Here is a 54,299-nt window from a genome sequence, read left to right on the forward strand (position 1 = left end):
GTGTGTGGGGGGCTGGTCTCCGTGGGGGGGGGGGGGGGCGCCCGGCCCCCCCCCCCCCCCCCCCCCACCCCCCCCCCCCCCGCGCGCCGCGCGCCCCCCCCCCCCCCCCCCACGATTCCCGGCCATCCGGCCGGGCTCGGGGCGCAGGAAAGATCTGTGCCGCAGACCATTCCGCGACGACCACCCTGGCGCAGCCACGGTGCTCAGCGCCGCGTGCATGCGACGGTGACGGACCAGATTCGACTGGTGCAGTGCGCTTTTCGTCAATCGAGTCCGTCGGCGCGACGACCGGCACCGCCGCGCCGACGGAGCCGGGCAGGCGCGGAAGACGCACCCGCCCAGCGGTTCCCGGCCTGGAATTCACGAGACCGGGAGGTTCGCGAACGACGGCGAGGTGAACTCGACCATCGCCCTGTTCGGTGTGGAGCTGGCATGGGGGATCGGATCCTGCGTGGTCACGGTGACGTTCAGCGTGGCGATCGCCCAAACGATGATCGCAGAGTGTGATCTCTTGTGCACACTATGAAAGCATTTCAAGCATGTTTGCGCATTAAATACGGAGAAACGTCTGGCAGATTCGCAGAGCGGGCGTGGACGCGACAAGGGCCCCGGGTGACTGCCCGGGGCCCTTGTCGCGCTACCGCGGTCGCATGTTCAGTCGTGCGTGACCCGCCGCGATCGAGTGAGCAGGTTGCCATCGACACGGACCAGAACGTCGTGGACTACGGTGCTCGGATTGATCTCCGGTGCGCGGCCGGGGCGGATCTTGACGACCAGGCAGTACGCGGTGGATACGATGGTGCCATCCTCCTGAGGCTGCAGATTGATCATGCTGAACCAATGCCTGCGCTGCATCGGATCGGTCTCGAACCGCTTGTGGAACTCGACGAGATCCGCCACGATGCGTGCCCTGGTCCGGGACGGAGGGCGGCCCGGAGTGTGTTCGAATTCCGCGTCCTCGGTGAAGGTTTCGGCGTAGCCGGGGATATCGCGGTTATCGAGCCGCTGCATCTGATCGGCGTAGAACTGCTGAACCTCGGCGTACAACTCGGTCCGGGCGGCGACAGTGGTCATGTTCGCTCCTGGTGCGACGGGGATCTCTGCTGCCACGGTGGCCGATCACGCTAGAGCCCTGCTCGAGTGGCGGACTGCCCTGCGGCGGGGTTGACCAGAGCTATAGGAGCCCGGACGAGTCTGGAGGTCGAAGAACCCGGCGAGTTCGAGTATTCGAGCGATGGAGGAGTCATGGCGGAAAGTCGGCGCGTCGCGCTGGTGACAGGAGCGACCAGTGGTATGGGCCTGGAAATCACCAAAAATCTTGCTGGTCAGGGTATCTCGGTGTTCATCTGTGCTCGGGATCAGGAGCGGCTGACCGACACGATCAAGGATCTGCAGGAGGAGGGCAATGAGGTCGACGGCGCCGTCTGCGACGTCGGCGACCCCGCGCAGGTGCGGGAGTTCGTCGAGGCGGGTGTCGGCCGGTACGGTCCGATCGACATCCTGGTCAACAACGCGGGCCGCAGCGGTGGCGGGGTGACCGCCGAGGTGACCGACGAGCTGTGGTTCGACGTGATCAATACCAACCTCAACAGCGTCTTCCTGATGACAAAAGCGGCGCTGACCGCCGGCGGCATGCTCGAGCGCGGCAGCGGGCGCATCGTCAACATCGCCTCGACCGGTGGCAAACAGGGCGTCGTGCACGGTGCGCCGTATTCGGCGTCCAAGCACGGCGTTGTCGGGTTCACCAAAGCGCTCGGGCTCGAGCTCGCCAAGACCGGGATCACCGTGAACGCGGTGTGCCCCGGTTTCGTGGAAACCCCCATGGCAGAACGGGTTCGGGAGGTCTACTCCGGGCTGTGGGGCGTGGACACCGACGAGGTGCACGCCCGAGTCAGCGCCAGGGTGCCGATCGGGCGCTATGTGCAGCCGTTCGAGGTGGCGGCCATGGTCGACTACTTGATCGGCCCCGGCGCGGGAGCGGTCACCGCTCAGGCGCTGAATGTCTGTGGCGGACTCGGCAATTACTGATCTGGTCGAAAGGTCTCCAGCGATGACGACAGTAGAAGAGAACCTTGCGGACGAGCAGCACGATTTTCTGCGCACCCTCGAGGCGATACAGACAGGCGCGCTCCGGCTGCTCGCCGGATTTCCGCGACAGCCGAGCGCCCTGCGGATCCAAGTCGGGGAGGTGACGGTCGAGGCGGAGTGGGCGGTTGCCGCCGCCGCGCCGGTGCCAGGGGCGGCGGTGCTGACCGAAGTACCGGAAAGTGTTGGCGTCGAAGAGGTCACACCGGTCGACCCGGTGGTTCGCGCGCCGAGTGTCGGGGTGTTCTACCGCTGCCCGGAACCGGGCGCCGAACCGTTCGTCGCGGTGGGCGATCGGATTTCGGCGGGCCAGCAGATCGCGATCGTCGAGGCGATGAAGTTGATGATCCCGGTGACCGCGCAGGTGAGCGGAGTAATCACCGGTGTACTCACAGAGGACAACGAACCCGTGCAGTTCGATGACGCGCTGTTCTCCTACGCGCCGGATTGAGAATTGGCGCGGGACAGGTAGAGACGGCGGCGGGTTCAGGCGACGAGCCGGACCCGCCGCCAGGTCAGCACTCGACGCTGGGTCCGGCCGTCGACCTGCGCTGTGCCGATCAAGGTGAGTGTGTCGCCGGCGAGCGTGTATTGCCGCACCTGTTCGGTATCGGCCCAGGCGGGATTGGAACACACGGTGATCGCGTGCACCATGTCCTGACCGGATCGCCGCCAGGTACCCGCGTACCCCATGAACGGATTCGCCCCGACGGCTCCGTCGGTCCGCATCATGCTCACCGACATGTGCCCGTGCGGCTCGTACATCAGCAGCCCGCGCGGCGCCTCGCCGAGCGGCCCTTCGCTGCGCGTATCCGAGTCATCAATATCGAAGTAGGACACCAGCTGCCAGGTCCCGACGAAATCGGTTGCGTTCATGGGTCTCACCCTGCGCGGCGCCGCTCGAATCACGCTCGAGCCGACCGATCCTCAGCCCCAGAACCCCACGATGCTGGTGCCGGGGAACCGCTTGACCTCCCGCATCCACGCCACGCAGTCTTCGATTCCCTCGAGCACATCCGGTTCCAGCGCGGCGCGCTGCTCGGGGAGCGTCGCGGACCATCGGTCGAGTGCGGCCAAACAATCCTGTTCGGCCCACTCGCCGCAGCCTGCCTGCGTCGGATGCGGTAGCCCGGCCGGCAGCCGATTTCCCGCGAAGGCGCGGACACTGACTCGCATTCCCAAGGCCGCCAGGCCTTTATCGACCCGGGCAGGCCAGTCGAACTGCAGCGGCCCCCACAGGTCGTCGAGTGCCGCACCGAAAACCGAACACATGCTCTCGTAGACGTCCAGGTAATCGTTGGCGTACCGCTGCTCGAACGGGCCACCGTCGATCACCGTCCGTAGTGCCTGTGCCGCGGTGGGCGCGCCATCGGCGATCTGCCCGACATAGTCCTCGTCCAGCTGAGCGATGGTCTCGGCGCACTCGGCTGAAATACGCGCGAAATGACCGTCGTCCTTTGACCCGACCACTTCGTCGACCGTATTGAGGTCGACTATGTACAGACTCAGGAAGTACCCCACGGCGGGAGTCTATGTCCTCGGCCGTCATGCGTAGCAGGTCGGTAGTCTGCCCCCGTTGTAGGCGACCATCTCGCCGAAAATCGACAGCACATCGAGCGGTTCGCCCGCTGGTCCGCCGTCGAGTTCCGCGTAAGCGCGATACAGGTTTCCGACGATCCGTTCGGCGTCGACAAGGTCGGTGAACTCACCGTGGTCGACCTGCTGTGCGACCTCCAGCGGAGTCAGGCCGAGCGAGCGACCCTCGGCCGCGAGCTCCTGGATCCACTGTAGATAACGGGCCGTCTGTGCGAGCACTTCCGCACCTGTCACCGGGCCATGCCCGGAGACAACGGTTTTCGCGCCGAGCGCCGTGAGCCTGCGGACGGCGGTGAGCGAGCCGCTGATCGATCCCATCAGGCAGAACGGGGCCGCGCCGGACATGACGATGTCGCCTGCGAACAGGACGCGCTCCTGCGGGAGCCAGGCGACCACGTCGTTGGTGGTGTGCGCGGCGGGACCGAGGTGGATCAGTTCGACCCGGCGGTCGCCGACGTGCACGGTGATCCGGTCGGTGAAGGTGATGGTGGGCAGCGTGACTCGCACATCGCCCCACGCCACGTCCGGCCAGAGCTGCGTCAGCGCGAGGCCGGTGTCGATCATCTCGGGGCGGATGCGGTCGTGGCCGAGCACCACCGCGGTGGGACCGAAGAGATGGTTGCCGAAGTTGTGATCGCCGTGGTGGTGGGTGTTCACGATTGTCCTGGCCGGGCCGACTCCTAAGCCGTCGACGAAGTCGACCAGTGCGCGCGTGCGGCCTTCGGTAGCCAGGGTATCGATCACCAGCGCGCCGTTCGTCCCCGCCAGGACGCCCGCGTTGCTGACGCACCAGCCGCCGCGACCGTGGGTGTAGGCGAAGACGTGATCGGCGACTTCACGCACGACCGGCGCGGCGAGCTGGGGTAGTCGGGTCGAGGTCATCTCGGTGACTTCGTAGCGTCGGCCTGCTGGGCCGCGGCAAACCGCACCGCGCACAACAGCGTGTTGCGGCTGTTGGTACCGAGGGCCTCACCGAGATAGGCCCGCGCATCGGCCAGATCGGTGTCCGCGCCGAGGATTTCGCGCGCACGCTCCGGGTTGATCGCGACCGTGTGCCGTGCGGTCACCACCGCGCCGTCCCGGCCATCGGCGAATTCCCAAGCGCCGCTGTGCCCGAAGAGCATGGCGGGCGGCATCAACTGCTTGTAGTCGATCCGCGCGCCGTCGACACAGACGCGCACCGACTTGGTGGTGTGCGCGATCCCGCCCGCCGTCACCGTGTCCATCTCCATCAGCTGGACGCCTTCGGCGTCCTCGGTGAGCTCGATTCTGCTGACATGCGGGACGTGCTCGGGCCACCGTTCGCTGTGGTAGATGAAGTCGTAGAGCTCAGCGGCGGAGGCATCGAGCACCACGGTGTCCTCGAAGGTGTGGATGACGTCGTCGATCGGATGTCCCAGCTCCGCGATGCGCGCGAGCGCCGTGAGCTCGCTGACGCTGTTACGGTCCACTGCGCCGGCGACCAGGGCGGGGTCGGCGCCGTCCACCACGGTGAAGCGGTGGTCCAACGTCACTTCGGTGACGCCGGGGTCGAGCTCGCGGAAAGTCCAGCCGCCGCCCATGGACGCGATCGGCGCGCGGCTGCGTTCCTGTTCGAACGAGATCCGGCGTTGATCCCGGTCGAGCACCCGTCGCGAGGTCCAGTTCGTCACCTCGCCATTGACGGTGGCCCACAACCGGAATCGCTCTTCGTCCGGTCCACGATGCAGGTGGCGAACCAGCACACTCGGTCCGAAAACCACCGGCCAGCAGGTCACATCGGCCACCAGGTCGTAGACGATCTCCGGCGCAGCCTTGATGACCTGGGTATGGCGCATGTCCCGGGCGAGCGCGCTCATGCCGCACCACGCAGCTGGTCGTTGACGATATCGATCAGTTCCTGCGGCGTCTTGACATCGATGAGTTGCTCCTCCGGGATCATCACCCCGAAATCGCGCTGGATCCGCGACGCGGTCTCGATCAACGCCAGCGAGTCGTAGCCGAGCTGGTCGAAATCGACGGTCGAAATGTCGCCGTTCAGCTCCTCGATCTCGTCGCCGCCCGCGCATTCCACGAGGATCTGTCGCAGTGCTGTGATGGTCATGGTCATGGTCGGCTCCTCGAAGTGCTGCGGATTAGACGGACACGGTGCGTACGACGACCGCGGAGTTGAAACCCCAACGGCCACGGGCAAGGACGAGGGCCGCACCGACATCGGCGGGCCGTGCGGCACCGAGCACCAGATCGATCCGGTAGTCCTCGGCCAGTTCGGTGGTGTGGGCGGTCGGTGGGATCACCGCGTCGCGCATCGACAGCAGCGCGGTCACGATGTCGAGGGGGCCCGCACCGGAAAACAGTCGGCCCGTCAGTGGTTTGGTGGCGGTCACCGGTACACCGTCCGCCCCGAAAATCGCCTCGATCGCGGCGGCCTCGTCGCGGTCGCGATCGGGAATCCCGGAGGCGTCGGCGAATACGACGTCGATCTCGTCGGGTCGCAGCCCCGCGTCCGCGAGCGCAAGCTCGGCCGCACGGCGCAGACCCGAGGGGCGCTGCGAGCCCGGTGGCGGATCGAAAGTCGAGGCGTACCCGGCGATCTCGCCGTGTACCTTGGGCACGCCGCGCGCTCGCGCGGCCGCCGCATCCTCCACCACGAGCATCGCGCCGCCCTCGCCTGGCACATAACCCGCGGCGGCGACATCGAAAGGCAGGTATGCGCGCGACGGTTCGGAAGCCGTGCTGACCGCACCGCTGGAGACGTGCGAAGCCCAACCCCACGGGTCGAGCGCCGAATCGACGCCGCCGGTCACCACCAGCGGGGTGCCGCGCCGCACCGTGCGCCGTGCGTGCCCGATCGCGTCCAAGCCGCCCGCCTGCTCGGCGACCAGCGCGCTGCTCGGGCCGCGCATGCCGTGCCGGATCGAGATCTGGCCGGTGTTCACCGCATAGAACCAGGCGAAGGATTCGTACACGCTCACATGCTGCGAGCCGAGCGACCACAGCTTGTTGAACTCGCGGTGGGTGAATTCGAAACCGCCGGAGGCGTTTCCGGTCACCACCCCCATGTCGTAGTCGGTGAGCGCCGCGGTGTCCACCTTCGCGTCGTCCAATGCCCACTGCGCCGCTACCAGAGCCATTCTGGTCGACACATCGGTCTGTGGGAGCAGCCGGCTCGGCAGGTGCTCGGCCGCCTCGAAATCGGTGATCTGCCCGGCCAATCGCGCCGTGGCACCACTCGTGTCGAACCGGGTGAGCGGCGCGATCCCGCCGCGACCCTCCAGGACCGCGTCCCAGAACCGCTCCGGGCCGAGGCCGTTGGGGGCGATGACCCCCATTCCCGTCACCAGAGTCATGCCGCCGCACCCTTCGGGTGGCGCAGCACCATGGCGCTCTGGAATCCGCCGAACCCGCTGCCGACGGTGAGCACGGTGTCCATCCGGTGATCGCGCGCGACCAGCGGCACGTAGTCCAGGTCGCATTCCGGATCGGGTTCGTGCAGGTTCGCTGTCGGCGGCACCACCTGGTACTCCAGGGCCAGTAGCGAGGCCGCGATCTCGACCGACCCGATCGCGCCGAGCGAGTGGCCGACCATCGACTTGATCGAACTCATCGGGGTCTCGTACGCGTGCGCGCCGAGACTGCGCTTCACCGCTGCTGTTTCGTGCCGGTCGTTCTGCCTGGTGCCGGAGCCGTGCGCATTGATGTAGTCGACCTCGGTGGGGTCGATCTGCGATTCGTCGAGCGCCACCCGGATCGCCTCGGCCATTTCCCGGCCGTCGGCCTTCAAGCCCGTCATGTGGTAGGCGTTGCACCGGGTCGCGTAGCCGGAGATCTCCGCGTAGATGTGCGCGCCGCGGGCGCGGGCGCTCTCGTACTCCTCCAGTACGAACATCGCCGCGCCCTCAGCGAGCACGAACCCGTTGCGGGAGTTGTCGAACGGGCGGGAGGCCACTTCAGGCTCGTCATTGCGGGAGGTGGTCGCCTTGATCGCGTCGAAACAGGCCACCACGATCGGGGTGATCGGGGTGTCGGACGCACCGGCGAGCATGACGTCCGCTGAGCCCTCGCGGATCAACTGCACCGCATGCCCGACCGAGTCGAGACCCGAAGTGCAGCCGTTGGAGACCATCGCGACCGGCCCCTCGGCGCCCACACTCCAGGCCACCTCCGCGGGCATTACGCTCGGGATCATGTAGTCGAACATGTGGGGCGACAAGTAGTTCTGGTCGACCAGCCAGTTCCGCCCGGAATCCGACAGCACCAGGTATTCCTGTTCCAGGCTGGTCGCCGCGGCCACCGCGCTGCCGAGGCTGACGCCGAGCCGGTGCGGGTCGAGCGATCCGATGTCCAGCCCGCTGTCGGCCACAGCCTCCCTCGCACACACGACAGCGAATTGGACGGCACGGTCCATCCGCCGAATCTCTCGGGGCGACAGACCCTCCAGCACCGGATCGAAGTCTGCTTCGCCTGCTACTTGGGATCGATAGGGCGAGGCGTCGAAGAACGAAATCCGGCGGGTGGCGGTGCGGCCCGAGGACAACAGTTTCCAGAACTCGTCCTTGCCGGATCCGCCCGGCGCGCGAACGCCGAGTCCGGTGACGACGACACGGCGGGTCATCTCGCACCACCGGTGACGAAGGTGTGCATAGCTGTATCTCCCTTCACGCCGACGAGGTTCTCGCCAATCCAGTGTTGATCGGCACCAAGCATCCGATGGCGCCCTCGAACCTCACTCGAGCCCGCGAGTCCAGTTGTTCTCTAGCGGGCGCGCGGAAGCTGTGCGCAGTAATCACGTGGCCGGCGTTATCGAGCACAGGAGAAACGCGTGAAGATGTCAGCAGACAGTAACGGCGCCGCGGAGTGGATACTCTGCCCCGGCTGCCGGATTCCGCTGTACGGCAAACGATTCGCCCGCGACCTGGGCGTCTGCGCCGAATGCGGCAAGCACACCCCGATCACCGCGCAGCAGCGCATCGAGCAACTCGCCGACGGCGGACGCTTCGAACCGTTCGCCGTCGCCTCGACCGACGACGATCCGCTCGACTTCACCGACACCAAGCCCTACCGGGACCGGCTCGCCGCGGCGCGGGCCCGCACCGGGATGCCCGATGGTGTGCTCTGCGCATTCGCGACGATCGAGGACAACCCGGTGATCATCGCGGCCATGGACTTCCGCTTCCTCGGCGGCAGCCTGGGCACCGCTGTCGGTGAAATGATCACCGAGGCCGCGGAAACCGCGCTCGCCGAGTGCATTCCGCTGCTGATCGTCACCGCGTCCGGCGGCGCTCGCATGCAGGAGGGCGCGCTGTCGCTGATGCAGATGGCCAAGACCAGCGCCGCGCTCGAACAACTCGATCGTGCGGGCATTCTGACCATCACCCTGATCACCGACCCGACCTACGGCGGCGTGGCGGCTTCCTTCGCAACGCTGTCCGACGTCCTCATCGCCGAGCCGGGCGCGCGACTCGGATTCGCCGGGCGGCGGGTGATCGAGCAGACGATCCGGCAGGAATTGCCCGCCGAGTTCCAGACCGCGGAATTCCTGCTCGCACGCGGGCTCATCGATATGATCGTGCCGAGATCGGGACTGCGGCAGGCGCTCGGCTCGCTGCTGCGCATCGTGACGCCGGTGGCCGCCGCCGCGGGGCCCGCTCTGTCCGATCCTGGCACCATCACCGATCCTGACCTCGTTTCCGAGACCGATCCCTGGGTCCAGGTGCGCAGAGCGCGCAGGCCGAGCAGACCGACCGCGCTCGACTACTTCGCGCTCGCCTTCGAGGGCTTTGTGGAATTGCGCGGCGACCGGATCTCCGGTGATTGCGCGGCGGTCGTCGGTGGTCCGGCGTGGTTGGATGATCGGCCGGTCATGGTGATCGGACAGCAGAAGGGCCACGAGCCGAAGGAGTTGATGGCACGCAACTTCGGCATGCCGACCCCCGCGGGTTACCGCAAGTCGGCGCGGCTCATGCGCCTCGCCGAGAAACTGGGGCTGCCGGTGATCACCTTGATCGATACCCCCGGTGCGTACCCGGGCGCGACCGCGGAGGAGCAGGGGCAGGCGATCGTCATCGCTGAGAACATCCGCCTGATGTCCGCGTTGCGAGTGCCTGTGATCAGCGTGGTCATCGGCGAGGGCGGCAGCGGTGGCGCGCTGGCGCTCGGCGTCGCCAACCGGGTGCTGATGTTCGCCAACGGCACCTATTCGGTGATCAGTCCGGAGGGGTGTGCGGCGATCGTGTGGAACGATCCGGCCGCCGCGCCGAATGCCGCTGCGGCGCTGTGCCTTACGGCGCGTGACCTGCTGCGGCTCGGTGTCGTGGACGCGGTGTTGCCCGAACCCGGCGACGACGTGGGCGGTGCGCCGCTGGCGGCCGCGAACCAGTTGCATCGCGCTCTCGTCGCGAACCTGCGCGAGTTGAGCGGCCGTAGCGGCGAGGACGTCGCCGCGGAACGGCGGGCGCGCTTCCGGCGCTTCGGCGTGCGGCGGCAGGCCCAGGTCCGGTCGGTGGCGTAGGGGATCGGGAGCCGTCATGTTCGACAAGGTCTTGATCGCCAATCGTGGCGAAATCGCGTTGCGGGTCGCGCGTACCTGCCGGGAAATGGGCGTGCGCACGGTGGCCGTGCATTCGGTCGCCGACCGCGATTCGGCGGTGGTCCGCCTCGCCGATGAAGCGGTGCAGATCGGTCCCGCCGCCGCGAAACGCAGTTACCTCAATGCCGCGGCCGTCCTGACCGCCGCCGAGTTGACCGGCGCGGACGCGATCCATCCCGGATACGGATTCCTCTCGGAGTCACCGGATTTCGCGGATGCCTGCCGGGCGGCGGGCATCACGCTCATCGGCCCGCCCGCCGATGTGATGGCGCAGCTCGGTGACAAGCAGTCCGCGCGCACGTTGATGGCGAAAGCCGGACTGCCGTTGTTGCCCGGCAGCCTCGACCCGCTCGACCTCGACGCGGCCCACGCACTTGCCGATCGGATCGGTTACCCGGTGATCATCAAGGCGGTCGCGGGTGGCGGCGGTCGCGGCATGCAGGTGGTCGGTGACAGTTCGGCGTTCCGGCGCGCCTTCCAGGAGACCCGTGCGACCGCGCGAATGTTGTTCGGAGACAGCAGGGTTTACCTCGAGCGGTATCTGGAGGGCGCCAGACACGTCGAGGTCCAGGTGTTGTGCGACGGGCACGCAGCGGGCGTCCACCTCGGTGAGCGCGATTGTTCGGTGCAGCGCCGTCACCAGAAACTCATCGAGGAGTCCCCCGCGCCGCGGCTGCCCGACGGGCTGGCCGCACGCATGGGCCGCGCAGCCGTCGACGGTGTGCTGGAGGCGGGCTACGTGGGCGCGGGCACGGTGGAGTTCCTGGTCGACAGGGCGGGCAACTTCTACTTCATGGAGGTGAATTGCCGCATCCAAGTGGAACATCCGGTCACCGAGATGGTGACCGGCATCGACCTGATCGCCGAGCAGATCAAAATCGCCGCCGGTGCGCCACTGGGGTACACCCAGGACCAGATCTCGGTCCGCGGCGCGGCCATCGAATGTCGTATCAACGCCGAGGACCCGGCCGCCGACTTCGCACCCGCCCCGGGAATGGTGTCCGAGTTCACCCCTCCCGGCGGACCTTTCGTCCGGGTGGACTCGCACGTGCACGCCGGCTACCAGATACCGCCGCACTACGACTCGCTGCTGGCCAAAGTCATCGTCTGGGCGCCCGACCGCGACCTGGCCCTCGCACGCATGCAACGAGCACTCGCCGAATTCCGGATATCCGGCGCCCGCGTGGAGACAACACGAGACTTCTTGCGCGAGGTCCTCGACCACCCACGAATGCGCTCGGCCACCCATTCCACCGCGCTCGTGGACGAACTGCTCGGGAAGCGGGACATCTGAGCGGCTCCCGTTCGGAATTTCCTGGACTGCTTCCACTCCGGCACAGCGGATCAGTCGACGGGCTGCGTGCGCTGACCGCGAGAACGGTCGGGGTCGGGTCGCCGCCCTCAGTGAATCCCTCGAGCACCAGGCCTGCGTCGAGGAACGGACCGGCTACCACTCGCCCATGGTCGCGGGGTCCGCCAGCGCACCTTCGGCGGTGCGTAGGCGGTCGGTGACGGCGGTGAGTAGGTCCATGGACTCCTCGGAGAGACCTAGTGCATGGCGCATCAGGCGACGCAACGGCAGGCTGGTGATCTGACAAACCAGCGCGGTGTCGTGGTCACGGTGTCTGTCGAGGTAGTCGGGATCCACGGCGTAGTACTCACAATCTGTTTTCAGTTCCGGACACCACCTTGGGTGGCCGGTCGGCCCGCGAAACTGTGAGGCAACGCACAGTCTCCTTCACTGCGCCCTCGTCGAATGTTTCGCGACTACTCCGGCCTTGATGATGGACAGTAGCGTCTAATATTCGGCGAGGGAGGCTCGACCCTCCTATCGTCCAGCCGACCGACGGAAAGGCGCAACGATGGCGTTCGCCGATTATCAGAACGAGATCTATTTCGGCGCGCTGAGCGGGCATCCGCCCGAGTTCCCCGCCGACTACGCCACTCTGGAGGCCAAGGCCGCCGCCGCGTTGCCGGATTCGCTGCATTCCTACATCGCGGGTGGTGCGGGCGACGAGCTGACCCAGCGCCGCAATGTGGATGCCTTCGCTGACTGGGGCCTGGTGCCGCGCATGCTGGTCGGCGCGACCGAGCGCGATCTGTCGGTCACCGCGTGGGGAATAACCTTCCCGAGCCCGATCTTCATGGCCCCGGTCGGCGTGATCGGACTGGTCGGCGACAAGCACGGCGACATCGCGGTCGCCGAGGCCGCCGCGAAAACCGGTGTGCCCGCGGTGTTTTCCACCCTGATGGAGGACCCGCTGGAAGAGGTCGTCACACACGCCGGTGCGACGCCCAGCTTCTTCCAGCTCTACACGCCCAAGAATCGCGACCTCGCCGCGAGCCTGGTGAGCCGGGCCGAGGCGGCCGGATACCGCGGCATCACGGTCACCCTGGACACCTGGATTCCCGGCTGGCGGCCGCGTGATCTCGCGACGGGCAACTTCCCACAGCTGCGCGGGCATGTACTGAAGAACTACACCTCCGATCCGGTGTTCCAGAAGATGGTGGGGTCCGACGACCCGCAAACCATCATCCTGAACTGGATTCAAACCTTCGGTAACCCGCTGTCCTGGTCGGATCTGGAGTGGCTACGGTCCTTGACCGATCTGCCGATCGTGCTCAAGGGCATCTCGCACCCCGACGATGCCCGCCGCGCCATCGACGGCGGCGTCGACGGCATCTATTGCTCGAATCACGGTGGGCGGCAGGCCAACGGCGGCCTCAGCGCACTGGAGACGCTGCCCGCCGTGGTGGCGGCCTGCGATGACCGGGTGCCCGTGCTTTTCGACTCCGGCGTGCGGTCGGGCTCCGACGTGGTCAAAGCGCTCGGGCTCGGCGCGACGATGGTCGGCATCGGGCGTCCGTACGTCTATGGCCTCGCGCTGGCCGGGGTGCCCGGTCTGATCCACGTGCTGCGGATGATCCTGGCGGAAGCGGATCTGCTGATGGCTGTCAACGGTTACCCGGATCTGGCGGCGGTCCGGGAGAACATTCGGGCGACGACGAACGGTCGGGCTACTCGCTGACGGTCGTCAGGCTGGTCAGGAATCGGGTCAGCACCTCGGTGACGGCCGCCAGGTCGAGGCGCGAGTCACCGGTGCTCCACTGGTGCACGAGGGCGTTCAGTGCGCCGACGAACCCGGTCGCCGCCGCCCGGTAGCCGCCCGGCGGGACAAAGTCCGGTCCGAGGGTGCGTGTGCACTGATCGGCGAAGAATGTCATCCAGGCCTCACGCTGGTCGATGCGGTGCTGTTCGACCCGTTCGCTGACGCCGACGATCTCGATTTGTGAGATCCGCGCCCGGCGCGGGTCGCGCCCGAGCGATTCGGCATAGGCACGCACAGCGGCCTGCGCCCAGCCGACGCTATCACCGGGTTCGGTCAGGTCGACCGCCTCGGCCACTGCCTGCCTCGCCTCCTCCTGGATCATGTCGAAGACGGCGAGCAGCAGCTCCTCACGGTTGTGGAAGTGCTCGTAGAACTGGCTGCGCGCCAGGCCCGCGGCCCGGCACAGCGCGGTGATCGAGTTGTCCTGATAGCCGCTCTCACCGAACAGCTCGAGCCCCGCGGCGAGGAACTGCGCCCGTCGCTGGGCCCTGCGGTCTGCGACAGGACGCCCGTCGTACATGCGGGAGGAGTCGGGTGCTGTCACGGCACGACCCTAGCGAGGCGGGTCGGCTACGGCGCGGAGGCGTCCGGCGCGCGGGTCTCCGGTGGCCGCGTACCGGGTTCACCGTCGGTGGCTACCGCCGCCCGCGTCTCTTCGCGCAGCTCAGTGGCATGTTGTCCGCCGGAGCCCCAGCCGCTGTATGCCTCGGCGCGCATGCGCTCGACCATGTGCGGGTAGTGCAACTCGAACGCCGGACGCTCCGACCGGATACGCGGCAGTTCGTAGAAGTTGTGCCGCGGCGGCGGGCAGGTCGTCGCCCACTCCAGGGAGTTGCCGTAGCCCCACGGATCGTCCACGGTGACCACTTCGCCGTAGCGGAAGCTCTTGAAGACGTTCCAGACGAACGGCAGCATCGAAGCGCCGAGAATGAACGCACCGATCGTGGAGATCGTGTTCAGCGTGGTGAACCCGTCGCCGGGCAGGTAGTCCGCGTAGCGCCGCGGCATGCCCTCGGCGCCCAGCCAGTGCTGCACCAGGAACGTGGCGTGGAACCCGATCAGCGTGGTCCAGAAATGCCACTTGGCCAGCCGCTCGTCGAGCATGCGACCGGTCATCTTGGGGAACCAGAAGTAGATGCCCGCGAAGGTCGCGAACACGATCGTGCCGAACAGCACGTAATGGAAGTGCGCGACCACGAAATAGCTGTCGGTGACATGGAAGTCCAGTGGCGGAGAGGCCAGGACGACGCCGGAAAGCCCACCGAACAGGAACGTGACGAGGAACCCGACGGAGAACAGCATCGGTGACTCGAAGGTCAGCTGACCGCGCCACATGGTGCCGATCCAGTTGAAGAACTTCACACCGGTCGGGACCGCGATCAGGAAGGTCATTATCGAGAAGAACGGCAGCAACACGGCCCCGGTCGCGTACATGTGGTGGGCCCACACCGCCATCGACAGCGCGGCGATCGATAGCGTCGCGTACACCAGCGTGCTGTATCCGAACAGCGGTTTGCGGCTGAACACCGGGAAGATCTCGGTGACGATCCCGAAGAACGGCAGCGCGACAATGTACACCTCGGGGTGGCCGAAGAACCAGAACAGGTGCTGCCACAAGAGAACTCCGCCGGTGGCTGTGTCGTAGATGTGCCCGCCCAGATGCCGGTCGAACGCCAGCGCCATCAACGCCGCGGTCAGAATCGGAAAGGCGAGTAGCGCAAGCACACTGGTGACAAGAATATTCCAGGTGAAGATCGGCATCCGGAACATCGTCATACCGGGGGCGCGCAGGCAGACGACGGTGGTGATCATGTTGACGCCACCGAGGATGGTGCCGAGACCGGAGACGGCCAGACCCATGATCCACAGATCCGCGCCGACGCCGGGCGCGTGCTCGAAGGTGCTCAGCGGGGTATAGCCGGTCCACCCGAAATCGGCAGGGCCGCCCGGGGTGAGGAACCCCGCGGTCGCCATGGTCGCACCGAACAGGTACAGCCAGTAGCTGAACGCGTTGAGCCGCGGGAAGGCGACATCGGGTGCACCGATCTGCAGTGGCAGAACGGCATTGGCGAAACCGAACACGATCGGGGTGGCATAGAAGAGCAGCATGATCGTGCCGTGCATGGTGAACAGCTGGTTGAACTGCTCCGGCGAGAGGAACTGCATGCCGGGCCGTGCCAGCTCACCGCGCATCAGCAGGGCGATCAGGCCGCCGATGAAGAAGAAACTCATCGCGGTGGTCAAATACATGACCCCGAGCACCTTCGGATCGGTGGTGGTGATCATTTTCCAGAGGTAGGACCCCTTCGGCCCCACACGCTGCGGATACGGTCGAACAGCTTGTATTCGAGTAGTAGTACTCACGGCCGTCGCCACCTTCCCAACCGCCGACCAGCCTGTGTCCGGATTATGCGCCTTTTCGATCTCCGAAATGGGCGCTTTCCGCCATTGGCGCCCGGTGGCCGATTCGATCGTGCGACGATGGGTGGGCCTACCGGGCCATGCACGGATAGGGGGTAGAACGATGGGGAATCTCGACGAAAAAGTAGCTGTGATCACCGGTGGAGCGCGCGGCCAAGGTCGCGCCCATGCGGTGGCGCTCGCCGCCGCGGGCGCGGACATCGTGCTGTGCGATATCGCCGGACCGATCGCCACCGTCCCCTACCCGCTGAGTTCCGACGCCGATCTCGCCGAGACCGCAAAACTGGTGGCGGAAACAGGCCGCCGCTGTGTGGCGATCAAGGCCGACGTGCGCAGCGGGCCGGAGATGAACGCGGTGGCCGAGCAGGCCATCGACGAGTTCGGTCGTATCGACATCCTCGTCGCCAATGCCGGCATCTCGTCCAATTCGCCCGTCGCGGAGATGGACGAGCAGACCTGGCAGGACATGATCGACGTCAACCTCACCGGCGTATTCCACAGCTTCCGCGCCGTGGTCCCGTACATGATCGAACGCCGGTGGGGCCGAATCGTGGCGACCTCCTCCATTGTCGGCCGGATGGGCGTCAAGGGCGCCGGCCACTACGCCGCGGCCAAATGGGCGGTGCTGGGTCTGGTCAAATCGTTGTCACTGGAAGTGGTCGAGCACGGGATCACCGTCAACGCGGTCCTGCCCTCCGGCGTGGACACCGACATGATCCAAAACACCGCCATGTGGCGACACCTGATGCCGGACATCGAAAATCCGACCCGCGAAGACGCCATGAAGATGTTCAACTCCGGCCCGCCGAACGGCGACCTGATCGATCCCGCCGAAGTCGCGGAGGCGGTGCTGCTGCTGGTTTCCGATCACGGCCGCCACTTCAACGGTGAAGCTGTGACCATCTCCGGCGGAATGAGCGCGAACGTCACCTGATTTCTCCAACCCCCGCCGCTCGCTGGTGAACCTGCGCGGCTACCAGCACATCCCGATCACCGCGGGCGCACGCAGTCGGATAACGACCACCCGACCCGATTCGACGACGGTAGTCTGTGACGCTCGTCTCATCGAGCCGATTTCCCGTGGGCCTCGGGAACTTTCGCGCGAGTCCAGCCGACGGCTGGACGAGGGCCGGTTTCCCACGCAGGACTTTCCAAGGGATTGGTGGACGACAACGTGCAGGTGCAGCGCTCGACAGTCCACGTCATCTGGTGTGCGGCGGCGCTCGTTTCGCTGGTACTCATTGTCGGATCGGTTCTCGGCGCGGGCGAACTGCCCTATCGAGAAGCGGGCACCGCCTATCCCGGCATCGGGGATGTGCTCGGGTATGTGGTGCTTCGGGTGGTGGCCGCGCTCGCGGGCGCGGTCACGCTCGGATCCCTGGTCTACGCGGTGTGCTGCACCGCCGTCACGGCGGGCGGCCGGGTCGATGTCGACGGGTACGCCGGAGTCCGGGTCGCCGAGCGGGCGGCAGCGGTGTGGTCGGTGTCGGCCTTGCTGCTGGTTCCGGTCACTGCGGGCAATGCGGCAGGCCTGTCGACAGCGGCGGTGTTCCGACTCGGTGCGCTCGGTGCGCTGATCGATGCGAGCGAGAAACCGAAGGCATGGATCGTCGTCGCGGCGTTCGGCGGTGTCTTGACCCTCGCCACTCGATTGACATTGTCCTGGGTCGGGTTGGCGGCGTGGACCGCGTCGGCGGCCATCGCGGTGCTGCCACCGGTGCTGGTCGGCAATGCGGGGGAGGGACCTGACCACGACTACGCCACCGGCGCGATGATCATCTTCCAGATCGCGGTGTCGATACTGCCCGGCCTGGCCTGGTGCGTGGCGGCGCAGGTGTGGCGCAACGGATCTCACGTCGCCATCGCGGTGCGGCGCTGTGTGACGATCGCCCGGCTGTGTCTGGTGGCGGCCGTCGCTAGCGGGCTGGTGCTCGCGGCTGTGCTGTTGCCATGGTCAGCGGTACCGGCATCCGGATACGGGCGGCTCGCGATGGTGGCAGTTGTCCTCGCGATCGGTGTCGCGGTGACGGTGCGGCGGATCGCGGCGGTGTCGAGCCGCGGCGCTTCCTCGGATTCCGCACGTGCCCGGCTGGTGCTCCTGATCGGCGGTGTCGCGGCACTTTCCGCGGTCGCGCTGACGACGATAGTGGCGATGGCGGTCCAGCCCGCGCCCGCCTTCGCCGATCGGACGTTCACCGCGCAAGAGGTGTTCATCGGCTTCAACCTGCCGCAACAGCCCGATGCGATCCGGCTGATGGCAGTGTGGCGCTTCGATATCGTGCTCGCGACCGCGGCCGTCGCCGGTGCCGTCTTGTATGCGGCGGGGGTGCTGAGGCTGCGCCGACGTGGCGACAGCTGGTCGCAGTGGCGTGCGACCTCCTGGGTGAGTGGCTGTGCGGTCCTGCTGATTTCGACGTCGTCGGGTATCGGCAGCTACGGCTATGCCATGTTCAGCGTGCACATGATCACGCACATGGCGTTGAACATGTTCGTGCCCGTGCTCCTGGTGCTCGGTGCTCCCATGACGCTGTTATTGCGCGCGGTGCCCGCCGCTGGACGAGACGAGGTACCCGGTGTGCGCGAATGGGTGCTGCGGCTTCTGCATTCCCGGCCGACCGCGGTCATCGCGCATCCAGGCACGGCGATCGCCGCGTTCGTCGCCTCGCTCTATGGTCTGTATTTCACGCCGCTGTTCGAGAACCTGATCCGATACCACTGGGGTCACGTGCTGATGAACGTGCACTTCCTGATCATCGGCTACCTCTTCTACTGGGGCATCATCGGCATCGACCCCGGCCCGCGCAGGCTGCCGCACCTGGGCAGGCTCGGCATGTTGTTCGCGATCATGCCCTTCCACGCCTTCTTCGGCGTCGCGGTGATGTCGATGAACACCGTGATCGGCGCCCGCTTCTACGACCAGCTCGACCTGCCGTGGCACACCGACCTCCTGTCGGATCAACGGGCCGGCGGCGCAATCGCCTGGGTATCGGGCGAAGTCCCGATTCTGCTCGTCGTCGGCGCACTTCTGTCCCAATGGGTAGCCCAGGATCGCCGCACCGCCGTGCGCAGCGACCGCAAGGACGACGCCTACGCCGACTCCGACCTCGCCGCGTACAACGCCATGCTCGAGCAGCTGGCCGCCACCCGCCGCTGACCGCGGGTCGTGCTCGCCGTTTTTCGCGCTTCGGCGGCGGCAGGCCGAGGTCCATTCGGCGCCAGGAAAGAAGTCGTTTCGCTGTAGTGACCACGTGCGACTTCGAGGCCGCGGATGCGAGCTGCGCTCACTGCCGGAAGCGGGCTCGGCGCAGGCGGAGGCTGTTGGAGACGACGAAGAACGATGAGAATGCCATGGACGCGCCTGCGATCAGGGGATTGAGGTAGCCGAGGGCGGCGATGGGGATGGCGATGACGTTGTAGCCGAAGGCCCAGGCGAGGTTGCCCTTGATGGTGCGCAGGGTGGCGTGGGCCAGTTCGATAGCGTCGGCGACGGCGCCGAGGTCGTCGCGGACCAGGATGACGTCGGCCGCGGCGATGGCGACGTCGGTGCCTGCGCCGATGGCCATGCCGAGGTCGGCGGTGGCGAGGGCGGCGCCGTCGTTGATGCCGTCGCCGACCATGACGACGCGGTGGCCTTGTTCCTGCAGGCCCGCGATCAGCTCGACCTTGCCTTCCGGAAGCAGTTCGGCGACAACCTCAGCGATGCCGATCTCGTCGGCGACCGATTGGGCCGCGTAGGCGTTGTCGCCGGTGAACATCATGGTGCGCAGTCCGAGTCGATGCAGCCGGGCGACCGCGTCGGCGGCCGTCTCCTTCACCGTGTCGGCCACCGCGATCACCGCGCGGGCGAGGCCGTCGACGACGACGAGCACCACCGTGCGCCCGGCCCGTTCCTGCTGCCGCACGATGCGATTCAACGACGGGGGAACCTCGACGCCCTGTTCGTTCAGCAGACGCAGTCGGCCGACGGACACGATCTTGCTTCCCACTACGCCGCTGGCGCCCAATCCCGGTAGCGCCGTGAAGGATTCGACCGCGGGCAGTTCGCCGAGCAGTTCCTTCGCATATCGGGTGATGGCCGCCGCGACGGCATGCTCGGAGGCCGCTTCGACGGCACCGGCCAGCCGCAGCACCTCGGATTCGGTGATCACGTCGCGGTCCGAGCCATCGGCGGTCGCCGTGTTGCCTACAGCTACCGTGCTGTCCGCGGTTGTCGCGCTGTCCACCGGCGCCGTGTCGTTCACCGTCGCTGCCCCGACCACGGATACCGTGACAACGCTCATCGCGCCGTTGGTGACGGTCCCGGTCTTGTCGAGCACCACGGTGTCCACATCCCGCGTGGCTTCCAGTGCCTGGTGGCCTTTGATGAAGATGCCGAGCTGTGCGCCGCGTCCGGACGCCACCATCAATGCCGTCGGAATCGCCAGCCCCAAGGCGCACGGGCACGCGACGACAAGTACCGCGAGTGCGGCTGCCGCTGCCTTCTCCGCGCCGGCGCCGGTCAGCAGCCACGTCACGAAGGTACCGGCGGCAATCGCGAAAACGACGGGCACGAACACCGACGACACCCGGTCGGCCACCCGCTGCATGCGCGCCTTCCCGGTCTGAGCCTGCTCGACCAGCCGGATCATCCCCGACAACTTCGTATCCGCGCCCACCACAGCGGCTTCCACGATCAGCCGTCCTGTCAACGCGGTGGTGCCGCCGATGACCTCCATCCCGGGCGTCACATCCACCGGGATGGATTCGCCGGTCATCGCGCTCGCGTCGACGCTGGATCCGCCGGACACCACCAGGCCGTCGGTCGCAATGGTCTCGCCGGGGCGCACGACGAACCGCTGGCCCTCGACGAGTTCGCCGATCGGCACTCGCATTTCGTGATCGCCACGGGTCAGCACGGTCACCTCGCGAGCACCGAGCGCGGCCAGCGCTCGCAGCGCGCTGCCTGCCGTCCGTTTGGCCTTCGCCTCGAAATACCGACCGGCGAGGACGAACGCGGTGACGCCCGCGGCGACCTCGAGATAGATGGAATCGCTGGACCAGATCGCGTCCCACACCCCGTCCGGTGCGGGCTGTGCGCGATCCGAATGCAGGAACATGGTGTCCAACGACCACAGCGTCGCGGTGATCACTCCGACCGAGACCAGCGTGTCCATGCTCGCGGCAAGGCTTTTCGCGCCGTGGAAGGCGCGCCGGTGGAAGGGCGCCGCCGACCACACCACCACCGGCAACGCCAGCACCGTCAGCATCACTTGCCAGCCGGAGATCCGGGTGGCCGGCACGGTCGCGAACATCACCGACAGGTCGGCAAGGGGGAAGAACAGCAGCAACGCGACAACCAGGCGGCGGAACAGATCGGCGACGGCCGCGTCCTCGGGAGCCGAATCGATCCGGCCCGTATGCGCGACAACAGGTTCCGCGCCATAGCCCGCCGATTCGACATCGGCGCACAGTTGTTCGGCCGTCACGTCGCCGGTGGCATCGATGGTCGCCACACCGGTGGCGTAGTTCACCGAGGCGGTCACGCCGGCTACCTTGTTGAGCTTGCGTTCCACCCGGGTCGCACAGGCCGCGCAGCTCATGCCGGAGACGGCGAGCGAGAGGCGGGCGGTGGGTTCGGTACGGGTGGCGGATTCCGGAAATGCGACGTCGGTGCTCATGTTTCCGTTCGGTCAGGCGGCGGGATCTCGGGTCGATCTGAGGTGGCCGGTGCGACGGCCGAGCTGGGCGCCGGGCGGCAGGACGAGTTCGGTGGGCGGGCTGCTGGTGGTGCGCGAGGGTGGCGAGGTTTGCGGTCGTCGGGTGCGGTGCACGACAACGACCAACACGAGTGCGACGACGAGGACACCGTGGGACAGGACACGCGACAGCGGCACGACCCCCGAGTTCAGATCGCCGATCACGAACGCCGTCAGCGTCGCGACCAGTACACCGAGCACCGGCAGCACGCCCGAGGTCGCGCACGGCCGCAACGCGCAGTAGATGAAGCCGATGCCGATCGCGAGGCTCCACGCGGTGCTTTCGTTCAGCAGGTGCCGGGTCAGATCGCTGCCGTGCTGGTGGCTCATGCCGAAATCTGCCCCCGCGACCTGGCCGATCGCCAAGCCGCACTGCACGCCGCCGAGTACACCGAGCAGCAGCCGGGTCCATACGGTGCGCGAGGAGGTCAGCGCGGTGCGCCAGGACGCGAACCAGGCGGTCATCCACGACCCGAGCGAGGGCCGCGGCCGGTCCAGGTCGGCGGCGGCGAAGATCGCGGCGGTGAGATCGGGTGCGTACCCGGAGCCGCGGCGCAGCAGCCGCGTGGTCTCCACCGCCGCGACGTACCAGGAGCAGCACTCGATGCACTGTTCCAGATGCTCGTCCACCCGCGCCGCGGGAACGGTTTCACGTTCGCCATCGATCCGAGCCGACAGCGCCGTCCGGCACACTTTGCACTCCACGTCGAGATTGTCGTCCACGGGGAGACCGAAGTTCCCCGCACCTACGCCGAGGTCGTGGCGATATGCGGCTGCCCCGCCGGTGCGGTCCGCTCGGGAGTAGTCCGCGCTCACGAAGGCCGCATCGCCGCAACCCGTTTCACCGCCCATCGCAGTGCCAACGGCCGAGCCCGTCTCGTCGATCGGAACATGGCCGCGGTGCCCGTCGAGTAGCCCGCGCAGTGATATTCGGCTCGTCGAGGTCGATGTCATGGCTGGGCGGCAAGGGGGGTGGCGGCGTAGTTGATTCGGATGGTGTGGTCGTCGTGGCGGGTGGTGGTGGCGATGACGCCGAAGACGGTGCGTAGGAGGGCTGGCGTCATGACATCGAGGACCGGGCCCGCGGCGACGACGCGACCGTGGTGCAGGACGACGAGCTGGTCGCAGTAGCGGACGGCCAGGTCCAGTTCGTGCAGAACGGCGAGAGTGGTGATGCCGGTGGAGCGGACCAGGTCGAGCAGTTCGAAGCGGGCGCGGACGTCGAGGTGGTTGGTGAGTTCGTCGAGGACTAGCAGGCGTGGACGTTGCGCGAGCGCTCTGGCCAGCAGGACGCGTTGGCGCTCGCCGCCGGAGAGCGACCCGACGGAGCGGTCGGCGTAGGCGGTCACACCGGTTTCGGCCATCGCCGCTGTGACGGCCGCGCGATCGTCGGCGGTATCGCGGCTGAACAATGCGTGGTGCGGGTTGCGTCCCAGCTCAACCATTTCCGTGACGGTCAGCTCCGGTGATCCGGCGCCACTCTGCAGCACCGCCGCGGTCGAGCGCGCCGCGGTGCGCACGGACATCGCGGTGATGTCGGCCCCGTCGATCAGCACCGCGCCGCTATCGGGTCGCAGCGAACGGTAGATCGTGCGCAGCAGGGTTGTCTTTCCGCTGCCGTTGGGCCCGACCACGCCGACGATCGAGCCCGGAGGGACCTGCATTGTCACCGCATCGAGCGCGGGAGAATTGCCGAACGTGACGGTCACCCCGGTGACAGACAGTTCGGCGGCCGGTGCGATCGCGCCGCCGGGGGGCGTGCCGTTGTCGAAAGCGACAGTCGTTCCGGCAGTAGGTGATTCGGAGGAGTTCTCGGTCATGTCCGGCCCCCGTCGCGGCGCAGCAGCCACAGGAAGAACGGTGCGCCGAACGCGGCGGTGAAGATGCCGAGCGGTAGTTCATCGGGGGCGGCGACGGTGCGTGAAAGCAAGTCCACCGCAACGAGGTAGGCGCCGCCGAGCAATGCCGACAGCGGCAGCGCGCGGCGGTGGTCCATACCGAAGCTCAGGCGCACCAGATGGGGGATCATCAAGCCGACGAACCCGATTCCGCCCGCGACCGCGATCAGCGTGCCGGTCAGCAGGGAGGCCAGCACCAGCAGGATGATCCGGGTCGTGCGCACGTCGACACCGAGGGCGGTGGCCTGTTCGTCGCCGGTGCCGAGCGCATTCAGCCGACGGCCGAAGGTCAGCACCACGGCGACGACGAGCAGCACCACCACCGTGACCGGACCGAGTCGCTCCCAGCTCGCCCCGGCGACACTGCCCATGGTCCAGAACATCACCGCGCGCAGTTCGTTGGGCGTTGCGCGCAACTGGAGGTAGTTCGTCGCCGCCAGTAAGAGATAGCCGACGGCGACGCCGGCCAGGACCAGGCGGATCGGCGCCACCGTGCCACGACGCTGCCCGAGCGCGAATACCACTGCGGCGGTGAGGATCGCGCCGAGGAACGCGGCAGTGGAGACGCCGACGCCGCCGAGCGCCGCTCCCGCGGAAACCATCACCGTCACCGCGCCGAGCGAGGCGCCCGAGGACAGGCCGAGGACGTAGGGGTCGGCGAGCGGATTGTTCACCAGCGCTTGCAGAATCATCCCGGAGACGGCCAGGCCGCAACCGCACAGCGCGGCGAGGATGACGCGCGGCACACGGTAGTTCCATACGATCTGGTCGACGGTGAACCCGACACCGGGTGTCTTACCGCTGACATGGGCGAAGATCACCCGCCCGGTGTCGGCGAGAGAAACGGTGACCGATCCGGCGCTGACCGACACCAGCATCACAGCGCACAGCACGCCCACCGATACGGCGATCGCGACGGGCAGTGGAGTCCCGGCGAAGGGCGCGCGCGTACGGTTCGACCGACCGCCCCACGGGAGCCGGGACCCGAGGCGCTGCAGACCGGATTCCGGCGAGCGCGGAGACGACGCAGCGGCGATGGGCGGCATCGGTCAGAACTGCTCGGGGTGCACGAGCCGGGCGATCTTGTCCACCGCGATGTCGTTGCTTGGACCGAGATAGATCGAATCCGAGAGCGCCACATAGGTCGTGTTCTTGGCGGCATTCCACTGCGGGAACTGATCGAGGATCCGCCGGGCCGCCGCGTCGATATCGGGATTGCGATAGTTCACCACGATCACACCGTCGATCGGTGTCACGGCGAGCTGTTCCTTGCTGATCGTCACGAAGGTGGTGCCGTCGGTGCGGTTGAACGGGTTCACCGCACCGGCCTTGTCGATGATGTCGTTCCAGATTCCGCCCGCCGCGATGGCCGAGAAATCGCCCGCGTCACCCATTCCCATACCGGGAAAGACGAGCAGCACGCTCTTCTTGGGCGCCCCCGCGACTGCGGCGACGGTGTCGGCGATCTTGCGCCGCGATTCGCCGATGAGCTGTTCGGCGCGGCCCGGTACGTCGAAGACCGCGCCGAGGTCGCGCAGCATCGTATAGCTGTCATCGACGCTGGGTGTTCCCGTCACCGCTCCGGACGCGCCGCAGTTCGTGTGTGGCACATAGGTATTCGCGCCCGCGGCGGCCAATTGCTCGCGGGTGGCGAAGCCATGGTCGGCGGCGAAGCCGCCCCCGCCGGTGGAGAGCACGAAGTCCGCGTGCTGCGCGAGCATGGCCTCGCGCGGGATGTCCTGCATGCTGTTGTAGGTGATGCCGCCGGTGGGAAGGGCAGCGATGGCCGCGGCCCGGCCGGGGACATCGGAGAAGCCGTAGGACTGGGCATTGGCCAGGATCCGATTGCCGACGCCCAGCGCGATCAGCGACGAGACCTCGCCGACGGAACCGCCGTTCATGACGACCGCGCGTTCGGGGGCCTCGGTGTAGGTGTAGGGCTTGCCGCAGTTATCGAGGGTGATCGGATAGCGCGTGATCCCCTCGGTCGATGCGAAGGAGCTATCGCCTGCCGGGGAGGATTCGGGCACCGTGGTCGTGCAGCCCGTGAGGGCGAGGATGCCTGCGGCCAGTGCCGGCACGATGGCGCGTTTCATGAGTCCTCCCGCGGAGTCCGCAGCGCTGTCTGCTGCCTGACTACTGAGTCGGACGGCAGTGCCGACTGGTTCCCGCTCGCACCCGAGATTCTCGGCCACGATGATTCGCGCGCTCGCTCGACCGGCGGTGCGCCGGTCAGTTCGACAACAACCGGCCGTTCGGGGCGCCGACCCGGTATTCGAGTAGTCGGTACTCAGGATTTCGGGTGGCCCGCGGAGGACCATCGTTCGTGTCAACAGTTGGTCGGGCCTGTGGAGGATCGGTGCATTGCGATGGTCACCCTGCGTATCGCGACGTTCAATCTGGAAAACTTCGATGAGGTGCCGCCGAACATCCGGCCGTCATTGGCGGACCGGATAGCGGTGATGCGGCCGCAGATCGAGAGGTTGCGGGCCGACGTGCTGTGTCTGCAAGAGGTGCACGGGCAGGAGCGGGCCGGGCAGCCACGGGCTTTGCTCGCCTTGGCGGAACTGCTCGCGGGGACCAAGCAGGCGGGCGCGAATGTCGTCTCGACCCTGGATCCCCACGGCCAGGTCTTCGATCAACGAAACCTGGTCGTGGTCACCTCGCTACCGGTGATGGCGCGGGCGCAACTGCTGAACACGCTGGTCGCGGCGCCGATGTATCAGATACTGACCGCGAGTCCGCCCGCGCCGCAACCGCTGTCGATTCTGCTGGAGCGGCCGATCCTGCATGTGGAACTCGATCTGCAAGGCGCACTGCTGCATGTGATCGTGGTGCATCTGAAATCGAAGCTGCCCACAAATATTCCGGGCCAGAAGATCGATGATTTCACCTGGCGCAGCGCCGACGCGGTGGCCGAGGGCTCATTCATCTCGTCGATGAAGCGGATGAGCCAGGCCGTGGAAGTGCGGCGGCTCGTCGATTCGATCCTCGACCAGGATCCGGCAGCGCGCATCGTGGTCGCGGGGGACTTCAACGCCACCGCCGACGAGGTGCCGCTGGTCGCCATTCGGGGCGATGTCGAGGAAACCGGCAATGGTGCGCTGGCCGGACGGGTGCTGGTGCCGGTCGAGAACACGATTCCCGAGCCTGCCCGGTACTCGCTGCTCCATCACGGCAGGGGGCAGATGCTCGACCACATCCTGGTCACCCGCAATCTGCTTGCCCACTACCGTGGTTCGGAGATTCACAACGAGGTGCTGCACGACGAATCCGGTGCCTTCGCCACCGATGTCAAATATCCCGAGTCCGATCACGCCCCCGTGGTGGCGACGTTCGAATTCGGTTAAGCCGCATCGCTGCGATACTGATCGATCAGGGCGGCCGCCATGCGCTGAGCGCGACGGGCGGCGCCGCGATCGCCCTCGGTCGCGTCGACGATGGAACCCTTCATCAGGATGTGCCAGCAACGGGCGAACTCCTCGGGATCCCGCAGGTCCGCTTCGATCGCTCGGGCGCGCACCACGTCACGAATTCGGTCGAGATGCACGATGCTCGCCCGCCCGGCCGGATGGTTCGGGCCCATTTCCACCAGAACATTGATGAAGGTGCATGCCTCGAAATCCGTGGTGGCAAACCATTCGTCGAATACGTCGAAAATGGCCAGCAAACGCTCTTCCGGTGTGTTGCCGCGCACGTGCGACCGGTGCTCGACGAAGCCGAAGGTCCACAGTCGTTCGCGGCGCGCGAGCACCGCGATGACCAACTCGTCTTTCGTCCGAAAATGCCGGTACAATGTGGCTTTCGCGATCCCGGCCTTGGCGATCACTTCGTCGATGCCGACATCTCGAATACCGCGTCGGGTGAACAACCCGTAGGCAGTGGCCAGAATTCGCTCGCGAGCGCCGACAACTGGGTCGTTGCTGGCAGTCATGGCCATACTCTATCCCTGTACAGAGCTGTGCGACCCTGCTTCACTAGAGAGACAGGTCTGTCCCTGTGTGCCAGCGACGGGCCCCCAGGAGCCAGCCCATGTCCAGCCGTTCTGTGAATGTTGTTGAGTGCACCAGTGTATGTGCGTCCGGCGCAGCAGCGGCGATCCAGTTCTGTGTGAGCCGTCCGCGCGGTGACGTGACACTGATCGAGGTCACCGGTGAGATCGACCTGTGCACCGCGCCGACGCTGCGGGAGAATCTGGTGCGTGCCTTCGGTTTTCAAGCGACCACCATGGTGGTCGATCTGTCACCGGTGACCTTTTTCGCCGCGGCCGGAGTCACCGCGTTGATCGAGGTGCTCGCGGAGGCCGAAAAGTCCGCTCGCCGAATATTTTTGATCACGGCGGGGCGCAGCGTCGGACGCATCATCGAGATCACCGGCCTCGCCTCGAGCCTGCATTGTGTCGGCTCGCTGGACGCCGCGCTGGCCGAAGGATACGAGGCGACGGCCTAGCGCCGACGGCTGCGGAGGAGATCAGCCGCGCCTTGCCTCGACACGATCGCGGGCCGCATCGGCGAGATGCGCCCCGCGCTCGCGGGCGGTCGCCGCCAGTTCGGGTCCACGTTCCTTCGCGATCTCGGCCCAATCCGAACCGCGCCGCCGAGCGGTCTCGGCGATCTCGGGCGCACGTTCCTTGGCGACTTCGGCCCAATCGGCGCCACGGCGCTTGGCTATGTCGGCCAGGATCGCGGCCCGGTGTTTGGCGATCTCGGCCCATTCCGAGCCGTGCTCCTTGGCGATCTCGGCCCACTCCACGCCGTGTTCTCTGGCGAGTTCGGCCAGCTCGGCGCTGCGCTCTTTCGCCACATCGGCCCACTCGGCGCCGTGCTGCTGCGCGACGCCCGCGACCTCGGACCCCTTCACCGCGGCGATTCCGCTCAGTGTGCGTGTGCGCGCGCGCTCGGCGGCCTCGGATGCGTGCTGGCGCAGCGCCTCGCCCGTTGCGCCCTCGGATGCGCCGAAGGGCAGCGCCGCGGAGACCGCGGCGGCGGCGTGGTGGGCCGCGCGCTTGCCGCGCCATCCCAGCGACGGCTTGCCCGCGGTATCGGCGGCCGCGATCATCAGGCCACCGAGCAGACCCATGTCCTTCAGGAACGCGTTGCGTTTAGCGGCCTTGCGGTCCGGATCCTGTTCGGCCCAGAAGTCCTGTTCGGTAACCGTCGCGGGGATCACGGTCGCGGCAAGCACCAGCGAGGCGAGCCTCGGCATCTTGCCCAGCGCCAACAGCACGCCGCCGGACACCTGAGCGATCGCATTGACCCGCACCACCGTCGCGGTGTCCGACGGGAGCTTCGCGGCAAGATTGTCCGGCAGTCGCTCTTCGCCGCGCTGCACGAGCGAGGCAGCGGCCTTGGCGCGCGGTTCCGGATGCATCAGGGTGTCGACCCCGTCGGCGACGAAAGAGGCCGCCAGTAGTGGTCGGGCGAGTCGGCGTAGCAACATGGCATCAAACCCTTTCTCGATGACTATCGACCGGGTTCCCGCAACATATGTCGTCAAACAACACGAGCTGACCTGGCTCTTCGCGCAATCGGCGCACCCGTGGGTGCCGCGAGAGTCAGCTGGCGATTCGAGTGTAGGTCAGCTGTCGGACGTACTTGTGGAGTTACGCACTCGAGCGGTGAGGAACGTCGTGATGACGGTCGTCACCGCGGCGGGGTCTTCGACCATGGGCAGGTGGCCGCAGTCGGGGAGCTCTACTTCGGTGTCCGGGCGCAGGGTGTGGTTGAGGCGCGCGCCCGCGTGGGCCGACAGGATGCGGTTCTGCTTGCCCCAGATGGTGCAGATCGGGGGGAAGCCGGCGGGCGGGCTGAAGGCGTCGAGGTCGGCGAAGCCCGGGAAGTCCTGGACCAGGCCGTGTAGGGCCTGCAGGCGGCCGCGGTCGGACCAGTGGGCGCGCAGTCGGGGCGAGTGGTGCAATTTCTGGCGTCGGCCACGGGCGCCGAGTTGTTCGGTGACGATCCGCGAGACGAGCACTTCGGGCAGCGCCAGCCTGCGGGCCAGTGGACCGAGAGGGAGCCGGGCATCGGCCCATGCCATTGCGGCTTGGCGTCCGGCGCGGACGGTGTTCCAGGTCAGCGGGTTGATCAACACCAGCGCCCGGACGACGGCGGGGTGCGCGATCGTGTAGCGCAGTGAGGTGGCCGCGCCGAGGCAATTGCCGATGAGAACGACGTCGGTGAGGTGCTGCGCGTCGAGGAACGCGCCGAGCATGGCGACATAGTCGTCGAGGCGATAGCCGTCGGCGGGTTGTTCGGATTCGCCGTAGCCGGGCAGGTCGAGCGCGAAGACTTCATGGTCGCCGCGCAGTGCCGTGACCTGATCGCCCCAGATGCGGCGTTGGGTGCCCGCGTTGTGCAGCAGGACGATCGGCGGACCGCTGCCCACCCGGTCGAAGACCACAGCCCGGCCCTGATGCACGAATATCTCCACGTCGCCTCCTTGCGAGTGGCCGGGCGATCATAGTGTGAACGCCGGTTATAGCTAAGGTAGCTCGAGTTCGGCTCCCGCGCGTGCGAATTGGGCCCTACGCTGCACGAATCGGAAAATCAGCGGCAGCGTGCGCCACCCGAGCGCCGCGTACCCGCTCAGCCGCCGGCCGTCGCAGCGGCCTAGCCGCCATGCCGAGGTGACGCTGGCGCGAAGCACTCGGGAGTGCCCCTCAGCTGCCCGCCACGCCTGCCCGCAGGAAGCGGCCGGTCCTCCTGGTGCCGAGGACCGGGGCGGATACGCCGTTGCCGAAGACGTATTCGCCGCCGATCAGCACCGCGGTGACGGTGGCGTCGTTCCGGTTGACCATGCGTGAGAGATTGTCGAACTGGGCGATCGGAGCCTCGGCGTAGGCGTCGGTGGTCTCGTCGAGGTGTTCGGGATCGATCACGACCAGGTCTGCCCGGTCTCCGGCGCGCAGGTGGCCCGCGTCGATGCCGTACCAGTCGGCGAGTTCGCCGGTGATGCGGTGCACAGCGCGTTCCAGCGACAGGATCGGACGACCCGTGCGCTCGGCATCGTGTACTCGGCGGAGGAACCGCAGCCCGAAGTTGTAGAACGCCATATTGCGCAGATGCGCCCCGGCATCCGAGAAGCCCAGTTGCACACCGGGATCGGCGGCGAACCGGTCCAGCACTTCCGGACGGTGGTTGGAAATGGTTGTCCGCCATCGAACCTTGGTGCCGTGCTCGACAACGAGGTCGAGGAAGGCGTCGACCGGGTGCAGCCCGCCCCGATCGACCCCGACCTGGCCGAAGGTCTTACCGAGCACGGTCTGATCCGGGCATTCGACGATCTCGGCATCGAAGAAGTCGCGATGCCAGACGCGCGGGCCGAACTTCTTGTCGTAGTCCTTACGGAAGCGACGGCGGTAGCCTTCGTCGCGCAGCAGTTCCCTGCGCGCCGCGAGCTGGTCGGCCAGGTGCAGCGCGGCCGCACCCGAACCGAACTCCTCGAAGACCGGCAGATCGATGCCGTCGGAGTACACCTCGAACGGCACCGGCAGATGCTGCCACCGGAAGTCGCCGCCCAACGCGTTGAGCACTCTGGCGATCCACGGAAAGATATGCGCCACTGCGGGAATGGCCTTGATGTCCGCCGCGGACAGCAGGCTGACCTTCAGTGGTCTGCGGAAGATCCCGACACTGCTGGCCGCCATCGCGACCAGGCTTTGCGGCCGCGCGACATCGGGGCCGCCCTGCAATGCGCGGCCACGACGCCGCAGTATCGCGTTGAGCCTGCGTCGTTCCCGAGTTGTCGCATAGGTAGAGGGCAGGGTGCGCGATCGACAGACTTCGCCGTCGAGCTTGTCGAACAGCAGCTGCTGCGAGGACATGCCGACGAAGCCCGCGTCCAGCGCCTCCTCGAGTTTCGCCACCATGGCGTCGAGTTCTGCAGCGGTGGGCCGAACGTCCTTGCTGGTGGATCGTTCCAGGCCCATCTGCGCGGCACGGATATCGGAATGCCCGATGAACGCGGCCAGGTTCGGACCTAGCGGCAGCGCTTCCAGCGCGTCGACGAACTCGTGCGCCGTGGTCCAGGTCTTGGTTTCGGTGACAGCCTCGATCACGTGCCGGCGTGGAATGGCTTCGACCCGGCCGAACAGGTCGCCGGCGTCGGAAGCCCCGACGTGCACCGTCGACAGTGAGCACGAACCGAGCAGCACCGTGGTGACGCCGTGCCGGACCGACTCGGCCAGCGATGGAGTTTGCAGTACCTCGACGTCGTAATGCGTATGGATGTCGATCATTCCGGGAATCACCCACTTCCCGGCGGCATCGATGATGTTCGGGCAGCCGGTCTCCTCGAGCGGATCGATCGAGACCACGGCGATTCGGCCGTCACGGATGCCGAGATGGCGGACCGCGGAGGGCGAAGCGGCGCCGTCGAACCAGCGGCCGTCCTTGATGATGGTGTCGTACATGTCTTCTCATACCTCGATACCGGTGCGCACGACCTTGCCGGTCGCGTTGCGTGGCAGTGCTGTGGTGGTGATCCGCCAGCGTGCGGGCACCTTGAAATAGGCGAGTCGCTCCTTGGCGAACTCGACCAGCTCGTGTTCGGTAGTCGCCGTGTCGTTGTCGACGACCACCACCGCCGCGACCTGCTGGCCGAGATCGGCATCGGGCACGCCGACGACGGCGCACTCCCGCACCGCGGGGTGTTCCTCGAGACACTGCTCGATCTCGGTGGGGTAGACGTTCTCGCCACCGCGCAGGATGAGATCGGACCGCCTGCCGGACAGGCGAAGCCGGCCCTGCTCTTGCACGCCGATATCGCCGGTGCGCAGCCAGCGGTCGGGGGTGATGGCGGCGGCTGTCGCGGCCTCGTCCTCCCAGTAGCCGAGCATCACGTAGGGGCTGCGCACGCAGATCTCGCCCTCGGTGCCTTCGGGGACGGCATTGCCCGCGGCGTCCCGGATTTCGATGGTGACACCGACGACGGGGCGGCCGACCGTATCCGGGAACGCGGCTAGCTCGGCGGGGGCGGCCAGGGTGGCCGCGGTACTGCATTCGGTGAGGCCGTAGCTGGTCACGAGCGCGGTCTTCGCCACCGGAAGTTGTTCGCGTAGCCGGTGTTGCAGTGCGGCCGAGGACGGCGCCGAGTTGAGCGAGAACGACGTCAGTGAGGACAGGTCATAGCGGGACAGATCGGTGTCGAGCATCCGGTTTGCCATCGTCGGCATCGCGCCCCAGTTGGTGATGTGTTCGCGTTCGACCAGGTGCAGCACTCGATCGGCGTCGAACGAACCCTGGTATATGACGGTGGTATCGCCGGTCACCATCCGCGGGATCACCAGGTTGTGCAGGCTGGCGATGTGGAACAGCGGCGAGGTGAGCAGGAACCGCCTGCCTTTCGGGCCGCCGTCGTCGGCGCGGCCTTGGAAAGCGGCGGCCAGTGCGTCGTTGAAACGGTGATAGTCGATGACCGCCAACATGTTTCGCTGGGTGTGCACCGCGCCTTTCGGGCGTCCGCTCGTGCCGCTGGTGTAGAGGATGACCGCAGGATCGTCCTCGGCTACCGGCGTATGCGGCAGTTCGCCGTCGTCGAATGCGGCGATCAGGGCGGGGAGGTCGTGCTCCATGGTCAGCACCGGGACCTGGATATCCAGCTCCGCCAGTTGCGCGGCCCGCTTCGCGTCGACGATCAACACCGCGGGCCGGGTGTGGTCGATGCCGTAGGCGATTTCGCGGGGCGCCCACCAGGCGTTGTATCCGACGGCGATGGCGCCGAGAGTCTGTGCCGCCCAGAACGCGACGACCCATTCCGGCGTGTTCGCCGCCAGTATGCCGATCCGGTCGCCCTTTCCGACGCCGTACTGGTCGCGCAGTGCGCGGGCCAGCGCGCCGACCGCGCGCGCGTGCTCGGTGTAGGACATCCTGCGGTCCTCGGTGACCAGGTAGTCGCGGTCGGCCAACGCGATGGATGCCGCGAGCACCTCGCCGAGCGAGCGGTCACGATGCCGCATCACCGGCATCGGTGCGCCGAGCACCTCCTCGACGACCATTTCGAACTGTCCGCCGGGCCCGGTCAGCCGGGCGATCGCCGCGGCCGCCATGGCCTGCGGGTCCAAAGGCTGTGTCATGACATGACCTTCCTCAACATTGATCGGACCTGCCTACGGCACCAGGACCGCACGGCCGGTGACCAGCCCGCGTTCCAGTCGGTCGAGCGCCTCGCGGCCCTCGGCGAGGTCATAGCGTTCGACTTCGACTCTGAGCTTGCCCGCCTGTGCGAGCGCGACAGCGCTGATCAGGTCGGATTTGGTGCCGCCGTAGGACTTTCGGATCGATGCGCCCCACGGCCAGCCCGGTCCGCCCGCCGGGCCCGCGGTGATCTCCGGTGCGCCGCCCCCGAGTCCGATCATGCGATAGGCGCCGTTGGGCGCCACCGATTCCACGGCCAGGGTCGCGGTCTGGTCGGTGCCGACGAAGTCGAACACCGCGTCGGCGCCGCGCCCTCCGGTGCGGTCGAGGATCTCGTGGGCGGTGCCGGGTCCACCGATGAGTCCTTCGGCCGCGCCGCAACGGGCGGCTAGGTCGAGTTTCTCCGCGCTCACGTCGACCGCGATCACGTGCGCTGCGCTGGTGGCGGCGAGGATCTGCACCGCGACGTGGCCGAGCCCGCCGATGCCGATGACCACCGCGACCGAACCCGGCCGCAGCTGCTCACGCGCACCGTTGATCGCGTGAAAGCTCGATAGCGCGGCGTCGGCCAGCGGCGCGGCCTGGAGGAAGTCCAGGTCACCGATCGGCACGAAGGACGCGGCCGGAATCCTGATGTACTCGGCCATGCCGCCGTCGGGTCCCAGACCTGGGCACGGCGGCATCGCGGTGCGCCCTGCGGCCAGACACACATTTTCGTTGCCGCTCACGCATTCCCGGCACACCCCGCACGACCAGCACAGGTAGACGATGCCGCGCTCACCGGCCGACCGGCCGCCGACAGCACTGCCGACGGCTTCGATGGTGCCCGCGATCTCGTGTCCGAGGGTCAGCGGTTCGTCGCGCATCTTGAAGGGGATATGCAGCACATGCAGATCGGAGTGGCAGATGCCCGCCGCGCCGACGCGCAGCAACAGATCGGTGGGGCCGATCTCGGGGACCGGAACTTTACGCAGCTCGAGCACACCGGGATCGGTGAGTTGCAGCGCCCGCATCATGAGCGATCTCCTCGCACCACCGAAAACACCGAGAGCAGGTAGGCGTCGGCGCGGTCGGAGCCGATCAGCCCCGGCGCCATCTTGTTCATGGTGTAGGCGAAGGTGACTCGGTGCTCCAGGTCGTTGACGACGATGGCCCCGCCGAATCCGGCCCACCAGCAGACGCGCCCGCCCGGGACCTCGGGAGCGGTCTGCGGCTGGGGCAGGCCGTAGCCGATGCCGAAGCGCAGCGGAAGCAGCAGCGCCAGATCCGCGCAGTCGGATTGCTGTTCGAAGATCAGGTCGATCGTCTTCTCGGACAACAGCCTTCGGCCGTTCAGCTCGCCGCCGCAGGATACGAGCGACTGCACCTTCGCCACCGAATGCGCGTTGCCGTGGCCGTTTACCGCGCCGATCTCCGCCTGCCGCCATGCGGCGCTATTGGCCTCCGCAATGTCCAGCAGCGGGCTGGTGAGCGTCTTGACCAGGATGCTCTCCTGATCGAGCGAGGCCATATCGAACTCCAGCAGCGGCGGTGGCACCAACGGTGCGATGCGGTGGTGGTGTTCCGGCCCGGTGCCGATGTGGAAGTCGGCCGCCAGCGGTCCGGCGAGCTCCTCGGCGAAAAACTGTCCGAGGCTACGGCCGGTGATGCGGCGAATCACCTCGCCGATCAGGTGTCCGTAGTTCAGGGCGTGGTAGCCCGACGCGGTACCCGGCTCCCACCACGGCGGTTGGGCCGCGAGGCGGGCGCTGGCCGCTTCGGAGTCGTAGATATCGGCCAGCTCGATCGGCCGCTGCCAGCCGGAGACACCGGAGGTGTGTCCGAGCAGCTGACGAATCTCGATGTCGCCCTTGCCATTCGCGGCGAACTCCGGCCAGTAGTGCGCGACCTTCTGCCGCACATCCAGTTCGCCGCGATCCACCAGCAGCAGCGCGGACAGCGCCGTCATGGTCTTGCTGATGGAGAAGACGTTGACCAGGGTGTCCTCGGTCCATGGCGTGGTGCGCTCGATATCGCGGTGCCCGCCCCAGATGTCGACGACCGTTTCGCCGTCGACGGTCACACAGATCGACGCGCCGAGCTCCTCGTCCGCGGCGATCCGATTCTCCAGTTCCTGTCGCACAGCCGCGAAACGGTCGGCGCAGAATCCCATCGTCGTTGTCATCGCCGCCTCACACATGCTCGAGCACTCGGGCAGGCACCGGCAGCGCGTTGCCCGCTGCCGCGGCACGCTTTGCGCCACTGGCCATTTCGCGCTTCATGTCACGCACATAGGCCTCGAATTCGATTTGGATGGTGTGGCGCGGCGAGTCGTAGTAGCGGCCGCTGCGGCGCTGCTCGGCGGCACGGATAACCTCGTGCATCTGCGGCTCAGACGGCGGGAGGTACGTGCCGGTCAGATAGGCGGCGACGAGCTTGCTCTGCTGTTCGGCGAAGTTCACCAGAGTCGGCAGCGGCTGCGCGAGCCCCATATAGAACAGATTGTCGACACCCGGCTTCATCATCTGCTTGAACAGCGGGATGCGATTGCTGCTGTCGGGCACCAGTTCCGGATCGGAGAAGAACGGGAAGCTGATGTGGTAGCCGGTCGCGCAGACGATGACGTCCACCTCGTCGGTGCTGCCATCGGCGAACCGCACCCGCGTGCCCTCCAATCCGGTGATGGCGGGCTTGAAGCCGATGTCACCGCAGCCCGCTCGGTGTAGGAACTCCTCACTGGCCGACGGGTGTGCCTCGAACGGTTTGTGATCGGGTGTGGGCAGGCCGTAGAACTCCATGTCGCCGCGAAATTTTCGGACGAACCGCTGCTTGAGCTTCATGCTCAGCTTGCGCGGAATCCATGGTGGCACCGACTGTTTGTCGCCGACCTTGCCGTTGACGTATTTCGGCAGCACCCACACGCCGCGCCGCGCCGACACGGTCAGCCGCTCGGCGATGAAGCGCTGGGACAGCTCGGAGGCGATGTCGAGCCCGGAGTTGCCCATCCCGACGACCACGACCTTCTTGCCGCGCATGTCGACCGGGTCGAACGGATCGTTGTAGGCGTGGCTGTGGATGAGCACACCGTCGAATTCGCCGGGGTAGTCCGGGATATTGGGATCCCAGTGGTGGCCGTTGCACACGATCAGGGCGTCGTAGTCGCGGGTGCGGCCGTCACTGGAGGTCACCAGCCACCGGCCGTCGGGCTGCCGTTCGGCGGCGGTCACCAGGGTGCCGAACAGGATCTTGTCGCGGAAACCGAAATGGTCGACATAGTCCTTGAAGTATTGGAACAGCTGCGAGTGGTGCGGGAAGTCCGGCCAGTCGCCGGGCACCGGATAGTCCTCGAAGGCCAAGCGCCACTTGGATGTATCGATGTGCAGGCTCTGGTAGCAGGCCGACATGCCGTTGGGGTTCTTGAAGTACCAGTTGCCGCCCACCTCGTCGGACGCCTCGAAGAGGTCGAACGGGATGTCGAAGTCCTGCAGGCGTTTGGCGGTGGTGATACCCGAGGGGCCTGCGCCGATGACGCAGACCTTGGGAAGCGTGCGTGGAGTCAATTCAGTAGTCCTCATTCGAAGCTGCCGTCACGGCTCGCAGTGGCGCCGGACACGGCGGGCGAGTGTCCGGAGCCGTGGCGCTCCGGAGTGACGTAGGCAACAACGTAACACTGACTGGACTCAGTGTCTAGTGAATGACAGAATGTCTAGTGAAGACATCGGCCCGCCCGGGTCGGACGTACACTTGCTCACCGGAAGTCGCACGTCAGCAATAGTTTCCCGACCCACGCGAGGTAGCCGCTCACCATGCCAACGAAGTCGAAACAGGTCGGCGCCAGCCTGCGGGACGAACAGAAGTTGCAGACCAGGGCCAAGCTGCTGGAGGGCGCGAAGAACCTGTTCAGCGCCCAGGGCTACGCGGCCGTCCGGGTCGACGACATCGTCGCCGCCGTCGGCTGCAGCCGGGCGACGTTCTACCTGCATTTCGCCAGCAAGCTCGAGGTGCTGCGCGCGGTCGCCGAGCAGAGCACCGCGCCGAGTGCGCTGCACTTCTATGAGGATCTGGACCGTGTCCTCGACACCGGCTCGCGCGCCGAGTTCGTCGGCTGGATGACCCGCGCCATCGGCTGGTTCCAGGAATACAAGGACCTGCTGCCCGCCTGGGACGAGGCCACCGCGCTCGAACCGGAATTCCGTGACATCGCCCGCCAGGGCATCGCGTCCCTGCCCAACGCGATGACCTCCTACCTGGCGCGCTGGCCGACCGACCGTCAGGACGAGGCTCGCCTGCGGGTGGAACTGCTTGTCGCCCAACTCGAACGCTTCTTCACCCGCTGGGCCATGCAGGGCACCATCGATGTCACGGCCGACCAGGCCGCGGATGTGCTCACCGACATCTGGTTTCCAGCCCTGCAAGCGCCGCGGGAACGGTAGCCTCAGCGCGGGATCTCGAATGTAGCTCAGGGTTCGCTGGGGTTGCGGCCCTGGTGATTTCCTGAGTCGATGTGGTGGCAGCTTGCGAATCTGTCGGTAGCGTGCGGCATCATCTGTGCACGCAGCCATCCACGAATTCGCTCGGAGTCACCATGCCCTCGTCCAGAACCAAACCACAGCCCTTGTCGGACACTGAGATTCAGCAGATCGCCACGGACATTGCCGGCGGCCGACCGCCGATGGTGTGGTTCACCGCTGCCGCGGTGGGCGTGCCGGAAGGGCGATCGGGAAAGGTGGTCGAACTCGATGATCCATCCGTAGGAGACTTCCTGCGGGTCCGTCCGACCGGATCGAAGGATGTACTGTCCTTTTCTCCTACCGAAGTGACGTTGACCAAGCCGCCCCGCGCGGCGACCGCTTCCCCAGCCCAGCCGAAGTCGACAACCAGGAAGGAATCCACCGTGACCCAGCCGTCGACCTTGACGAGCGTTGCGACACCGTCCACCCCGAATCCCGGCTCCCTCGGAGCCAACTCGGCGACACCGTCGGTCCCCAAGCCGGGCCCGGCCGCCTCGGGAACGAGCGAAGCCGACAACGCCGCCAAGTCCGCCGCGGCCAAGCCGCCCGCCGCGGGCGCGCCCGGCGCGAAGCCCGCCGCGAAGGCGCCCGCCGCCGCGCGTAAGGCGAAGACGCCTGAGGTCACCGTGACACTGACCGGGACTGCCGACGGCGAGTGGTCGGTCGATGTGATCAGCGGCAAGAAGCGGGCCGTGCGCGGTCTGCCGGTGACAAGCTCCGCGGTGGCGCAGGCCGCCAAGGTGCTGCATCCGGAGGTGGCCGAGGTGGTGGCCGGAATTCTCGATGCGGCGCGCGAGGTGCAGCAGGTCAAGGTCGCGCAGCTGGCGGCCGAGCTGGAGGAGGCCAAGCGTCTGCTCGAGGAGCTGACCGACTGATCAGACGGCAGTACTCGTCGACCGATCGGTGGGGCGCCAATTCCGGCGCCCCGTATCGGGGGCACCGTGCCGCAATTCGTCGTGGAACGCGTAGCCGAGCGCGTACTCCTTCGCGTGGTACATCGCCGAATCCGCGTCTCGGATGAGGTCGTAGATGCTGGCGTCGTAACTGCGCGGGCTGCCGCAGGCGATCCCGACGCTCGCGGTGATCGGGATCTCGCCCGCGCTCAATTCGAAGGGGCGTACGAACGCGCCAAGTAGTTGTTCGGCGAGCGTGGCCGCCTCTTGTCTGCCCAGCGGCGCGAGCACCACGAATTCGTCGCCGCCGTAGCGCGCCACCACGTCCTCGCGGCGGATCACCCGCCGAATGCGCGAGGCCGCGTTCGCGATCAGCTCGTCGCCGACGGCATGGCCGTAGCTGTCGTTGACCATCTTGAAGCCGTCCAGGTCGATGAACAGCAGGCTCAGCGGTTGTTCGAGCCAGTGCTCGTGATTGCGATTGAGCGCGCGCAACAGGGCAGACCGATTCAGCAGTCCGGTCAGCATGTCGTGGTCGGCCTGATACTGCGCGCGGCGTTCACTGCGGGCGCTGCGCACGATGGCGCGTTCGCTGCGTGCCAGGACGCCGATCAGCAAGAGCGCGAACAGCGAAGAGACGACTACTCGGTCGAGAGTGTCGAGGCTGGACCCCACTACCGGAACCAGGGACGCCATGATCAGTGCGACCGCGATGACACTGGCGCGCTGACGCGAATGATGGGGATGGATGCGACGCGGTGCGCCCAGACAGGCCATGGTCGGATGCAGCGCCGCGACCCCGACGGTGATGTAAGCGGCCAGCAGCGGTGCGAGCAACACTTCCCGCCCGATCGTGGCGGTGCCGACGGTCTCCAGGCTGTATCCGAGATCGCCGAGCAGCACCGCGATCAGGCCGACGTGCAGTAGCCGCAGCGAGGTCTCCGAGCGGGTCGCCGTCGCCACCGAATGCGCGACCATGGTCAGCAGCAGTGCGTCGAGTATCGGATAGATGGCCGCCACAACGGTGTTCATGGTGGCGGCATGTGTCTGCAGGATCGGCGAGATGAGAAAGGTCCAGGAGGCCAGCAGTGCGCCGAGTCCGATGAGCCCGGAGTCGAGCAGCAGGTCGTAGTTGTGCTGGATCTGGCGCGGCCGCAGCCACAGGGTGGCCGCGACACCGACGGCGAAATAACCGGCCAGCGTGAACAAGTCGTCGACGGGGTGCATCGAATGCTCGTCGATGCCGCGCAAGACGGTGCCGGTGGCGAACAACAGCGCCGACGCCGCGATCAGATACCAGGGCAGCGGCTGCGGCGGGCGATGGCGCCGCAGGCCCAGGCCGATCATGGCGAGGGCTCCCGCCACCACAACCAGCATCGTCAGCATCGAGAGCAGCTGTGAATCGACCGCGATATTCAGCCCGATCGAGGCCGATCCTGCACCGAAAAATATTGCGTACCAACACAATCCGACAGGGTTTCGTCGGCTCGTCGACTGCTCTTCGGTCAGTGTCATCAGCCCCCCTTTGTCGCTCCATCCCCTGTGAATCGAGCCGCATAGTAGGTCTGTGAATCTTCCACCGCGACTTCGACGTTCGCCTCTTGCTCATCGAGCACTGCCCGAATGCTGTCGGCGAAGGAGAACCGAGTGTTGTTGTACGAGCAGATGTCCCAGCCCACCGCCGCGCGCTCGGCCACAAGCACCTGGACAACTGATTTGATCATGGCATGGAACGCGGCCCCTTGTCGGGCACTTGAGGCAACAAGGGTGAAACCGGCGTAGTAGATCGCATTGCGTGCGGCGTGCTCCGGATAGCGTGCGGCGAAATAATCGGGGCTGATCCACGGCACCGTCTCCAGATGCCTGGTCAGAGTGGTCACTCCGATGGGTTCTCCTGCGGCGGTGCGCGCGACGTGCTTGAGCACGCGGGTGTCCACCATCTCCGCGCGGAACTCGGCACGATGCAGCACCTGCCGGGCGATCGCCTTGGTACGCAGCGGGCCGAAGGCCTCCTCGTAGAGCAGGTGGAACATATCGATCCGGTCGTCGGGGATCGTGGTTTCGATGGTGACGCGCAGGTCACTCATCGTCTGGTCCACGGGGTGGTGTGGTAGGCGGCGAGCACCATGGCACACGCCGGGTCGCCCTCGGAGCGGGTCTCACTGGTGCACAGCTGGATCGGTCCGAAGCGTTCCGGCCGGTTGGCGGTCATATCGGCGAGGCTGGACCTGATCAGCAGCTCGACCTCCTCGGCCGTCTCCGCCTCGTGCTCGACGAAAAGTCCCGCACCGGAATGGTCGTCGCGCAGTACCCAGCCGATGCCCGCCGCAGCCCGTCTGCCGTTGCCGATCGCGTGCTGTGCCGCGTAGACGCAGTAGAGCCGATCACCCCAGGGGATCGGCTTGCGGACGCGGGCGGTGCGCTCCAGGGTGGCGTGCGGTGGAATCACCGATGACAGGCGAATCAAGTTGGCATCACCCACTCCCAGATCGCGCAGTGCCGCATCGAAGGCCGACATGGCTGTCGGGCCTACCCCGGTCGCGGCGCCGATCTCGATCGTCAGTGGTGCCTCTGGCAATTGCCGGTCATCGCGATCCGGCCTGCCGAGGGGCGGGAGCAGTCGATCGATCCACTGCAGCCCGAGTAGGCCGCTGCGTGGGGTCGTAGAAATCATAATGCCCTCCCGGAACTCCCTGCCGATTTTGCAGGCCGATATTGCGTCAAAATCGACTCTGCGTCACGAAGGTCGATCGCGCACGCGCACTGCCCGAAAGCAGTGCTCCTGCGGCGTGTCTCGTAACGTGTGCCGGCGAGCCGTCAGGCAAACTCCGATCCGATGAAGCGAGGACCAGTGCAGAAGTGGGTGGCGCCGGGGCGGGTCAACATCATCGGTGAGCACACCGACTACCACGAAGGCTTGGTGCTGCCCATCGCATTACCGCTGGTTGTCGAGTGTTTCGCCGCAGTGCTCGACACAGGGGATGTGCGGGTGGTCTCGCGCCAGCGGCCAGGGGATCGGGTGCTCGCCGGGGTGGGCGCGCTTGCCGCCGAACGGGATCGAGTGCCTGCCTGGTCGCGGTATCCGCTGGGCGTTGTGTCCGAATTCGTGCGACGCGGGCATCGGATCGCCGGTGTGGACATCGAGCTCGACGGTGCGGTGCCGATCGGCGCCGGGCTGTCCTCGTCGGCGGCGCTGTCGTGTGCGGTGGCAATCGCGCTGCGAGATCTGTTCGCGCCGAGGGTCACTGATCGGGAGCTGATCGATATCGCCCGTGCCGCCGAGAACGACTACGCCGGTGCGCCGACCGGACTGCTCGATCAGTCGGCATCGATCCTGTGTACGGCAGGTCACGCACTGTTTCTGGACGTACGTCGCTTCACGCACATGGCCGCTGGTGCCACCCACGAACAGATCCCCTTCGATCTGGACCGTTTCGGGTTGGAACTACTCGTGATCGATACCGGGCAGGCACACGAGTTGGTCGACGGAGGCTACGCCGCCCGGCGCGCGCAATGCGACGCGGCGGCCGCGGAACTCGGCGTGCCCGCGCTCCGGGATATCGATACCGTCGACGCGCTCGGACGCATTCCCGACCCGATACTGCGACGCCGGGCTCGGCACGTGGTCACCGAGAACACGCGCGTGTTGAAGGTTGCCGAGAAGTTGCGCGATGGTGCCGATCCGCGCTCGATAGGTCCGATCCTCAGCGCCGGGCACGCCTCGTTGCGCGACGATTTCGAGGTCTCCACGCCCGCTTTGGACGCGGCCGCCGACGCGGCGGTCGATGCGGGATCGTACGGCGCGCGCATGGTCGGCGGCGGGTTCGGCGGCAGCGTCATCGCGCTCGTGGATCGTGAGCGCACGGCGGCCGTCGTGGATGCGGTACGACATCGTTTCGCCCGTGCGGGTTTCGCCGATCCGCGCACCTTCGTCGTGGTGCCGGGCCCTGGCGCGCACCGCGTCGATTGAGCGACCGTCCAGGTTTTGTGCGTGATTGTTCTGCGGTGATGCGGCACAATCACCGACAGTAGGTAGTAGCCGCCACCACCGGCAGGCGACGGGACAGATCGCGCCGCCACACCCATGACGCACGACCTCGCTCGACGCTCGGTTTCATCGCCTGGAGGGACGCCGCTGTGCCGCTTGCCGATTCATCCGTGTTCAACTCCGCGCTCGACGTCGCGACCCTGCGGTCGACCGCGTCGACCGTGCATCTCGATGCGGCATCGAGCCTGCAACTGGATGCGAACCCCGTCGACTACGCCCTGGTCGCGCTCTACTTCGTTTTCGTGATCGGCATCGGGCTGCTGGCCAGGCGGCGCGTGTCTTCCAGCATCGACTTCTTCCTGTCCGGACGTTCGCTGCCCGCCTGGGTGACCGGCCTCGCCTTCATCTCCGCCAACCTCGGCGCTGTCGAGATCATGGGTATGTCGGCCAATGGCGCGGAGTACGGCTTCCCGACCTTCCACTACTTCTGGATCGGCGCGGTGCCGGCCATGCTGTTCCTCGGCGTGGTGATGATGCCGTTCTACTACGGCTCCAAAGTGCGCAGTGTGCCCGAGTTCATGCGCAGGCGGTTCGGCACCGGTGCGCACCTGGTGAACGCATTGAGCTTCGCGATCGCGCAGGTGCTCATCGCCGGGGTGAACCTGTATCTGCTCGGCACCATCGTGAATGTGCTGCTCGGTTGGCCGCTGTGGGTTTCGGTGATTGTCGCGGCGGTCATCGTGTTGTCCTACATCACCCTCGGCGGGTTGTCCGCGGCGATCTACAACGAGGTGCTGCAGTTTTTCGTCATCGTTGCCGCGCTGCTGCCGCTCACGCTGGTCGGTCTGCACAAGGTCGGCGGCTGGGCGGGGCTGCGCGACAGGGTGACCGCGTCGCCGGGCGGTGCGGCGCAGCTGGAGTCGTGGCCGGGCAATGCGCTCAGCGGCTTTTCCAACAACTTCCTCTCCGTGGTCGGCATCGTGTTCGGTCTCGGGTTCGTGCTCTCGTTCGGATACTGGACCACCAACTTCGTCGAGGTGCAGCGGGCGCTGGCGACGCACTCCATCTCGGCCGCGCGGCGCACTCCGATCATCGGTGCGTACCCGAAGATGTTCATCCCGTTGATCGTGGTGATCCCCGGCATGATCAGCGCCGTTCTGGTGCCGCAGATGGCCGAGTACAAGGATCAGGTGACCGCGAATCCGGACTACACCGGGGATGTCACCTACAACCAGGCGCTGCTGTATCTGATGAAAGACGTACTGCCCAACGGATTGCTCGGTGTCGGGCTCGCCGGCCTGCTCGCGGCGTTCATGGCGGGCATGGCCGCCAATATCTCCGCCTTCAACACGGTGTTCAGCTACGACCTCTGGCAGCAGTATGTCCGCCGTGATCGGCCCGATCACTACTACCTCGACGTCGGCCGCCTAGCCACCGTCGGCGCCACCGTCGCCGCGATCTTCACCGCGTTCATCGCGGGGAGTTTCAGCAACATGATGGACTATCTGCAAACGTTGTTCAGCTTTTTCAACGCGCCGTTGTTCGCGACGTTCATCCTCGGCATGTTCTGGAAGCGGATGACACCGACCGCGGGCTGGATGGGCTTGGTCTGCGGAACCGGTTCGGCCATTGTGGTTTACGTGCTGCACAAGACCGATGTCTTCGAATTGTCCGGCCAGGGATCGAGTTTCGTCGCCGCCGGTGTCGCGTTCGTCGTCGATATCGCCGTCAGCGTCGCGGTGACCATGGTGACCCAGCCGAAGCCCGCTGCCGAACTCGTCGGCCTGGTCTACTCGGAAACCCCGAAGGAAATGCGCACCGATCCCGAGTCCGATTCCCTGCCCTGGTACCAGCGCCCGGTCCTACTCGCCGGTATTGCCTTCGCCCTGGTCATCGCCCTCAACATCATCGTCGGATAAGGAGGCCAGCCGATGCTTTTCGACATCCGCACCATCGTCGGCGCCCTGCTCGGCAGCTACGGCGTCATCCTCATCATCACCGGCCTCGTCCACGACACCGCCGCCGAGGAAGCCAAAACCGGCGGCATCAATATCAACCTCTGGTCCGGCATAGGAATGGCCGCAGTAGCCGTGGCTTTCCTGGTCTGGGTGCTACTGCGGCCGGTCGTCGTCCCACCGACCGCCGAACCTCCGATCACCGAGGAGGATTCGTCAGCCGACGCGTGAGGTTTGTCAGGTCTCGTCGGCGAAGAGATCAGCGATTGTTTTCGCGGTGAGGGATCGGTCGATCCAGGTGTTGAGCTGGTCTTGGTCCGTGCAAGCCTTGATCCGGGCGCGTGCGTTGTCATCGGTGACGATGCCGCGACGATTCAACACCCGCAGCAGGCCGTCCGCGATGCCTTCCGCGTGGCCTTCGGCGTGGCCCTGGACGATGCCTTCGGCGCGCCCTATCTCGACGCGCCCTCCGCGCGCAGGCGTTGGGACGTTTCCGAGCGGAAGAACGACAGATCCATGGACATCAGTTTCCTCCATGGAATGCGCGTGTGAATACTCCTGGATCGTGTTGGAAGAGCCGGTGCATCGCCTCGTGCGGGGAGCGGACCATGGCGGCCAGGTTAGCGAGCTTTATCGAAGATATGTTCGATCGAATCAGATGGGTTGGCGCAGAGCGGCGAGTTTGCCGACACGCGGGTCGGGTGTCGCGCAACTCGCCAGCAAGTTGGGCGGACGTATGAGAAACCCCGTCCGGTTGTGATCGGACGGGGCTCCTTGCGCTGAATTTTGTTGTGCGGTGGCTTGTTCCGTCTTACTTGGCCGGCGGAACGAACGGCTGGTTGGTGGTGGTGAAGTACTGGATCGCCGCTCCGATCGCGACCGGAGCCGTAATGAAGATCTGACCCGCGACGGTGCCGATGGCGCCGACAAGGGCGACGCCCGCGAGGCAACCCACGGCGGCCGCGGGGAGGAACGGGCCGAACAGGCCGATGATGGTGCCGCCGACGGCGACACCGCCCAGTATGCCGCCGAGGACGCAGCCGACAGCTGCGCCGCCGAGGCCGCCGACCAGGGTGCCGATCGAGGCGCCCATGCCGATGGTGCTGGTCATGCGGCTCCAGGCTGCCTGCTCACGGTCGTATTCGGTCTTCCAGGGAGCCTTGTCCTCGAAGGGGAGGGCGACCGGCTTGTAGGCGGCGTGTGCCAGGTCCAGCTGGGGCGTGAGAGTCGCGGTGCGGCCGGAGATTTCGGCGGCGATCGGAAACTCGAACTCGTCGACGCGCAACGTCAGCGGGGTGCCCGCGACGACGGTGCCGTCGGCGGCCTTGATCTTGAAAACGCCGTCTTCGACGCTAAGCGAACCAGCGTCGGTTTCGATGATCGATGACTCGTCGGTCGCTCGAGCGGTGAATCCGATCGCATCGGGTTCGGTGGCACGCGAGCCGGCGTGGCTCGCGCCTGCGGCGATACCCACCGCGGTCGTCATGAATGCGGCGGCCAGGGCGAACTTGGTGATCTTCATGGTGTGGGAGTCCTTGATGAGGGAATTCGAGGCATGGCGAAACAACGGCCATACCTGTGACGTTCGGTAGGTCGTTTCGGTAACACCGGAGTCGTTGCCCGGCCGCTGACGGCCGGGGCTCCGGTGGATCAGAACTGGGCTATGAGGTGGCGCGAACGCGTCCGACGAGGCCGATCACCAGATCGATCGTGAGGAAGGCGAGCAGGCTCAGCCCGACCAGCGGGACGAACCAGCCGACCACCAGTGCGGTGGCGACCAGCGGCACCGCCAGCCACGGCGAGGTTTTGCGCAGCACGCCGCGGCGTGGGGCGCGGCCCATGGCGATCCGCGATCCATCGCGGGTCGGCCTGCGGTTCCACCACATCAGATAGCCGCGCACGATGACGGTGATCAGGCCGATCATCACGACGAGCAGCAGCAACTGGTTGAGCAGGCCGAACATCAGGCCCATATGGAACTGGATGCCCCAGTTGGTGAGCTTGGCCATCAGCGGCCAGTCGGCGTAGGCCAGCTTGTCGGTGACCGTGCCGGTGGCGCCTTCAACGGCGACTGCGTCGACGGTATACACGCCGGGCATTCGTCGTTCCTTCACCGCAAACGCCTTACCGGGCTCGGCTGGGACACTGATCTCGACCGCTTCGGTCACACCATTGGCGCGGGCGACATCGTAGACGCGATCGACCTGAGCGATTCGATGACTCGGATCGGCAGGCGCGGGCATCTCGGGACCGCCGCCGTGGTGGTGATCGCCGCTCGCGGCGGGAGCGGGCGACTGTGGGTCCGCGCCCGGCAGCGCGGTGCTCACAGCAGGGGTGGTCCAGCTCAGCTGCTGGCGCAATTCGGTGATGTTCTCACCGGCATAGGTGGACCAGGTCATACCGGTCGCCGACAACAGCAGCACCACCGGCAGAATCCAGACACCCACGGCGCCATGCCAATTCAGTCGCCTGCCGCGGCCACCCTGGGAACGGTCGGGAACCAGCAGCCAGCCCGCCGAATTGCGGTTGCGGCGGCTGCGGACCCGACGGAACCACAGCACCAGGCCGCCGAGCGCGATGATCCACAGCCAAGACGCCGCGAGCTCGCTGTAGATGCGGCCCGGCTCGCCGAGGTGAAGATCCCGGTGCAACTGGTCGATCCAGGTGCGCATCGGCAGTGCGCCCGAGCTGCCGTAGACGACCGAGTCACCCACGGGCTGTGCGGTATAGGGGTTGACGAACACCGCGCGGCGTTCGGACTCACCGAGCGACGGGTCGCTGAAGATCACCCGGGTGGTGTCCTGCGAACCCGGTGCGGGGGCGACTGCGACCAGCGCCAGATTCGGCTGGGTCGCGACGGCCGCGTTGATCTGTTCCGACAGCGGCTTCGGGGCGTCACTCGGGTCGACCTGCAGCAGATCGCGGGAAACGATCGATTCGAGGGTCGGTGAGATCGCGTAGAGCGCGCCGGTGATCGCGGCGATCAGGATGAACGGGGCGATGAAGACGCCCGCATAGAAATGCAGCCGCATGGCGAGGGGGTAGAGACCGTTGCGACGGCGGGTTGGTTCTTCCGGCGTGCTGGATTCTGGCGGCGGCGCCCCCGGTTCGGTATCGGGAGGACTGGCGTCGATGATGCTCATGTTCGATTCGTTTCTGGAGTTCAGGGAACCCGGATGCCCGTCGCCGCACCGTCGAGGAAGCCGACAGCATCTCGGGCCGCACGGTTGCGGCTCGACAGAAGTCGGCTGGCGATGGCCGGTGGCTTCGCGCGGGCCGCGGGTGCGCACCGCGGCGAATGACCGTCCGAGGCCGATGTTTTCGGCGTGCGCGACGACTATTCGAGGCGACGACGAGCCGATATCGGCCCGCGGCTGGAAGTTTGCCGAGGCGGCCGCGGCGACGCACGAGCACCGCGGCTCGTGCACCGGGTGAAGGAATTGGTCAGAGATGAACCACGAGTGGGGGACCGCGGGGCCGCCGCGATTCGGCGGCGAAGACCCGCAGAATGACACGGTCGCGATGGGTGTCGCGCAGCTGTGCGGGACCGGCGATCGCGGGTGGGTGGTAGCGCATCGGCAGTACGCGCGCCAGGACGGCGCAGCCGATCAGATAGGCGGCCTCGGCGCCGCGGATCACGACGGCGGCCAGCGCGGCGGCGATGGCATGGGCGGTGAACATGGCGGGGGTGAGTTGCGCATCGCCGTGATGCATATGCCCGGAACTCCAGCCCATGGTGAGGTGGCCGAGCAGTTGACCTGCGACGAGTGCGGCGACAAGACCGGTCGAGGTGTCACGCAGCAGCGGGAGCCCGGCCACCAGCGCGCCGATCACCGCGGAGGTGGCGGCCAGCAGCGCCAGCATGGTGCTGTTCGGTGTCATGCCGCCGGATGCCCACCCGTGTGCCGCAACCGAAACGGTCCCTGAGATCGATCCGGCCGCAGCGCCGCGCAACCGCGCGACAGCACTGCGTTTCCCCGCAACAGCGCGGCCGGACTCGATACTCACCCGCTGATGATAACTGACAGGTAACGTGCCGAATCTCGAGATAGTCGACACCCGAAATCCCACGGCATCCGCAGCTTCCATCTGGAAATAATTGTGCCTACCGGATTTCCCGCACACCGAACCAGGAACGGTTCAGGTGCGGGAAATCAGCCGAGGCCCATGGGCAGTGGTCACCTACCCGCCGTCGACCACCATCTCGATGAGCGGCTTGCGCAGCAGCTTGCCGGTGGCGTTGCGGGGCAACTCGTCGAGGAAGATCACCTCGCGCGGCACCTTGTAGCGGGCCAGGTTCGCCTTGACGAAGTCCTTGATTTCCTGGGCGTCGCGCTTCGATTCCGGACCGGGAACCACGAACGCGCGCAACCGCTTTCCGAACACTCGGTCGTCGACACCGACCACGGCGGCCTCGAAGATATCCTCGCGGCCCGCGATGAGGTTCTCGACCTCGAGCGGGAAGACGTTCTCGCCGCCGGAGACGATCATGTCGTCGTCACGACCATCGATGTAGAGCAGGCCGTCGGCGTCGAAGTGCCCGACGTCGCCGCTGGACATCATGCCGTCCACGATCTCCTTGGTGCGTCCGTCGGTGTAGCCGGTGAAGGCGAAGCCGTTGTCCACGAAGATGGTGCCGGTGACGTTCGGCTCGGTGATCGGCTTGCGGTTCTCGTCGAGCAGCACGATGCGGATGCCGACCGGCGCCTTGCCCGCGGTGGTCGGAGCTTTACGCAGATCTTCTGGCGTCGCCACCGTCATGACGGCGCATTCGGTGGAGCCGTAGAGGTTGTAGAGGCTGTCGCCGAAGTAGTCGAGCGTACGGGTGACGACATCCGGAGCGATCGCCGAACCCGCCGCGAAGATCACCTTGATGGTGCTCGGGTCGTACTTCACCAGCACGTCGTCACCGAGATCGAGGATGCGCTGCAACATGGTCGGTACCACGACCAGCGAATCCGCCCGGTATTGCTCGATATTCGCGAGCGTCTTCTCCGGGTCGAACCGGCGCTGCTGGAAGATCACCCGATTGCCGAGGGCCAGGCCGATGGTGAACTGCGAGAGCCCGGTGCCATGGAAGATCGGCGCCGCCATGATCATGGTGCCGTTGTTGGGCAGCGGCACCCGGTCGACGAACTGGGCCGAGGCGAATGGGCTCACCCGGTCGCGCGGCGCGCCCTTCGGGGTGCCGGTGGTGCCACTGGTCAGGATGACCATGCCGCCCGGTTTGGCGGGGGCGGGCAGCGGTTCGGTGGAGCGACCCTCGATCAGGGCTTCGATAGTGGGGATCGACGGATCGGCGTTGTCCTTCTCGTCGACCCAGGTGAGCAACCGGGGGATCTCGGCGGGGATGGCGCTCATCAGGTCGAGGAATTCGCTGTCGTGCAGCACCGCTTTGACGTTCTCGCGCTGGGAGACGTCGGCGAACTGCGGTTTCGCGAAGCCGGTGTTCATCAGGACCGTGCGGACGCCGAGCTTGCCCGCTGCGAGCAGGCTCAGCACCATGCCGCGATGGTCGCGCGCCAGCAACGCGACGACGTCGCCGGGCTCGATGCCCTGCGACTCCAGGCCGCGCGCCAATGCGCTCGACTGCTCGTTCAGCTGACCGAAGGTCATCTCGCCACGTTCGTCGACGATGGCGGCCGCGTCCGGCCGGGTCTGGGCCGCGTGCATCACGACACCGGCGAACGGGCCGAACTTGAGCACATTGAACGCTGATCGCGCCGCGTGATCGGGCCGGAGCGGATTGAACAGGTGCCGCTTGACCATGACATTCACGCCCTGGGCGAAATCGCCCGCCTTTCGGACGGAGCCATTCAACGCGGGCAGGGATAGTGACATTCGACAACGCCTTCCGCGGTCCGCCCACCGGGACCGGGGGTGGTGTGGACCGCAACTTCGAGATCCAGTGCTGCCGCTAACAATAGCAAGCAACTGTGACTTGCTGTGGCACGTATCTCAATCCGAGTATTCGGCCAGCTCACGCCCTCTATTCGAAGCAGTGCCGGTCAGGTTGCGGCGTAACAGCCTTCCCAGCACTGACACGACGGCGCGGTCGCGGACGCCCGAATGCTCAGGCCTGTACCTCGTACTCGACGAGCACGCGGCGCAGCAGCTTGCCGGTGGGGTTGCGCGGCAGATCGTCGAGGAAGACCACTTCGCGCGGCACCTTGTACCTGGCGAGATTGTTCCTCACATAGGACTTGATCTCCTCGCCGTCCGGCGTTTGACCGGGTTCCGGAACGATGAAGGCACGCAACCGCTTACCGAACTCGACATCGTCGACGCCGACAACTGCGGCATCGAAAACATCGGGACGCTCCAGCAGCAGGTTCTCGACCTCCTGCGGGAAAACGTTCTCGCCGCCGGAGACGATCATGTCGTCATCACGGCCGTCGACCATCAGCAGCCCGTGCTCGTCGAAATGGCCGACGTCGCCGCTGGACATGTAGCCATCGATGATCTGCTTGTGACGACCATCGGTGTAACCCTCGAAAGGCGCGCCGCTGCGGATGAAGATGCGCGCGGTCTCGTTGATCCCGGTGACCTGCTTGTCGTTGTCGTCGTAGAGCCGCACCTCGCAGGTGATCGGCGCCCGGCCGACCGTGCCGGGCGCGAGCGCCAGATCCTCCGGGTTGGCGACGGTGGCGACCGCGCATTCGGTCGAGCCGTACAGGTTGTAGAGAACGGGCCCGAATACCTGTGTGGCCTTGACGCACAGCTCCGGCGAGAGCGCCGAGCCCGCTAACAGGATGCACTTCAGCGAGGACGTGTCGTACTTGGCGCGGATCTCGGGGGGCAGCTCGGTCATCCGGTGCAGCATGGTCGGCACCGCCACCAGCATTTCGGCCTTGTGGTCGGCGATCATCTTCAGTGTCGCCTCGGCGTCGAACCGGCGGCGCACCACGACTTTGTTGGTCATCGCCGAGGCGACCAGATAGGTGCCGAGGCCGGTGCTGTGGAAGATCGGCGACACGATGACCTGGGTTCCCCTGACCGGGAACGGGATTCGATCGACCATCTGGGCGGTGGCCAGTGGGGTCACCTTGCTGCGCGGTGCGCCCTTCGGCAGGCCGGTGGTGCCGCTGGTGAGGATGACGAAACCGCCGGGCTTGCTCGGCGCGGGCAGCGGTTCGGTCGAGTTGGCGGCGATGAGATCGTCGAGCGTCTGTGCGCCGTCCGGCAGCGTGGTGCCTTCATCGACCCAGGTGAGGTAGCGCGGCAGGTCTGCGGGCAGCGCGTCGAGCAGGCCGAGGAACTCGCTGTCGTGCAGCACCGCCTTGACCTTCTCGCGTTCGCAGACCTCGGCGAACTGCGGCTTGGCGAAACCGGTGTTCATCAGTGCGACCCGAACGCCGAGCTTGCCCGCGGCGGCCATGGCGAGGATCAGGCCGCGATGGTCGCGAGCGAGCACGCCGATCACCGAGCCCTCGGTCAGGCCGGCGGGCCGCAGCCCGCGCGCGATGGCGGTCGACTGCTCGTCGAGTTCGCGGTAGCTCAGCTCGCCGCGCTCGTCCACCAGCCCGGGCGCATTCGGCGCGATGCGCGCGGAGTGCCGTATCAATGTCGCCTGCGGGCCATATATCTGGGACTCTTTCATCGTCCGCAGTGCCTCGCCCGGCCTGCGCGGATCGCTGACTCCGCGGGCCCGCAGCACTCCCAGCGCCTTGATTGTTTCCACGGCATGCGCCAACTTCATCGCCGAACCACCTCTACCAAGAACTCGCGTCGACCCTCGACCTAGCGATATCGAACGGGCGTGTATGCCAGCTCACCGTATCAGCGGCAGTGTGACGGATCGCATAATGTCGATAAACCGCCAGTCGACCGTCCAGCGGTGGGGTGGGTCACTGCGTCTATCCCGCTGTCCCGCGGCGGGCCGTTAAGGTTCGGGGCATGCGTATCGCGGCCGTCACGGCCATCGTTCTGCTAACGGCCGGTTGTGCTGCGGAAACGGATCATCGGTCGGCTGCCGTCCCGAGCTCGACCGGCGTCGCGTCGGTCGGGCCGTCGGTATCGTCGACGCGGTCGGCTCCTACCAGCGGCGCGTCGGTGGCGGATGTGGAGTCGTGGACCCGGGCGGGTAATAAGGCCGATCCGGTGGGGTACCGCACCGCACGCCTGGACGGCGGCGCGGTTACCGACCTGAAGAGCGACCGCGCCTTCACCAGTCCCTCGGGGAAGATCAGTTGCATCACCGATTACGAGCACGGTGATCGGGGCGTCATATGCCTCGTCGAGTTGAAGAATCCGCCGGCCAAACCCCATGACGGCATGGGCAACTGGAAGGGCGGCTGGATCCGCTACACCGGCGGCAAGCTGACCGTCGGCGCATTCCGTGGCGATCCGGGTCCGTTCGTGCAGGGGCGCGGCCCCGAATTGCCCTACGGCAGTGCGCTGTCCATTCGCGACTTCACCTGTCGCATGGACTCCAGCGGCCTCACCTGTGTGAACCCAGGGGCGGGCTCGGGCGTGCAGATGAGTGATGCGGGCGTCATCCCGTTCGGGTGTCTGAAGGAGCAGGTGGCGACCCCGAACGACAATGCGGGCGTGCTGTTCGGCTGCTAGCGGCCGTTGGCGCCGACTGGCGTGTGGTCCGCGATCCGCATCGGCAACCGCCCAGCGCGGTCCGATGTCTGATGTGTGATGTCAGGCAGGAGAGCGCGGGGGTGTTGTCCGCCGCGACTTCTCTTATCCCGTAAGCGATTCGGCCGCGGACCTCGCCGACCGCGTCAGCGCCGCGCGCTGGCCAGCGCGACCAGCAGCGGTACGACCCGGCCCTCCGGCACTTCGAAACGCCCACGGCCTGCGGTGTGCAACCAACCGACGGCGGCCAACTGCCGCAGGTGGTGATACACCTGAGCGGAGGTTCCGACGCCTTCGAGACCGACGAGTTCGGCCGCGGTCCTGCGACCACCCATCACCTCGCGCAGCAGCCGCAGTCGTACCGGACTGCCGAGGGCGGCCAGACATTCGGCTGCCTCGGACCAGTCGTCCTCGATGATCTCACCGGTGGTGAAACGTGCCTGCCACCCGTAATGCTCATCGGTCGGTAGTCGCACCGACCCGGCGAACAGCACCCCACCGTTGGGCTCGTCGGCGTCGGAGAAATCTTCCTGCAGCCGTTGCACCGCCCACTTCTCCGGCGATGCGTCCGCGCGCCGACTACCGTCTGCCTCCAACGCGCTGAGCCGTCGCTCCAGCTCCGCAACCCGTTCCTCTAGACCCACGCCCCAAAATTACGGAACTACGTAATGCCGGACAAGAGGACATCTCTGCGCCCCGGCCGTGCCGTTCCGCATGGTGTAACAGACGAGAGCCGAGGGGGGGGGCGGGCGGGGGCCGCCCAGGGGGCGGGGGTGGTGGGGGGGGGGGGGTGGTGTAGGTAGGTGTTTAAAACAAATAAAAACCCGCCCCAAAATGTGTG

The 54,299-nt window shown here is 66.7% G+C and carries 49 protein-coding genes; 16 read left to right on the forward strand and 33 right to left on the reverse strand.

Translation table 11 applies throughout. From position 1 onward, the window contains the following. Positions 1–654: 654 nt before the first annotated feature. Positions 655–1,074 carry a nuclear transport factor 2 family protein gene (locus ACFU4Z_RS09550; protein WP_379061001.1) on the reverse strand — a complete coding sequence of 140 codons (420 nt, stop codon included), beginning with the start codon at positions 1,072–1,074 and terminating at the stop codon, positions 655–657. 171 nt (positions 1,075–1,245) lie between these two features. Between ACFU4Z_RS09550 and ACFU4Z_RS09555 the strand changes: the two genes are divergently transcribed. Further along, on the forward strand, positions 1,246–2,028 hold the full coding sequence (locus ACFU4Z_RS09555; protein WP_379061002.1) for an SDR family NAD(P)-dependent oxidoreductase: 783 nt from the start codon (positions 1,246–1,248) through the stop codon (positions 2,026–2,028). A 22-nt stretch (positions 2,029–2,050) separates the two neighbouring features. After that, positions 2,051–2,536, forward strand: a complete 486-nt coding sequence (locus tag ACFU4Z_RS09560) for an acetyl-CoA carboxylase biotin carboxyl carrier protein (RefSeq protein ID WP_379061004.1) — start codon at positions 2,051–2,053, stop codon at positions 2,534–2,536. A 35-nt stretch (positions 2,537–2,571) separates the two neighbouring features. Here the strand turns inward: ACFU4Z_RS09560 and ACFU4Z_RS09565 are convergent, their stop codons facing one another. Genes ACFU4Z_RS09565 through ACFU4Z_RS09595 form a run of 7 tightly spaced genes read right to left on the reverse strand, consistent with a single transcriptional unit; the run spans position 2,572 to position 8,275 of the window. Beyond that, positions 2,572–2,961 carry a lipocalin-like domain-containing protein gene (locus ACFU4Z_RS09565; protein ID WP_379061005.1) on the reverse strand — a complete coding sequence of 130 codons (390 nt, stop codon included), beginning with the start codon at positions 2,959–2,961 and terminating at the stop codon, positions 2,572–2,574. 51 nt (positions 2,962–3,012) lie between these two features. Beyond that, on the reverse strand, positions 3,013–3,606 hold the full coding sequence (locus ACFU4Z_RS09570; RefSeq protein ID WP_379061007.1) for a hypothetical protein: 594 nt from the start codon (positions 3,604–3,606) through the stop codon (positions 3,013–3,015). Positions 3,607–3,630: 24 nt separating this feature from the next. Next, the gene (locus ACFU4Z_RS09575) at positions 3,631–4,563 is read right to left on the reverse strand and encodes an MBL fold metallo-hydrolase (protein ID WP_379061009.1); all 933 of its coding nucleotides are present in this window, start codon (positions 4,561–4,563) and stop codon (positions 3,631–3,633) included. Further along, a complete protein-coding gene (locus ACFU4Z_RS09580) occupies positions 4,560–5,519 on the reverse strand; it encodes an aromatase/cyclase (protein ID WP_379061010.1) in 960 nt (319 codons plus the stop codon). Before ACFU4Z_RS09580 ends, ACFU4Z_RS09575 begins: the two co-directional genes overlap by 4 nt. Beyond that, on the reverse strand, positions 5,516–5,770 hold the full coding sequence (locus ACFU4Z_RS09585) for an acyl carrier protein (protein WP_379061011.1): 255 nt from the start codon (positions 5,768–5,770) through the stop codon (positions 5,516–5,518). Before ACFU4Z_RS09585 ends, ACFU4Z_RS09580 begins: the two co-directional genes overlap by 4 nt. 25 nt (positions 5,771–5,795) lie before the next feature. Beyond that, complete coding sequence (locus ACFU4Z_RS09590; RefSeq protein ID WP_379061013.1) at positions 5,796–7,010, reverse strand: ketosynthase chain-length factor; 1,215 nt, start codon at positions 7,008–7,010, stop codon at positions 5,796–5,798. Then, entirely contained in the window at positions 7,007–8,275 is a 1,269-nt protein-coding gene (locus tag ACFU4Z_RS09595; RefSeq protein WP_379061014.1) for a beta-ketoacyl-[acyl-carrier-protein] synthase family protein, read from the reverse strand. Before ACFU4Z_RS09595 ends, ACFU4Z_RS09590 begins: the two co-directional genes overlap by 4 nt. 213 nt (positions 8,276–8,488) lie before the next feature. On the opposite strand from ACFU4Z_RS09595, the gene accD reads away from it, so the two are divergent. Beyond that, complete coding sequence (gene accD, locus ACFU4Z_RS09600) at positions 8,489–10,171, forward strand: acetyl-CoA carboxylase, carboxyltransferase subunit beta (RefSeq protein ID WP_379061658.1); 1,683 nt, start codon at positions 8,489–8,491, stop codon at positions 10,169–10,171. Between the two features lie 16 nt (positions 10,172–10,187). Continuing rightward, complete coding sequence (gene accC / locus ACFU4Z_RS09605; RefSeq protein WP_379061016.1) at positions 10,188–11,543, forward strand: acetyl-CoA carboxylase biotin carboxylase subunit; 1,356 nt, start codon at positions 10,188–10,190, stop codon at positions 11,541–11,543. A gap of 153 nt (positions 11,544–11,696) precedes the next feature. Here accC and ACFU4Z_RS09610 read toward each other — a convergent pair whose 3' ends face one another. Then, positions 11,697–11,897: a hypothetical protein gene (locus ACFU4Z_RS09610; protein WP_379061017.1), complete on the reverse strand. Its 201-nt coding sequence runs from the start codon at positions 11,895–11,897 to the stop codon at positions 11,697–11,699. A gap of 214 nt (positions 11,898–12,111) precedes the next feature. On the opposite strand from ACFU4Z_RS09610, the gene ACFU4Z_RS09615 reads away from it, so the two are divergent. Beyond that, positions 12,112–13,278 carry an alpha-hydroxy-acid oxidizing protein gene (locus ACFU4Z_RS09615; protein ID WP_379061019.1) on the forward strand — a complete coding sequence of 389 codons (1,167 nt, stop codon included), beginning with the start codon at positions 12,112–12,114 and terminating at the stop codon, positions 13,276–13,278. On the opposite strand, the gene ACFU4Z_RS09620 is transcribed toward ACFU4Z_RS09615, so the two are convergent. Both ACFU4Z_RS09620 and ctaD read right to left on the reverse strand, forming a co-directional pair. Continuing rightward, positions 13,268–13,903, reverse strand: coding sequence for a TetR/AcrR family transcriptional regulator (locus ACFU4Z_RS09620; RefSeq protein ID WP_379061020.1), 636 nt, complete (start codon positions 13,901–13,903; stop codon positions 13,268–13,270). The two genes, ACFU4Z_RS09615 and ACFU4Z_RS09620, sit on opposite strands and share 11 nt — an antisense overlap. Before the next feature lie 26 nt (positions 13,904–13,929). Beyond that, on the reverse strand, positions 13,930–15,645 hold the full coding sequence (ctaD, locus tag ACFU4Z_RS09625; RefSeq protein ID WP_379061021.1) for a cytochrome c oxidase subunit I: 1,716 nt from the start codon (positions 15,643–15,645) through the stop codon (positions 13,930–13,932). A 238-nt stretch (positions 15,646–15,883) separates the two neighbouring features. On the opposite strand from ctaD, the gene ACFU4Z_RS09630 reads away from it, so the two are divergent. Then, complete coding sequence (locus ACFU4Z_RS09630) at positions 15,884–16,714, forward strand: mycofactocin-coupled SDR family oxidoreductase (RefSeq protein ID WP_379061022.1); 831 nt, start codon at positions 15,884–15,886, stop codon at positions 16,712–16,714. A 228-nt stretch (positions 16,715–16,942) separates the two neighbouring features. Next, a complete protein-coding gene (locus ACFU4Z_RS09635; protein WP_379061023.1) occupies positions 16,943–18,934 on the forward strand; it encodes a cytochrome c oxidase assembly protein in 1,992 nt (663 codons plus the stop codon). Positions 18,935–19,061: 127 nt separating this feature from the next. On the opposite strand, the gene ACFU4Z_RS09640 is transcribed toward ACFU4Z_RS09635, so the two are convergent. Genes ACFU4Z_RS09640 through ACFU4Z_RS09660 form a run of 5 tightly spaced genes read right to left on the reverse strand, consistent with a single transcriptional unit; the run spans position 19,062 to position 25,509 of the window. Then, complete coding sequence (locus ACFU4Z_RS09640; RefSeq protein ID WP_379061024.1) at positions 19,062–21,437, reverse strand: heavy metal translocating P-type ATPase; 2,376 nt, start codon at positions 21,435–21,437, stop codon at positions 19,062–19,064. Between the two features lie 12 nt (positions 21,438–21,449). After that, the gene (locus ACFU4Z_RS09645; protein WP_379061025.1) at positions 21,450–22,469 is read right to left on the reverse strand and encodes a zf-HC2 domain-containing protein; all 1,020 of its coding nucleotides are present in this window, start codon (positions 22,467–22,469) and stop codon (positions 21,450–21,452) included. Continuing rightward, positions 22,466–23,335: an ABC transporter ATP-binding protein gene (locus tag ACFU4Z_RS09650; protein ID WP_379061026.1), complete on the reverse strand. Its 870-nt coding sequence runs from the start codon at positions 23,333–23,335 to the stop codon at positions 22,466–22,468. Before ACFU4Z_RS09650 ends, ACFU4Z_RS09645 begins: the two co-directional genes overlap by 4 nt. Beyond that, positions 23,332–24,459, reverse strand: a complete 1,128-nt coding sequence (locus ACFU4Z_RS09655; RefSeq protein ID WP_379061027.1) for a FecCD family ABC transporter permease — start codon at positions 24,457–24,459, stop codon at positions 23,332–23,334. Before ACFU4Z_RS09655 ends, ACFU4Z_RS09650 begins: the two co-directional genes overlap by 4 nt. 3 nt (positions 24,460–24,462) lie before the next feature. Continuing rightward, complete coding sequence (locus tag ACFU4Z_RS09660; RefSeq protein ID WP_379061028.1) at positions 24,463–25,509, reverse strand: ABC transporter substrate-binding protein; 1,047 nt, start codon at positions 25,507–25,509, stop codon at positions 24,463–24,465. 273 nt (positions 25,510–25,782) lie between these two features. Here ACFU4Z_RS09660 and ACFU4Z_RS09665 point away from each other — a divergent pair, with 273 nt between their 5' ends. Then, positions 25,783–26,763, forward strand: coding sequence for an endonuclease/exonuclease/phosphatase family protein (locus ACFU4Z_RS09665; protein ID WP_379061029.1), 981 nt, complete (start codon positions 25,783–25,785; stop codon positions 26,761–26,763). On the opposite strand, the gene ACFU4Z_RS09670 is transcribed toward ACFU4Z_RS09665, so the two are convergent. Next, entirely contained in the window at positions 26,760–27,347 is a 588-nt protein-coding gene (locus ACFU4Z_RS09670) for a TetR/AcrR family transcriptional regulator (protein WP_379061030.1), read from the reverse strand. The genes ACFU4Z_RS09665 and ACFU4Z_RS09670 overlap by 4 nt on opposite strands. 176 nt (positions 27,348–27,523) lie before the next feature. On the opposite strand from ACFU4Z_RS09670, the gene ACFU4Z_RS09675 reads away from it, so the two are divergent. Next, positions 27,524–27,862 (forward strand): STAS domain-containing protein, encoded by a 339-nt coding sequence (locus tag ACFU4Z_RS09675; protein ID WP_379061031.1) that lies wholly within the window; start codon positions 27,524–27,526, stop codon positions 27,860–27,862. Between the two features lie 21 nt (positions 27,863–27,883). Here the strand turns inward: ACFU4Z_RS09675 and ACFU4Z_RS09680 are convergent, their stop codons facing one another. The 7 genes from ACFU4Z_RS09680 to ACFU4Z_RS09710 all read right to left on the reverse strand — a co-directional run bounded on the left by ACFU4Z_RS09680 (position 27,884) and on the right by ACFU4Z_RS09710 (position 37,085). Beyond that, the gene (locus ACFU4Z_RS09680) at positions 27,884–28,852 is read right to left on the reverse strand and encodes a DoxX family membrane protein (RefSeq protein WP_379061032.1); all 969 of its coding nucleotides are present in this window, start codon (positions 28,850–28,852) and stop codon (positions 27,884–27,886) included. A gap of 138 nt (positions 28,853–28,990) precedes the next feature. Continuing rightward, positions 28,991–29,842, reverse strand: a complete 852-nt coding sequence (locus tag ACFU4Z_RS09685) for an alpha/beta fold hydrolase (RefSeq protein WP_379061033.1) — start codon at positions 29,840–29,842, stop codon at positions 28,991–28,993. 229 nt (positions 29,843–30,071) lie between these two features. Next, a complete protein-coding gene (locus tag ACFU4Z_RS09690; protein WP_379061034.1) occupies positions 30,072–31,823 on the reverse strand; it encodes an amidohydrolase family protein in 1,752 nt (583 codons plus the stop codon). Between the two features lie 6 nt (positions 31,824–31,829). Further along, on the reverse strand, positions 31,830–33,485 hold the full coding sequence (locus ACFU4Z_RS09695; RefSeq protein WP_379061035.1) for a class I adenylate-forming enzyme family protein: 1,656 nt from the start codon (positions 33,483–33,485) through the stop codon (positions 31,830–31,832). Positions 33,486–33,518: 33 nt separating this feature from the next. Next, a complete protein-coding gene (locus tag ACFU4Z_RS09700) occupies positions 33,519–34,559 on the reverse strand; it encodes an NAD(P)-dependent alcohol dehydrogenase (protein WP_379061660.1) in 1,041 nt (346 codons plus the stop codon). Continuing rightward, complete coding sequence (locus ACFU4Z_RS09705; RefSeq protein WP_379061037.1) at positions 34,559–35,710, reverse strand: serine hydrolase domain-containing protein; 1,152 nt, start codon at positions 35,708–35,710, stop codon at positions 34,559–34,561. Before ACFU4Z_RS09705 ends, ACFU4Z_RS09700 begins: the two co-directional genes overlap by 1 nt. Before the next feature lie 7 nt (positions 35,711–35,717). Next, on the reverse strand, positions 35,718–37,085 hold the full coding sequence (locus ACFU4Z_RS09710) for a flavin-containing monooxygenase (RefSeq protein ID WP_379061038.1): 1,368 nt from the start codon (positions 37,083–37,085) through the stop codon (positions 35,718–35,720). A gap of 246 nt (positions 37,086–37,331) precedes the next feature. Here ACFU4Z_RS09710 and ACFU4Z_RS09715 point away from each other — a divergent pair, with 246 nt between their 5' ends. Together ACFU4Z_RS09715 and ACFU4Z_RS09720 are read left to right on the forward strand one after the other, a co-directional pair. Continuing rightward, positions 37,332–37,958 carry a TetR/AcrR family transcriptional regulator gene (locus tag ACFU4Z_RS09715; RefSeq protein ID WP_379061040.1) on the forward strand — a complete coding sequence of 209 codons (627 nt, stop codon included), beginning with the start codon at positions 37,332–37,334 and terminating at the stop codon, positions 37,956–37,958. Positions 37,959–38,110: 152 nt separating this feature from the next. Continuing rightward, positions 38,111–38,911, forward strand: coding sequence for a DUF6319 family protein (locus ACFU4Z_RS09720; protein WP_379061041.1), 801 nt, complete (start codon positions 38,111–38,113; stop codon positions 38,909–38,911). Here the strand turns inward: ACFU4Z_RS09720 and ACFU4Z_RS09725 are convergent, their stop codons facing one another. From ACFU4Z_RS09725 to ACFU4Z_RS09735, 3 genes are read right to left on the reverse strand one after another with little or no spacing between them, the layout of a single operon-like run. Then, on the reverse strand, positions 38,912–40,444 hold the full coding sequence (locus tag ACFU4Z_RS09725) for a diguanylate cyclase domain-containing protein (RefSeq protein ID WP_379061042.1): 1,533 nt from the start codon (positions 40,442–40,444) through the stop codon (positions 38,912–38,914). Further along, the gene (locus tag ACFU4Z_RS09730) at positions 40,444–41,016 is read right to left on the reverse strand and encodes a hypothetical protein (protein ID WP_379061043.1); all 573 of its coding nucleotides are present in this window, start codon (positions 41,014–41,016) and stop codon (positions 40,444–40,446) included. The genes ACFU4Z_RS09725 and ACFU4Z_RS09730 overlap by 1 nt, the downstream gene beginning before the upstream one ends. Next, the gene (locus tag ACFU4Z_RS09735) at positions 41,013–41,603 is read right to left on the reverse strand and encodes a pyruvoyl-dependent arginine decarboxylase (RefSeq protein WP_379061044.1); all 591 of its coding nucleotides are present in this window, start codon (positions 41,601–41,603) and stop codon (positions 41,013–41,015) included. Before ACFU4Z_RS09735 ends, ACFU4Z_RS09730 begins: the two co-directional genes overlap by 4 nt. A gap of 162 nt (positions 41,604–41,765) precedes the next feature. Between ACFU4Z_RS09735 and galK the strand changes: the two genes are divergently transcribed. The 4 genes from galK to ACFU4Z_RS09755 all read left to right on the forward strand — a co-directional run bounded on the left by galK (position 41,766) and on the right by ACFU4Z_RS09755 (position 45,424). Continuing rightward, positions 41,766–42,899 carry a galactokinase gene (gene galK, locus ACFU4Z_RS09740; RefSeq protein ID WP_379061045.1) on the forward strand — a complete coding sequence of 378 codons (1,134 nt, stop codon included), beginning with the start codon at positions 41,766–41,768 and terminating at the stop codon, positions 42,897–42,899. Between the two features lie 218 nt (positions 42,900–43,117). Then, entirely contained in the window at positions 43,118–44,836 is a 1,719-nt protein-coding gene (locus ACFU4Z_RS09745) for a sodium:solute symporter family protein (RefSeq protein ID WP_379061663.1), read from the forward strand. 12 nt (positions 44,837–44,848) lie between these two features. After that, positions 44,849–45,103 carry a hypothetical protein gene (locus tag ACFU4Z_RS09750; RefSeq protein ID WP_379061046.1) on the forward strand — a complete coding sequence of 85 codons (255 nt, stop codon included), beginning with the start codon at positions 44,849–44,851 and terminating at the stop codon, positions 45,101–45,103. Positions 45,104–45,106: 3 nt separating this feature from the next. After that, the gene (locus ACFU4Z_RS09755; RefSeq protein WP_379061047.1) at positions 45,107–45,424 is read left to right on the forward strand and encodes a hypothetical protein; all 318 of its coding nucleotides are present in this window, start codon (positions 45,107–45,109) and stop codon (positions 45,422–45,424) included. 259 nt (positions 45,425–45,683) lie between these two features. Here ACFU4Z_RS09755 and ACFU4Z_RS09760 read toward each other — a convergent pair whose 3' ends face one another. The 5 genes from ACFU4Z_RS09760 to ACFU4Z_RS09780 form a co-directional block, all read right to left on the reverse strand. Further along, a complete protein-coding gene (locus ACFU4Z_RS09760) occupies positions 45,684–46,394 on the reverse strand; it encodes a hypothetical protein (RefSeq protein ID WP_379061048.1) in 711 nt (236 codons plus the stop codon). A 139-nt stretch (positions 46,395–46,533) separates the two neighbouring features. Next, complete coding sequence (locus tag ACFU4Z_RS09765) at positions 46,534–48,015, reverse strand: PepSY-associated TM helix domain-containing protein (protein WP_379061049.1); 1,482 nt, start codon at positions 48,013–48,015, stop codon at positions 46,534–46,536. A gap of 301 nt (positions 48,016–48,316) precedes the next feature. Beyond that, a complete protein-coding gene (locus ACFU4Z_RS09770; RefSeq protein ID WP_379061050.1) occupies positions 48,317–48,880 on the reverse strand; it encodes a hypothetical protein in 564 nt (187 codons plus the stop codon). A gap of 174 nt (positions 48,881–49,054) precedes the next feature. Then, positions 49,055–50,713, reverse strand: a complete 1,659-nt coding sequence (locus tag ACFU4Z_RS09775) for an acyl-CoA synthetase (protein WP_379061051.1) — start codon at positions 50,711–50,713, stop codon at positions 49,055–49,057. A gap of 232 nt (positions 50,714–50,945) precedes the next feature. Beyond that, the gene (locus tag ACFU4Z_RS09780; protein WP_379061052.1) at positions 50,946–52,571 is read right to left on the reverse strand and encodes an acyl-CoA synthetase; all 1,626 of its coding nucleotides are present in this window, start codon (positions 52,569–52,571) and stop codon (positions 50,946–50,948) included. 362 nt (positions 52,572–52,933) lie between these two features. On the opposite strand from ACFU4Z_RS09780, the gene ACFU4Z_RS09785 reads away from it, so the two are divergent. Next, the gene (locus tag ACFU4Z_RS09785) at positions 52,934–53,440 is read left to right on the forward strand and encodes a hypothetical protein (protein ID WP_379061053.1); all 507 of its coding nucleotides are present in this window, start codon (positions 52,934–52,936) and stop codon (positions 53,438–53,440) included. Between the two features lie 164 nt (positions 53,441–53,604). On the opposite strand, the gene ACFU4Z_RS09790 is transcribed toward ACFU4Z_RS09785, so the two are convergent. Further along, entirely contained in the window at positions 53,605–54,102 is a 498-nt protein-coding gene (locus ACFU4Z_RS09790; protein ID WP_379061054.1) for an ArsR/SmtB family transcription factor, read from the reverse strand. Positions 54,103–54,299 lie beyond the last annotated feature (197 nt).

The sequence above is a fragment of the Nocardia sp. NPDC057440 genome (assembly GCF_042802915.1).
GTDB lineage: Bacteria > Actinomycetota > Actinomycetes > Mycobacteriales > Mycobacteriaceae > Nocardia.

Bases quoted from the DNA above. Each gene is read 5' to 3' on its own strand.
- ACFU4Z_RS09550 (WP_379061001.1), bottom strand. From the start codon at position 1,074: ATGACCACTGTCGCCGCCCGGACCGAGTTGTACGCCGAGGTTCAGCAG.
- ACFU4Z_RS09555 (WP_379061002.1), top strand. From the start codon at position 1,246: ATGGCGGAAAGTCGGCGCGTCGCGCTGGTGACAGGAGCGACCAGTGGT.
- ACFU4Z_RS09560 (WP_379061004.1), top strand. From the start codon at position 2,051: ATGACGACAGTAGAAGAGAACCTTGCGGACGAGCAGCACGATTTTCTG.
- ACFU4Z_RS09565 (WP_379061005.1), bottom strand. From the start codon at position 2,961: ATGAACGCAACCGATTTCGTCGGGACCTGGCAGCTGGTGTCCTACTTC.
- ACFU4Z_RS09575 (WP_379061009.1), bottom strand. From the start codon at position 4,563: ATGACCTCGACCCGACTACCCCAGCTCGCCGCGCCGGTCGTGCGTGAA.
- ACFU4Z_RS09580 (WP_379061010.1), bottom strand. From the start codon at position 5,519: ATGAGCGCGCTCGCCCGGGACATGCGCCATACCCAGGTCATCAAGGCT.
- ACFU4Z_RS09585 (WP_379061011.1), bottom strand. From the start codon at position 5,770: ATGACCATGACCATCACAGCACTGCGACAGATCCTCGTGGAATGCGCG.
- ACFU4Z_RS09590 (WP_379061013.1), bottom strand. From the start codon at position 7,010: ATGACTCTGGTGACGGGAATGGGGGTCATCGCCCCCAACGGCCTCGGC.
- ACFU4Z_RS09595 (WP_379061014.1), bottom strand. From the start codon at position 8,275: ATGACCCGCCGTGTCGTCGTCACCGGACTCGGCGTTCGCGCGCCGGGC.
- accD (WP_379061658.1), top strand. From the start codon at position 8,489: ATGTCAGCAGACAGTAACGGCGCCGCGGAGTGGATACTCTGCCCCGGC.
- accC (WP_379061016.1), top strand. From the start codon at position 10,188: ATGTTCGACAAGGTCTTGATCGCCAATCGTGGCGAAATCGCGTTGCGG.
- ACFU4Z_RS09615 (WP_379061019.1), top strand. From the start codon at position 12,112: ATGGCGTTCGCCGATTATCAGAACGAGATCTATTTCGGCGCGCTGAGC.
- ctaD (WP_379061021.1), bottom strand. From the start codon at position 15,645: ATGATCACCACCACCGATCCGAAGGTGCTCGGGGTCATGTATTTGACC.
- ACFU4Z_RS09630 (WP_379061022.1), top strand. From the start codon at position 15,884: ATGGGGAATCTCGACGAAAAAGTAGCTGTGATCACCGGTGGAGCGCGC.
- ACFU4Z_RS09640 (WP_379061024.1), bottom strand. From the start codon at position 21,437: ATGAGCACCGACGTCGCATTTCCGGAATCCGCCACCCGTACCGAACCC.
- ACFU4Z_RS09645 (WP_379061025.1), bottom strand. From the start codon at position 22,469: ATGACATCGACCTCGACGAGCCGAATATCACTGCGCGGGCTACTCGAC.
- ACFU4Z_RS09650 (WP_379061026.1), bottom strand. From the start codon at position 23,335: ATGACCGAGAACTCCTCCGAATCACCTACTGCCGGAACGACTGTCGCT.
- ACFU4Z_RS09655 (WP_379061027.1), bottom strand. From the start codon at position 24,459: ATGCCGCCCATCGCCGCTGCGTCGTCTCCGCGCTCGCCGGAATCCGGT.
- ACFU4Z_RS09660 (WP_379061028.1), bottom strand. From the start codon at position 25,509: ATGAAACGCGCCATCGTGCCGGCACTGGCCGCAGGCATCCTCGCCCTC.
- ACFU4Z_RS09665 (WP_379061029.1), top strand. From the start codon at position 25,783: ATGGTCACCCTGCGTATCGCGACGTTCAATCTGGAAAACTTCGATGAG.
- ACFU4Z_RS09670 (WP_379061030.1), bottom strand. From the start codon at position 27,347: ATGACTGCCAGCAACGACCCAGTTGTCGGCGCTCGCGAGCGAATTCTG.
- ACFU4Z_RS09680 (WP_379061032.1), bottom strand. From the start codon at position 28,852: ATGTTGCTACGCCGACTCGCCCGACCACTACTGGCGGCCTCTTTCGTC.
- ACFU4Z_RS09690 (WP_379061034.1), bottom strand. From the start codon at position 31,823: ATGTACGACACCATCATCAAGGACGGCCGCTGGTTCGACGGCGCCGCT.
- ACFU4Z_RS09695 (WP_379061035.1), bottom strand. From the start codon at position 33,485: ATGACACAGCCTTTGGACCCGCAGGCCATGGCGGCCGCGGCGATCGCC.
- ACFU4Z_RS09700 (WP_379061660.1), bottom strand. From the start codon at position 34,559: ATGCGGGCGCTGCAACTCACCGATCCCGGTGTGCTCGAGCTGCGTAAA.
- ACFU4Z_RS09705 (WP_379061037.1), bottom strand. From the start codon at position 35,710: ATGACAACGACGATGGGATTCTGCGCCGACCGTTTCGCGGCTGTGCGA.
- ACFU4Z_RS09715 (WP_379061040.1), top strand. From the start codon at position 37,332: ATGCCAACGAAGTCGAAACAGGTCGGCGCCAGCCTGCGGGACGAACAG.
- ACFU4Z_RS09720 (WP_379061041.1), top strand. From the start codon at position 38,111: ATGCCCTCGTCCAGAACCAAACCACAGCCCTTGTCGGACACTGAGATT.
- ACFU4Z_RS09725 (WP_379061042.1), bottom strand. From the start codon at position 40,444: ATGACACTGACCGAAGAGCAGTCGACGAGCCGACGAAACCCTGTCGGA.
- ACFU4Z_RS09730 (WP_379061043.1), bottom strand. From the start codon at position 41,016: ATGAGTGACCTGCGCGTCACCATCGAAACCACGATCCCCGACGACCGG.
- ACFU4Z_RS09735 (WP_379061044.1), bottom strand. From the start codon at position 41,603: ATGATTTCTACGACCCCACGCAGCGGCCTACTCGGGCTGCAGTGGATC.
- galK (WP_379061045.1), top strand. From the start codon at position 41,766: ATGAAGCGAGGACCAGTGCAGAAGTGGGTGGCGCCGGGGCGGGTCAAC.
- ACFU4Z_RS09750 (WP_379061046.1), top strand. From the start codon at position 44,849: ATGCTTTTCGACATCCGCACCATCGTCGGCGCCCTGCTCGGCAGCTAC.
- ACFU4Z_RS09760 (WP_379061048.1), bottom strand. From the start codon at position 46,394: ATGAAGATCACCAAGTTCGCCCTGGCCGCCGCATTCATGACGACCGCG.
- ACFU4Z_RS09765 (WP_379061049.1), bottom strand. From the start codon at position 48,015: ATGAGCATCATCGACGCCAGTCCTCCCGATACCGAACCGGGGGCGCCG.
- ACFU4Z_RS09775 (WP_379061051.1), bottom strand. From the start codon at position 50,713: ATGTCACTATCCCTGCCCGCGTTGAATGGCTCCGTCCGAAAGGCGGGC.
- ACFU4Z_RS09780 (WP_379061052.1), bottom strand. From the start codon at position 52,571: ATGAAGTTGGCGCATGCCGTGGAAACAATCAAGGCGCTGGGAGTGCTG.